Here is a 57,671-nt window from a genome sequence, read left to right as displayed (position 1 = left end):
CTGCGCACACCGGCGATGGGCTGGGCGCTGTCCGTCGGCAGGCTCGGCGCCATCGTCGGCCCCTCCCTCGGCGGCCGCCTCCTCGACTCCGGGCTCGGCCTGGAATGGAACTTCTACGTCTTCGCCGCCGTCGGGGCCCTGGGCGCGCTGGCCGCCCTCTGCGTCCCGCACCGGCACACCGCACATCCGCAGCCCCTGTCGCACACCGCACCCGCGCTCACGCTCCGCCCCGACTCGGCGGCCTGACCCGCCCGGCCCGCCCCGAAGGCACCCGGCCGGCCCCCCTCGCGATCCGCTCGGGCAACGGAGCCCGACGAAAGGACCCACCATGCGCAAGATCGCCCTCGAAGAGCACTTCACCACCGACGCGATGAAGCACTACAGCCTCCCCGGCGCCGCCATGTTCGACCCCGCGCAGTGGAAGACGTCGCTGAAGCGGCTGCTGGACTTCACCGACGTGCGCCTGCCCCAGATGGACGAGTACGGCATCGACGTGGAGGTCCTGTCGCTACTCTCGCCCGGCGTCCAGGTGGAGAAGGACACCGCCACGGCCGTGCGCAACGCCTCCCTCGGCAACGACTACCTCGCCGAGATCGTCGCCAAGCACCCCACCCGATTCGCGGGCTTCGCCGCCCTCGCCCTCCAGGACCCCGACGCCGCGGTGGCCGAACTGGACCGCGCGGTCACCCAGCTCGGGCTGCGCGGCGCCCTCATCAACGGCCACACCCACGGCGAGTACCTGGACGCGGACAAGTACCTCCCGCTGTGGGAGCGCGCCGAGGCCCTCGGCGTCCCCCTCTATCTGCACCCGGCCAATTCCTACGACACCTGGCACAACCTGGGCGGCCACGAGGAACTGATCGGCCCCATGTGGAGCTGGGGCGTGGAGACCGCCACCCACGCCCTGCGCATCGTCTTCTCCGGCGTCTTCGACCGGTTCCCCGGCGCCACGCTCGTCCTCGGGCACATGGGCGAGGGCCTGCCGAGCATGCTCTGGCGCCTCGACAGCCGCTGGGCGTTCCTCGACCACCGCGGCCGGAAACTCGGCAAGGAGCGGCCCTCGGACTACATCCGCGAGAACATCATGATCACCACGAGCGGTGTGTGCGCACCCGCACCGCTGCTGGGCAGCCTCCTCGCCCTGGGCGCCGACCGGATCATGTTCTCCACCGACTACCCCATGGAAGGCAACGCCGAGGCCGTCCACTTCATCGACAACGCCCCCATCAGCGAACTCGACCGGGCGAAGATCTGTCACCTCAACGCCGAACGGCTGCTCGGGCTCTGACGCCCCCTGGGGCCGGCGCGACCGTGGCGCGAGTCCCTCGGCTTCCTGCCGCCCACCGGTTCACGGGCGGGACCGCCCCCGGTCCCGCCGCACCGGATCAGGCGCTCGACGCGGCGGTTGCGCCCTGGCGCAGACCGACGACAGGTTCTGTCCGGCGGATCACGCGGCCACTAGCCTACGACGATGGACCGATCGACCGACCTGCCCGAGAGTTCCGCCCGGTCCGCGGCTCCGGCCCGGGTGAATGACTACGACAGCTTCGCCGAGGCGTACTCGGCGGAGAACGAGCACAGCCTCGTGAACGCGTACTACGCGAGGCCCGCGATGACGGCCCTGGCCGGCGAGGTGGCCGGCCGCCGGATCCTGGACGCCGGCTGCGGCTCGGGCCCCCTGTCCGCCGCACTGCGCGACCGCGGCGCGCTCGTCACCGGCATCGACGCCAGCGCCGGGATGCTGACGCTGGCCAGGCGGCGGCTCGGGGACGACGTGGCCCTGCACGTGGCCGACCTGCGCGACCCCCTGCCGTTCGCCGACGGCGCGTTCGACGACGTGGTCGCGTCGCTGGTGCTGCACTACCTGGAGGACTGGGGGCCGACGCTGGCCGAGCTGCGGCGCGTGCTCAGGCCCGGCGGCCGGCTGATCGCGTCGGTGGACCACCCGTTCGTGGCCTACACGATCGGGGATCCCCGGCCCGACTACTTCGCGACCACCAGCTACACCTTCGACTGGACGTTCGGCGGGCAGTCCGTCCCGATGCGGTTCTGGCGCAAGCCGTTGCACGCGATGATCGACGCCTTCAGCGCCGCCGGCTTCCGCCTCGCCGTCATCAGCGAGCCGCAGCCCGACCCGGCCGCCCGTGAACTGTTCCCCGACGGCTTCGACGACCTCTCGGCCAGACCCTGCTTCCTGTTCTTCGTCGTCGAGGTACCGCCGTCGGCCGCGGGCCCGGCCAGCACACGAGGTCCTGTTCACGTTCGTCGAGCTGGAGACGCGGGTCGGTGACGCGCCGCTCGTGGGCGGTGTTCTGCTGCGGAGGTCGTCGACATCGTCGGAGGCGCCGAGGTGCCGAGGTGCCGAGGTGCCGAGGTGCCGAGGTGCCGAGACGGTCGGCGGCCCGTCCGTGCCAGGACGACCTTTCCTGCCCGGAGGACCGGCCGGACGAGGGCGTCCTGACGGCCGTGCGCCTGGGCGGGTGCGTGCCGGACAGGTCTGAGCGGCGTCAGTCGGCGTCGGCGATGAAGCCGGATGCCGTCGGCGTCGACCCAGCGGTGGGTGAACCCGTCCAGGTCGTGCCGGAGCAGGTCGCGGACGGGGTTGGCTTCGGTTCCGGTGCTGAGCCCGGCCGTCGCGGCGCACGCCAAGGAGGCGCTCGGTTTCCGGCGTGCGCGCCTGCGCGCCGCGCTGAGGGCCGGGCGCTTGACCGACCGGGACGCCGATGCCTTCGCTGAACACGTGGCGGCCGTGAACCAGTCTCTCGCCGTCATGAGCCGAGCCGGGGCGAGTCCGGCGCAACTCCTGGACGTAGTGGGCGTGACCGTCGACGCGCTCTCGCAAGCGTTGCGCGCAACGGGGCGTGTTGAGGAGACCAGGGGCCGGAGCCGCTCGCCGATGGAGGCGACTGATCCCGCGTTCCGCGGCGTGCCGTTGCTCCGGGGTGCCGGTCGGGCTCAGAGGTGGCCGTCGTCCGGGAGGAGGCCCGGGCCCGTTCCGTCCCGGGCGCGCAGCCTCCGCTCCTCCTCGGCGGCCTTGAGCAGGGTGGCCGGCCAGTGCGGGTGGGGCACCGTCGTCCCGGCCGTCCCCGACAGGGTCTGGAAGGTTCCGGCCAGCGCCCACTGCTGGAAGCGGTGGTGCACGGTCTGCCAGGCCCCGTAGCGTTCGGGCACGGTCCGCCACGGACTGCCGGTGCGGAAACGCCACAGCACCCCGTCGAACTGCCGGCGCAGGCCCTCCGGGTAGGGGCCGCGCTCCCCGAGCGGAAGCAACGGTTCCACCGACTTCCACTCGTCGTCGGAGAGATCACCGCACGGTGTGTCGAGTGCGTCGGCCGTGTCCGGCCCCGCCGTGGGGCGGGACACGGCCAGCTCCTCCAGGAGGGAGCGGACCGCCTCGACCGCGTTCATGACCATCGTCGGGTCGGCGCCCGGCCGGGCGTGGGCGCTCATCCGGATGGCGGGAGGCTGCGGCAGGCCGGTGTACTCCACCAGGCCGTCGTAGCCGCGACCGGTGGCCGCCAGGAGGGCTACGCCGAGTCCGGCGCGGGCGGCCTCCAGTACGCCGGCCAGATAGCCGGCGTCGCAGACCACCGACGCGGGGATGTCGTGGGCGGAGAGCACCTGGAGGGCCTGGCGGCGGACCGCGCACGGCTCCTCGATCGCCGCCAGCGGCAGCGCGGCCGGTGCCGGCGGCGGTGTCCACCCCGGCGCTGCGTACCACTTCAGGGGCAGTCCGCCGACCGGCATGCCCTCGACGACGACCGCCTCCGTCACGTACACCGCCAGATCCACCGATCTGCGGTTGACGGCCTCGACGAGCCGTGCGGAGCGGTCGATGCGGAACCTGACCTGGGAGCGCGGCAGCGTCCGGTGGACGGCCTCGGTGACCATGGGCAGGATCTGGTCCGCGGCGTGTTCGGCGGAGCCGATGACTACGGTGGCCGGTTCGGAACCGAGGAGGCGTCGCGCGGCCTCGTCGTGCACGCTGAGGATCCAGCGCGCCTCGTCGAGGAGGAGCTTGCCCGCCGCGGTGAACCGGGTGGCGCGGCCGGCCCGTTCCACCACCGGTCGTCCCAGCGTCTTCTCCAACCGCCGCACGTGCTGGCTGACCGCGGACTGACTGAGGGTCAGGGACTCGGCGGCCCGGCGGAATCCGCCCTCGTCCGCGACGGCGACGAGACTGCGCAGCGCGATGATGTCGAAGACCGGTCTCATGGATCAACGCTAGCATCAACTGATAAGCGTTTCAGATCACTTGGGGTGGTTGTTCCCTGTGGGGCGGGTGGGGAGCGATCGGTCCGCGCGTCGTGTCCCGTGCACCGCGAACCGTTTCCCTGCGCGCGGGACGACGCGTTGTCAAGGGGCCGGCGCAAACGTACGCAAGGTAGGGAAGGGGCCTGTGGAAATAGGGGTTGGCGGCCCCCGGGGGTGATGGCACGGTGGGCGAAACGGCAGGTCCGGTACCGCCCGCCGCCGGGACCCGTGCGGTTCCGGATCCCGCCCACGCGCCCGTGCTCCCCGTGCTCACCGGAAGAGACGCTCATGACCTCCCTGCGTACTGTCCTCATCACCGGCACGTCCTCCGGCATCGGCCTGGCCACCGCGGTCCAGGCCGCCGAGGCCGGCTGGAACGTCGTCGCCACCCTCCGCGACACCGCCAGGGGGGACGCCCTGCGCGCGGCCGCCGAGGCGGCCGGTGTCGGCGACCGCGTCCAGGTCGCCCGCCTCGACGTGACCGACCCGGAGTCCGTCGGCGCGGCCGTGTCCGGCGTGGTCGCCGACCACGGACGTCTCGACGCGGTGATCAACAACGCCGGGGTCGGGCAGCTCGGCACCGTCGAGCAGATCGGGGTCGAGGCCTTCCGGTCCGTCCTGGAGGTCAACTTCTTCGGAGTCGTGGAGGTGACGAAGGCGGCGCTGCCGCACCTGCGCGCCGCCGGCGGCCGTCTCGTCACCGTCTCCAGCCTCGGCGGTCTGATCGGGCAGCCGTTCAACGAGGCCTACTGCGCCGCCAAGTTCGCCCTCGAGGGCTTCCTGGAGTCCCTCGCCCCGGTCGCCGCGACCGCCGGAGTGCGGGTCTCCGTGGTCGAACCGGGCCCGGTGGCCAGCGAGTTCGTCACCCGTCTGGAGCCGTCCGTGCCCGGGCTGATCGAGAACGCCGGCCCCTACGAGGCGGCCTTCAAGGCCTACTTCGCCACCACGGCGGGCCTCTTCGAGCAGGCACAGAGCGCGGGCGACGCGGCGGCCGTGGTCGTCGACGTGCTCACCGCGGAGCGGCCGCCCTTCCGGGTGCAGACCTCCGGCGCGGCACGCGAACTCGCCGCGATCAAACTGGCCGACCTGGACGGCTCGGCCGTCCAGGGGGTCACCGGTCCTTGGCTGACCTGACCGGCCTGACCTGACCTGACCGGCCTGGCCTGACCTGACCGGCCTGGCCTGACCTGACCGGCCTGGCCTGACCTGACCTGACCTGACCGGCCTGGTCTGGCCGGGTCGGCCTGGTCCGACCGACCTGGCCAGACCAGGCCGACCTGGCCGACCCGGCTGACCGGGCCTGGTCGACCCCATCTGACCGGCCTGGCTGACCAGGCGGCCCGGCCGATCTGCTTCGGCCGGGCCGCCGTCCGTCACGGCAGGGCCACCACCTGCGCCGCGTGGCTGAGGCCCGCGCCGAAGCCCACCAGCAGCGCCAGACCGCGCCGGGGCACCGCGCCCCGGGCGATCAGCTCCTCCAGGGCGAGCGGGACGGACGCCGCGGAGGTGTTGGCCGTGTGGACGACGTCACGGGCCACCACCACATGGGGCGGGAGCCGCAGTGCGGCCGCCGCCCCCTCGACGATGCGGAGGTTGGCCTGGTGCGGGACGAACGCGGCCAGGTCGCCGGCGTCCACCCCGGCGGCGGCGAGGGCGGCGCGCGCCGCCACCGGCACCGTGGCCACCGCCCACCGGAACACGGCGGGGCCGTCCATGCGCAGGGTGGGCGCCACGGTGACCGACGCCCCCGGCGCGGGCCAGGGCCCGGAATGGGCGATGGCGCCGTGGCGGTCGCCCTCGGAGCCCCAGACCACCGGCCCGATGCCCGGCTGGTCGGCCGGGCCGACGACCACCGCGCCGGCCCCGTCGCCGAAGAGGAAGGCCGTGCCGCGGTCCGTGGGGTCCACGATGTCGGTCATCCGTTCCGAGCCGACCACCACGACATGCCGGCTGGTGCCCGACCGGATCAGGGAGTCGGCCGTCGCGAGGGCGTGGACGAAGCCCGCGCAGGCGGCCCCCACGTCCAGGGCGCCCGCCGAGACGGCGCCGATCCGGTGGGCGACCCGGGGAGCGGCGGGCGGCGACTGGGTCAGCTGGGACATGGAGGCGAGCAGCACCGTGTCGACCGCGTCGGGTGCGATGCCCGCCTGGGCCAGGGCCTTGAGCGACGCGGCCACGGCCATGTCGACGACGGTGTCGTCCGGGGCGGCGAAGCGGCGGGCGGTGATGCCCGACCTGCGCCGGATCCACTCGTCACTCGAATCGATCGCCGGCGCCACCTCGGCGTTGGGCACCACACGGGAGGGCCGGTAGGCACCGACGCCGAGGATCCGGGCACCGGGGACGGCCACGGGGGCGCTCAGCCCCCGCGCGGCACCGCCCGCCGCCACCCCACCGCCCGCGCCCGCGTTTCCGTGCCCGGCAGTTTCGCCGTCCGCGCCCGCCGGTCCGTGCCCGGTCGTTCCGCCGCCCGTCACCGTGCCTCCCCGGAGTCCGGTGTCGTACGCGTCGCGAACTCACCGTCCAGATAGCGCCGGCGTGTCTCACGGCGCTGCACCTTGCCGCTCGACGTCTTCGGCAACGTCCCCCTCCGGACCACCAGGATCTCGTCGGCCTCCAGCCGCTGGCCGTCCCGTACCGCCTCCCGTACGCGCCCGCGCAGGCCCTCGCTGCCGCCGTCGCGCAGCGCACGCCCGTCGGCCTCGACGACCACCACCAGCCGTTCGGCCGTGCCGTCGTCCACGGAGAACGCCGCCGCGCAGTTCGGGCGCAGCGCAGGGTCGGCGCGCTCCGCCGACACCTCGATGTCCTGCGGGTAGTAGTTGCGGCCCTTGCGGATGATCACGTCCTTGAGCCGGCCGGTGACGAAGAGCTCGCCGGCGTGGACGAAGCCGAGGTCCCCGGTGCGCAGCCAGGTGCCCCGGTCCTCCTCACCGGTCAGGCGCGCCCCGAAGGTGCGCAGGCTCTCCTCGGTCCGCCCGTGGTAACCGTCCGCCACGCACGGACCGTTGACCCAGATCTCGCCGACCGTGTCGTCCGGCAGCCCGGCCAGCGTCCCGGGGTCGGTGATGCGCACCGAGGTCGTCCCCACCGTCGTGCCGCAGCCCACCGCGTGGACGGCGCCCGCACCGGACGCCGGGTCCACCGAGTGGTCGCCGTCCGGGAGCCGTTCGACGCGGCCTTCGCGCAGGGCTTCGGCGTCGAGCAGGAGCAGTGTCGGGTCCTGGTCCTCCCGGCTCCCCGTCACCTTGAGGGTGTTCTCCGCCAGCCCGTAGCCGGGGCACATGGCGCGAGGCCGGAAACCGGCCCCGGCGAACGTCCGGGTGAAGTCGCGTACGGCGTTCCACCGCACGGGTTCGGCCCCGTTCGCCGCCACCCGCAGGCTGGACAGGTCCAGTCCCTCGGGCACGCCGTTGTCGGCCGCGTCCCGTACGCACAGTTCGTAGGCGAAGCTCGGCGCGGCGGTGTGGCTGCCGCGGAACCGGGAGATCGCCTCCAGCCACCGGGCCGGCCGGCGGATGAACGCCTCGGGGGCCATGAGATACGCCGGGATACCCGCCCACAGCGGCAGGACGACCCCGAACAGCATCCCCATGTCATGGAAGAGGGGCAGCCAGTTGACCACGGCACTGTCGGGGCGGCAGGGCCACAGCAGGTCCGTCTCGGCCACGTTGCTGCGGAAGTTGGCGTGGGTGACCCGTACGCCCTTGGGGTCACCGGTGGAGCCGGAGGTGTACTGGAGCAGGGCGATGTCGTCGGGACCGGCCGCCGGGCCGGTCCACTCCCCGGCCCCCGGAGCGGGCGGCGATCCGGTGTCCACCAGGGTGAGCCCCGCGAGCTCCGGGGTGTCCCCGAAACGTTCCTCCAGGTCTCGTTTGACGGCTGCCGTCGTGAGCACGGTCGTCGTCCCGGCGTCATCGGCGATGCGCCGCAGCCGGGTCAGACCGCGCAGCCGGGTCGGCACCTGGACGGGGGCCCCGGCGACGCCCGCGTACATGCAGCCGAGGAGGGTGGAGACGAAGTCGAGACCGGACGGGTGGAGCAGGACGGCGGCGCCGCCGCGGAGCCCGGCCGCGTCCAGTTCGGCGGCCCGGGCCCGCGCGGCTTCGTCGAGCTGCCGGTACGTCAGCGTCTGCTGCGGTGTCTCGCCGTTGTGGAGGAAGACGTAGGCGATGTCGTCGGGTCGGGTCGCGCTGCGCAGGCGCAGGACCTCGGGCAGGGTGGGCAGTGCGGTCGCCAGGGGGTCAAGGGCGGTGGCGGTCATGGGCGGCGGTCCTCTCCTCGCTGCGGCGCGGTTCGTCGGTGCGTTCTGCTCGGGGCCCAGGGGCGCGCGGCGCGCAGCACGCAGGGCGGGTGGGGTGGGGGGCGCCGTTTCGCGGTGGCCCGGTGGCTGCTGTGGCCCGGTGGCTGCGGTGGTGCGTGCGCGCGCTGTTCGCGGGTGGCCTACGGCGGTGTCGGCGCCGTTCGCGGTCGACGGAGTGACCCGGGGGTTCCGGGCACCCCGGATCGCTCATCCCGCGAGGGCCGGCCGCGGCGCGGACCGCAGCGGATTGAGCCACTCCTCGCCCAGCGCGGCGCGCGTCTGTGGGTCCGTCACGCCGAGTCCGGGCCGGGGGGCCAGGGCGAGCACGCCGACCTTGCCGGTGTGGCCGTTCGTCTGCACCAGGCGGGCGGCCTCGCCGACCTCGGCAAGCGGGTACACGTCGGACAGGACGGGCGCGACGCTGCCGAGCTTGAGCAGGCGCATCATCTCCGCGGCCTCGTGCAGGTTCATGCCGTGGCTGCCCACGATGCGCTTGAGGTTCATCCAGAAGTAGCGGTTGTCGAAGGAGTGCTCGTAGCCGGTGCTCGAACCGCAGGTGACGACGGTGCCGCCACGACGGGCCACGATGACCGAGATCCCGAAGGTGGCCCGGCCGACGTGGTCGAACACGACGTGCGGGTCCTCGCCCAGCTCCGCCCGGACGGCCCGGCCGAGCCGCTTGGCGAGCTCCACCGTGTCGGCGCCGGCCGCCACCCGGCCGCCGATGCCGATCTCCTCGCGGTTGATCACGACGTCGCAGCCGAGCTTCGCGAGCAGTTTCGCCTTGGCCTCGGAGTTGACCACACCGACCGGGATGCCCCCGCCGTTCTTGACCAACTGGACGGCGAACGCGCCGAGACCGCCGGTCGCGCCCCAGATCAGGACGATGTCGCCCTGCTTGATGCGGGCGCCCCGGTCACTGACCAGCATCCGGTAGGCGGTTCCGCCGCACAGGGGCACACAGGCCGCCTCCTCCCAGGTGAGGTGGCCCGGCTTGGCGAGCAGCTGGCTGGCCCGTACGACGGTGTAGTGCGCCAGGCCGCCGAAGTTGGTCTCGTACCCCCACGCCTTCTGGTCGGCGCCGAGCATGCCGTCGGCGTGCGTGACGGGGTCCTGGTCGTCCACGACGGCCGCGTTGACGGCCACGTGGTCGCCGACCTTCCAGCGGCGGACGCCGGCCCCGACGCGCACGATCACCCCGGCCGCGTCCGAGCCGACGACCTGGAAGGGCTGGTCGTGTCGGGCCGCGTGACCGCCGGTCCTGGCGAAGCGCTTGAGCGCGCCGAACGTCGACACGGGCTTGAACGTCGCCGACCAGACCGTGTTGTAGTTGATGGAGCTGGCCATCACGGCCACCAGCACCTCGTCCGGGGCGAGTTCGGGCATCGGCACCCGGCCCACCCGCAGCGAGCGCCGGACGTCGCTGTCGGCCTCGCCGTCGAAGATGCCGACGTCCTCCTGCCGGATGTGAGCGGCGACGAAGTCCTCCGGGACGGGAGCGCTTTCCAGTTCGTCCGCGGAGGCTCCCCGGAGAACTGCCTCGGTCAGTGAATCCATCTGTGATTCCCTCCAAGATGAACGAGCAAATTGACGCTGCCGCATGTTTGTGGAAGACGCTATGGTGGGCCATTTCCGATGGGGAACCCCTAATCGCGACCCCTAGGGGTGTCGGTGCGCAAACCGGGGCACGCGCCCCGGACGATCTTCAAAACAGCAGGTGGAACGTGGTGTGGGAAGTCATAGGGGGAGGTTAGGGGTCGGCGTGGAAAGCGCCGCACGGCAAAAATGTGAGCGGTGGCGCCGGGATGCGGAACGAATCATCGCATCGCCTTTCCGGGCGTCCCGGAGGGAAAGTCGGTGCAGCGGGAAATCTTCCGCGCGGAATGTTGAGAAGGGTTCGGCGAGAACGATGACCAGGCAGGCTGACATCCATGCGGCCGGAGCCGGCCACGACAAGGTCGTTCCCGTCGCCGTGATCGGACTGGCGTGCCGGCTGCCCGGCGCACCGGACCCGGACGCCTTCTGGGATCTGCTGCGGCGGGGCCGAAGCGCGGTCGGTCCGCCCCCTGAGGACCGCCGGGCGTCCCGGGACGCGGACGTGTCACGGGACACCGACGTGTCACGGGACACCGGCGTCTCACGGAACACGGGCGCGCCCCAGGGCACAGACGTGTCACGGGACACCGACGTGTCACGGAACACAGGCGTGTCACGGAACACCGGAGGCGCCGACGGCCGGCCCGGGGCCGGTGCGCCGGGCGGCGCGGATCTGCCCGGTGGCTTCCTGGACGACGTCGACCACTTCGACGCGGACTTCTTCGGCGTCTCCCCGCGCGAGGCCGCCGAGATGGACCCGCAGCAGCGGCTCGTCCTCGAACTCGCCTGGGAGGCGCTGGAGGAGGCCGGGATCGTCCCCGCCGGCCTCGCCGGCACCCCCGTGGGCGTCTACGTGGGCGCCATGGCCCACGACTACGCGACGCTGCGCCACCGCGAGGACGCGGGCCCCCTCACCCGCCACACCCTGACCGGACTCAACCGGGGGATCCTCGCCAACCGGGTGTCGTACACCCTCGGCCTGCGCGGCCCCAGCCTGACCGTCGACTCCGCCCAGTCGTCGGCCCTGGTCGCCCTCCACCTGGCCTACCGGGCCGTGCGCGACGGCGACTGCACGCTCGCGCTGGCCGGAGGCGTCAACCTCAACCTGGCCCCCGACAGCACCTCGGCCGCCGCCCGCTTCGGCGGCCTGTCACCGGACGGCCGTTCCTACACCTTCGACGCCCGCGCCAACGGATACGCACGCGGCGAGGGCGGCGGCATGGTGCTCCTCAAGCCGCTCGCGGCGGCGCTCGCCGACGGCGACCGGGTCCACAGCGTGATCCTCGGCAGCGCGGTCAACAACGACGGGACCACCGAGGGCCTGACCGTACCCAGCGCCGACGCCCAGCGGGACGTGCTGCTCCAGGCGGCCCGGCAGGCGGGGGTCGACCCGCGCGAGGTGCAGTACGTCGAACTGCACGGCACCGGGACCCCGGTGGGGGACCCGGTGGAGGCCGCCGCGCTCGGCGCCGCGTACGGCACGGGCCGCGAGGGCGACGAGCGCCTGCTGGTCGGCTCGGTGAAGACCAACATCGGGCATCTGGAGGGCGCGGCCGGAGTCGCCGGGCTGCTCAAGACGGTGCTCAGCCTCCGCCACCGGCGGATTCCCGCGACCCTCAACCACGAGACCCCCAACCCGCGGATTCCCCTGGACGCGCTGCGCCTGCGGGTCCAGCGCGCGTCGGGCCCCTGGCCCCGGCCCGACCGGCGGCTGATCGCCGGCGTGAGCTCCTTCGGCATGGGCGGCACCAACTGCCATGTGCTGCTGGCCGAGCCGCCCGCCACCGCCCGCCCGGCGACATCCGCCGACGCCGACGCCGACTCCGCTTCGAGTGCCGCCGATGCCGACGGCGTCGTGGACGCGGCCGCCACCGACTCCGCTTCGAGTGCGGCCGACCCCGACGGCGTCGCGCACGCGGCAACCACCGGGACCGTTCCGAGCCCCGCCGGTGCCGGTGCCGGTGCCGGTGCCGATACGGATACCGATGCCGACGGCGCCACCGGGACGACCGCGGCCGCCGCCGACGTCGTCATCCCCTGGCCCGTGTCCGGCGCCACCCCCGCGGCGCTGCGGGCCCAGGCCGGGCGGCTCGCCGAGCACGTCCGGGGCCGCCCCGGCCTCGGCATCGCCGACCTCGGCCACTCCCTCGCCACCACCCGCACCCGGTTCGCCCACCGCGCGGTGGTGCTCGGCCACGACCGCCGGAGCCTGTTGCGCGCGCTGGACGCCGTGGCGGCCGGCGAGCCCACCCCCGGCGCCGTGGTCGGCCGCGGGCCGGTGCGGTCGGCGGGTCCCGTCGCCTTCCTCTTCCCCGGACAGGGCAGCCAGCGGGCCGGCGCGGGCCTCGGGCTGCACGCCACCACACCCGCGTTCGCCGCGGCCCTGGACGAGGTGTGCGAGCGGTTCGACACCCACCTCGACCGGCCGCTGCGCGACGTCCTCTTCGCCGCTCCCGGCTCGCCGGACGCCGTGCTCCTCGACCGTACCCGCTACACCCAGGCCGCCCTGTTCGCGCTGGGAACGGCGCTGTTCCGCGTGCTCGAACGGCACCTGCCGGCACCGGACTTCGTGCTCGGACACTCCATCGGCGGACTCACCGCCGCCCATGTCGCGGGGGTGCTCCCGCTTGCGGACGCCGTCACCCTCGTCGCGGCCAGGGGCCGCCTGATGGAGGAGGCCCGCGCGGGCGGAGCGATGATCGCCGTGGAGGCCACCGCCGCGGAGGCGGAGGCGGTACTGGCCGAGTACGCGGGCCGGCTGGCGCTCGCGGCCGTCAACGGCCCGCGTGCGGTGGTGGTCTCGGGAGACACGGAGGCGGCGCAGGAGGTCGCCGGACGGTTCGCCCGCGAGGGCCGCAGGACCCGTCGTCTGAAGGTCAGCCACGCCTTCCACTCCCCGCACATGGACAGCGCGGTGGACGCGTTCCGGCGGATCGCCGCGACGCTCGCCTTCCGCCCCCCGGCCCTCGGCGTGATCTCCGACGTGACCGGCCGGCCGGCCGGTCCGGACGAGCTGACCTCGCCCGACTACTGGGCCGAGCACATCCGGCGCCCGGTGCGCTTCCACGACGGCGTACGGCAGTTGGCCGAGCGGGGCGTCACCGGCTACGTGGAGCTGGGCCCCGGCAACGTGCTGACCTCCCTGACCCGGTCGACCGCCGGCCGTGACGCCTCCGTGGTCCCGCTCCTGCGGCCCGGGGTGTCCGAGCGGCTCTCCCTGGTCAGCGGGCTGGCCGAACTCCAGGTGACCGGTGCCGACACCGACTGGTCCGCCTTCTTCGGCGACGGGCGGCGCGAGCGGGTGCCGCTGCCGACCTACGCGTTCCGGCGCAGGCCCTTCCGGTTCGCCGGCGCGGCCCGGATCGCGAGCGCCCCGACGGCCGCCGCCCCAGCGCCGAACGCGTCCGCCCCCGCGCCGAACGCGTCCGCGCCGGCCGCCTCCTCCACGAACGGCTCCGTCGCCGTCGGCCCGAAGCCCGCCACACCCGAGGTGCCGGTGCCGGTGCCGGCCGCACGGACCGACTTCCTCGCCCTCGTCCGAGCCGCCGCCGCCGACGTCCTGGGCGTCACCCCGGGGCAGGACCTCGACCCCGATCGCACGTTCAAGGCCCTCGGGCTGGACTCGCTCGGAGCGGTGGAGTTCGCCGACCGGTTGTCCCGGGCGACCGGGCTGTGGCTGCCGCCGACCCTGACCTACGACCACCCCACCCCGCTCGCCCTCGCCCGGCACCTCGCGACGGAGGCCTCCGGCACCACCCCCGGCGAGACCGCCGAAGCACCACGGGCCACCGGAACCGTCGAGGAGGCCGGGCAGGCCGGGCAGGCCAGGCAGGCCGGGGAGACCGGGCAGGCCGGGCAGGCCGGGGCGCCCGGGAGCGAGGACGACGACCCGATCGCGATCGTCGCCACCGCGGGCCGCTGGCCCGGTGGCGCCGACACCCCGGAGCGGCTCTGGGACCTGCTGGTGTCGGAGACGGACGCGACGAGCGGCTTCCCGGTCGACCGGGGCTGGGACGAGGACCTCTACGACCCCGACCCGGACCGTCCCGGCCACACGTACGTGCGCCGCGGCGGATTCCTGCACGACGCCGACCGGTTCGACGCCGACTTCTTCGGACTGACGCCCCGCGAGGCCGACGCGATGGACCCGCAGCAGCGCCTCCTCCTGGAGACCTCCTGGGAACTGCTGGAGCGGGCCGGCGTCGACCCCGCGACCCTGCGCGGCAGCGGGACCGGCGTCTTCATCGGCGCCACCCAGCAGGAGTACGGCCCCCGCCTGCACGAAGCCGGCGGCGGCGCCGGCCACCGGCTGACCGGCGCGAGCGTCAGCGTCGCCTCGGGCCGCATCGCCTACACGTTCGGCCTCGAAGGGCCCGCACTCACCGTGGACACCGCCTGCTCCTCGTCACTGGTGGCGCTCCACCTGGCCGCGCGAGCGATCCGCTCCGGCGAGTGCGCCCTCGCGCTGGCGGGCGGGGTGACGGTGATGTCGACGCCGGGCATGTTCACCGAGTTCAGCAGGCAGCGCGGACTGGCTCCGGACGGGCTGTGCAAGCCGTTCGCCGCCGCGGCCGACGGCACCGGCTGGTCGGAGGGCGTGGGCCTGGTGCTGCTGGAGCGGCTGTCGGACGCCCGCCGGGCCGGCCGCCGGGTGCTCGCCCTGATCCGGGGGAGCGCGGTCAACTCGGACGGCGCCAGCAACGGGCTCACCGCTCCGAACGGCCCTTCCCAGGAGCGCGTCATCCGCCAGGCCCTGGCGGACGCCCGGCTGACCCCCGGTGACATCGACGCCGTGGAGGCCCACGGCACCGGCACCACCCTCGGCGACCCCATCGAGGCCCAGGCACTGATCAACACCTACGGGCTCGACCGTCCCGAGGGACAGCCGCTGCGCATCGGCTCCCTGAAGTCGAACCTCGGGCACACCCAGGCCGCGGCCGGTGTCGCCTCCGTCATCAAGGTGACCGAGGCCCTGCGGCACGGCCTGCTGCCCGCCACCCTCCACGTGGACCGCCCCACCCCGCACGTCGACTGGTCCAGGGGCGCCGTCGAACTCCTCACCCGAGCCACGCCCTGGCCGGCCGCCGGCCGTCCCCGCCGGGCCGCCGTGTCCGCGTTCGGCATCAGCGGCACCAACGCCCACCTGATCCTCGAAGAGGCGCCGCCCGCCCCGGCCGAGCCCGAGCGCCCGGCTCCCGACCGGGACGTCCCCGTCCCCTGGATCCTGTCGGCGCGCACCCCGCAGGCACTGCACGACCAGGCCGCACGGCTGACCGCGCTGCTGAACACGACGGCGCCCGAAGCCGTCGACCCGGCCGAGGTGGGGCACGCCCTCGCCCGACGGCCGCTGTTCGACCACCGTGCCGTCGTGGTGGCCCGGCGTCCGGCCGACCTCCACACCGCCGTCCGGGCCCTCTCCCACGGGGAGGCCGCCGAAGGGGTCGTCCGCGGACGGTCCGCCGCCTCCGGCAGGCTGGCGTTCCTCTTCACCGGACAGGGCAGCCAACGGACCGGCATGGGGAAGGAGTTGTACGCGGCCCACCCCGTCTTCGCCGCCGCCTTCGACGAGGCGTGCGCCGCGCTCGACACCCAGTTGTCCGGACACGCCCCCGCCCCGCTGCGGGACATCGTCTTCGCCGACGCGGACGAGGCCGGGCAGGCCGGGCAGGTCAAGCAGGTCGAGCAGGCCGAGCAGGTCGAGCAGACCGAGCAGACCGAGCAGGCCGAGCAGGCCGAGCAGGCCGAGGAACACCGGGCCACGGACCCGAGCCCGCAGGATCAGCAGCCCGTACGCCCGCACCCGCAGGATCAGCAGCCTGGACGCCGGAACCCGCAGGACCGGCAGCCCGTAGGCCCGCACCCGCAGGACCAGCAGCCCGCCCGCCCGATCCCGCAGGAGCCGTCCGCCCCGCACACCGCCCGTGCACTGGACCGGACCCTGTTCACCCAACCGGCGCTGTTCGCCCTGGAGGTGGCGCTGTTCCGCCTGCTGGAGTCCTGGGGCGTCCGTCCCGACGTGGTCGCCGGACATTCGGTGGGCGAGCTCGCCGCGGCCCATGTCGCGGGCGCCCTGAGCCTCCCGGACGCCGCCGCGCTGGTCGTCGCCCGGGGCCGGCTGATGCAGGCCCTGCCGGAGGGCGGGGCCATGGTCGCCCTGGAGGCGACCGAGGACGAGGTGCTCGGCGCCCTCGACGGCCGGGAGTCGGAGGTCGGCATCGCCGCCGTCAACGGCCCCTCCGCGACGGTGATCTCGGGAGAGGAAGACGCGGTGCTCGCCGTGACGGCGGAGTTCCGCGCCCGCGGCCGCAGGACCGCCCGACTGCGCACGAGCCACGCCTTCCACTCGCCGCTCATGGACCCGATGACCGGCGAACTGGACCGGGTCGCCGACGGAATCGACCATCTGCCGCCGGACATCCCCCTGGTGAGCGCCCTCGACGGCACCCTCTTCACCGGCGACCGGCCGATCCCGCCCGGGTACTGGGCGGCGCACGCCCGGGGCGCGGTCCGCTTCCTCGACGTCGTACGCCGTCTGGAGGCCGACGGGGTCACCACGTACCTGGAGCTGGGTCCCGACGCCGTCCTCACGGCCCTGGCGCAGGAGGGCCTGCTCGGCGGACAGGGCGAGGACACACCCCCGCCCGCCCTCGCCGCGGCGCTGCGCCGCGGCCGTCCCGAGCCGGAGACCCTGCTGGCCGCCCTCGGCGCGGCCCACGCGCGGGGGGCCGGCGTCGACTGGAGCGCGGTCATCGGCCGGTCGGGGCCGAGCCGGGTGGACCTGCCCACCTACGCCTTCCAGCGGCGACGCCACTGGTTCCAGGCCCCCGAACACCGGACACTCGAACACCGGACACGCGAACACCGGGCGCCCGCCGGCACCCCGGCCGACGACGGCCGGTTCTGGGACCTCGTGGCACGCCGGGAACTCGACTCCCTCGCCACCACGCTCGGCATCACCGACTCCGGGCGCCGTGAGGCACTCGACGCCGTCCTGCCCCTGCTGGCCTCGTGGCACGGAGAGCGCGGCCGGGCGGCCGAGATCGACCGGTGGCGGCACCGGGTGCGCTGGCAGCCGGTACCGGATCCGGCGCCCGGGACCGTCCGGGGCCGCTGGCTGCTCGTGCTGCCCGACCGGGCCGACGCCGCGCCCCGGCCGTACGACACGTGGGGGCCGCTGCTGGAAGGGACCCTCGGCGACGCCGGCGCACGCGTCGACCGCGTCCCCGTCCCGGCCGGCCGCTCCGACCGCGCGTCCCTCGCCACGCTGCTCGCCGAAGCCGTCGACCGGTCCTCCGCGGAGCCGGTGACCGGCGTGCTGTCCCTGCTGTCGCTGGACCACGACCCGGAACCGGGCCTGCCGGACCTGCCGCACGGCCTCGCCGCCACCACGGCGCTCCTCCAGGCGCTGGACGACACCGGCACCGACGCGCCGCTGTGGGCCCTCACCCGTGGCGCGGTGACCACCGGCACCGGCGACCGGCCGGCCGACCCGGCCGGAGCGCTGGTCTGGGGACTCGCCGTGGTGGCCGCCACCGAGGCCGACGGCTGGGGCGGCGTCGTCGACCTGCCCGAGCGGGCCGACACGGGCGCCGCCGCCCGGGTGCTCACCGCCCTCACCGCTCGTCACCGGGAGGCCGAACTGGCCGTACGGCCCGAGGGACTGCTCGCCCGGCGCCTGGTGCCGGCACCCCTGGAACCGGCCCCCGCCGACGGGCGGGCGGCCGAATGGACCCCCGGTGACGGCACGGTCCTCGTCACCGGAGGCACCGGAGCACTGGCCGGGCACACCGCCCGGTGGCTGGCCCGCAAGGGCGCCGGCCATCTGCTGCTGCTCAGCAGGCGCGGCGGCGAAGCGCCGGCCGCGGCCGCCCTGCGGGACGAACTCACCGCGCTGGGCGCCCGGGTGACGTTCGCCGCGTGCGACGTCTCGGACCGTGCCGAACTCGCCCGGGTGATCGCCTCGGTTCCCCCGGAACACCCCCTGACGGCGGTCGTGCACACCGCGGCCGTCCTCGACGACGCCCTGCTCGACGCGCTCACGCCCGAACGGCTCGAAGGGGTCCTGCGGGTCAAGGCGGCCGGCGCGCGCCACCTGGACGAACTCACCCGTGACCTCGACCTGAGCGCGTTCGTCCTGTTCTCCTCCGCCACCGGCGTCCTCGGCACCCCCGGGCAGGCCAACTACGCGCCCGGCAACGCCTACCTGGACGCCCTCGCCCTCCGGCGGCGCGCCGCCGGTCTGCCGGCCACCTCCGTCTCCTGGGGGCTGTGGGCGGGCGAGGGCATCGCCGGCGACGAGGCCGCCCGCCGCACCGAGCGCCACGGACTGCTGCCCATGGACCCCGAACTCGCCGTCGCCGCACTGCAACAGGCCCTGGACCGGGACGAGACCCACCTGGTCGTGTGCCGCGGCGACTGGGCGGCGCTGGCGGCCCTGCGGGCCCATCCCCTGCTCGAAGCGCTCACCGGCGGCCCCACGGCCGACAGCGCGCCGGAGCCGGACGAGCGGCCGGACGGGCTGCGCGCCGAGCTGGCGGCGGCGACCGGCGAGCAGGACCGGCGCCGGCTGCTGCTGCGCTTCGTCCGCGCCCAGGTCGCCGAGGTGCAGGGCGGCCGGCCGGCCGATTCCGTGGACGTCCACCGGGGCTTCAAGGAGCAGGGCTTCGATTCCCTCACCACCGTCGAACTGCGCAACCGCCTGAACCGGCGCACCGGGCTGAGCCTGCCCACCACCGTCGTGTTCGACCACCCCACCCCGCAGGCGGTGGCCGACCTGCTGTACGAACGGCTCGCCCCGGCCGAGGCGGCGGAGGGCGGCGCGGCGCGGGAGCTGCGGGCCCACCTCGACCGTCTGGAAGCGCTGCTGACGGGCCTGCCGCCGGACGGTCCGGAGCGAGCGGACGCGGCGGCCCGGCTGGCCGGCCTGGCGGCGAACGGCCCGCACGGCCCGAACCGCCCGCACGGCACGGACGGCACGGCCCCGGCCGGCGGAACCGGGCCGGGGGCCGACGTCTCCGCCGCGCTGTCGGCCGCCACCGACGACGAGCTGATGGACTTCATCGGCAAGGAACTCGGCATCTCCTGAGCCGCAGGCCCCCGCCGGGCGGTGCCGCCGCACCGCGCCTCCTTCCCCACCAGACCCCACCCGCACCGGGCCCCGCACCCCACCCCCGGGGCGTGTCCCGGACCGGGCATCGCGCACGAAGGACGGATTCATGAACGACAGCCGCATGCGGCACCTCCTGGAACGGGTCACCGCCGAACTGCACGAGACGCGCAGGAAGCTGCGCGAGGCCGAGGACAGCGGCCAGGAGCCCATCGCCATCGTGGGCATGGGCTGCCACTTCCCGGGCGGCATCGACTCCCCGGAGGACCTGTGGCGGCTGCTCTCCGAGGGCGGGGACGTCGTGGGCGACTTCCCCGACGACCGGGGCTGGGACGTGGGCGCACTGTTCGACCCGGACCCCGACCGGCCCGGCACCTCGGCCACCCGGCACGGCGCCTTCCTCGCCGACCCCGGCTCCTTCGACGCCGACTTCTTCGGCATATCGCCCCGCGAGGCGCTGGCCATCGACCCCCAGCAGCGCCTGCTGCTGGAGACGGCCTGGGAGACGTTCGAACGCGCCGGGATCCGGCCCGACACCCTGCGCGGCAGCAGCACCGGCGTCTTCGTCGGCACGAACGGCAACGACTACGCGCCGCCGGCCGGAGCCGTCCCCGAGGACCTGGAGGGCTACATCCTCGTCGGCAACGCGGCGAGCGTCGCGTCCGGACGGATCTCGTACACCTTCGGCTTCGAAGGGCCCGCGGTCACCGTCGACACGGCCTGCTCAGCGTCGTCGGTGGCCGTGCACCTGGCGGTACGGTCGCTGCGCTCGGGGGAGTGCGACCTCGCCCTGGCGGGCGGGGTGACCGTCATGACCACCCCGTCGACCTTCGTGGAGTTCTCCCGGCAGCACGGACTGTCGGCGGACGGCCGCTGCAAGGCCTTCGCCGCGGCGGCCGACGGGACCGGCTGGTCCGAGGGGGCCGGTCTGCTGCTGGTCGAGCGGCTCTCCGACGCCCGGCGCCGCGGCCACCGGGTGCTGGCCGTCATCAGGGGCACGGCGGCCAACCAGGACGGCGCCTCGCACGGCCTGACCGCCCCCAACGGCACCGCCCAGCAGCGGGTCGTCCGCCAGGCCCTGGCCGACGCCCGGCTGACGCCCGCACAGGTCGATGCCGTCGAGGCGCACGGCACAGGCACCACCCTCGGCGACCCCATCGAGGCCCAGGCGCTGCTCGCCACCTACGGTCAGGAACGGGTGCCGGGACGTCCGCTGTGGCTCGGCTCCGTGAAGTCGAACATCGCGCACACCCAGGCCGCCGCGGGGGTGGCCGGCATCATCAAGATGGTGCAGGCCATGCGGTACGGCGTGCTCCCGAAGACCCTGCACGTGGACGAACCGTCCCCGCACGTCGACTGGGCGTCCGGCGCCGTCTCCCTGCTGACCGAACACCGGCCCTGGCCCGAGACGGGGCAGCCGCGCCGGGCCGGGGTGTCCGCCTTCGGCATGAGCGGCACCAACACCCACATCATCCTGGAACAGGCCCCCGAGCCCACGGACACCGGAACCGGAGACGGCACCGCCGGCACCCCCGAGCCGACGGTCACCGCCACCGCCGAAGGCCGCGCGCCCACGGACGCCGGGACCGCCGAAGGCACCGCGCGCACGGAGCTCGCCACCGCCGACGGCACCGGGTTCGCCGAGCCGGCCACCGCCGAAGGCACCGGACCCACGGAGCCCGCCACGACAGAGGGCCCCGCCGTCCTGCCCCTGGTCCTGTCCGCCCGCACCCCGGCCGCCCTCACCGCCCAGGCGGGCGCGCTCGCCTCCTGGCTCCGCACCACCGGCGGCGCCGACGGAGCCGACGGTGCCGACCTCGCGGCCGTGGCCCGCGAACTGGTGGCGGGCCGGGCCGGGTTCGAGGAGCGGGCTGTGGTCGTCGGCGCCGGCGCGGACGCCCTGCTCGCCGGACTCGACGCGCTCGCCGCCGGCGAGCCCGCTCCCGGCGTCGTACGCGGGAGCGCCGGCACCGATCCCCGTACCGTGTTCGTCTTCCCCGGGCAGGGCTCGCAGTGGACCGGCATGGCCCGTGAACTGCTCGACACCTCGCCGGTGTTCGCGGACGGCGTCGCCGCGTGCGCCCGCGCCCTGGAGCCGTACACGGACTGGTCCCTGGTGGACGTCCTGCGCGGCGTCGAGGACGCGCCCGGCCTCGACCGGGTGGACGTCGTGCAGCCCGCGCTGTGGGCGGTGATGGTGTCCCTCGCGCGGCTGTGGCAGTCCCACGGGGTGCGGCCGGACGCCGTGGTCGGACACAGCCAGGGCGAGATCGCCGCCGCGTACGTGGCGGGCGCCCTGTCGCTCGACGACGCGGCGCGGGTGGTGGCCCTGCGCAGCCGGGCCATCGGCGCGCTGTCGGGCGCCGGCGGCATGGTGTCGGTGGCCCTGCCGCTCCGCGCCGCCACCGAGGCGATCGCCCCCTGGGAGGGCCGCCTCTCGGTGGCCACGGTCAACGGCCCGTCCGCCGTGGTGGTTGCGGGCGAGACCGATGCCCTGGACGAACTCGTCGCGGCCTGCGAGCGGGACGGGACCCGCGTCCGCCGGATCGCGGTGGACTACGCCTCGCACTCGCCGCAGGTCGAGCGGATCCGCGAGGAACTGCTCGCCGTCCTCGCACCCGTCACCCCGCGCCCCGCGCGGATCCCGCTCCTGTCGACGGTCACCGGCGACTGGCTCGACACCACCCGGATGGACGCCGCCTACTGGTTCACGAACCTCCGGCAGACCGTCCTGTTCGAACCGGCGATCCGCCGGCTGGTCGCCGAGGGCCACGACGTCTTCGTCGAGACCAGCCCGCACCCGGTGCTGACCGCGGCCGTGCAGGAGACCGCGGAGGCGGCCGGCACCGGGCCCGTCACCGTCACGGGGTCGCTGCGCAGGGACGAGGGCGGACCGCTCCGTTTCCTCACCTCCCTTGCCGCGGCCCAGGTCCACGGGGTCGAGGTGGACTGGAGCCTGGTGCCGGCGGGACCGCGCACCGCCGTACCGGACCTGCCCACCTACCCGTTCCAGCGGCGGCGCTTCTGGCTCGGACCGGTGGCCGGCGCGGCGGCGGACGCGTCCGGCCTCGGGCTGCGTCCCGCCGGGCACCCCCTGCTCGGCGCGACCCTGCGGCCCGCGGAGGGCGACGGACTGCTGCTGACCGGCCGGCTCTCCGCGCAGGCCCAGCCCTGGCTCACCGACCACACGGTCCTCGACCGGGTCGTCGTACCGGGCACCGCCCTGGTGGAGCTGGCGGTACGCGCCGCCGACGAGGCCGGGCGCGACACGGTGGACGAGCTGGTGATCGAGACCCCGCTGGTCCTGCCCACCGCCGGCGCCGTCCGGATCCAGGTCTCCGTGACCGCGCCCGGCGAGGGCGGCCGACGCGCGCTGACCCTCCACTCCCGGCCCCAGGACGCACCGGACGGCGCCGACTGGACCCGCCACGCCACCGGGTTCCTGACCCGTTCGCCCGCACCGGCGGCGCCCTCGGAGGGCACACCGGGCACCTGGCCGCCGCCGGAGGCGGCCGCCCTGTCCCTGGACGGTCTCTACGACCGGCTCGCCGAGTCCGGTGTGGTCTACGGCCCCCGGTTCCGGGGACTGCGCGCCGCGTGGCGGCGCGGTGAGGAACTGTTCGCCGAGGTCGCGCTCGACGGCGAGGAACGCGCGGCGGCCGGGGAGTTCGGGGTGCACCCGGCGCTGCTCGACGCGGCCTTCCACACCGCCGCACTCGGCACGGCGTTCCGGCCGGAGCCGGACCGGACCCTGCTGCCGTTCGCCTGGAACGGGGTACGGCTGCACGCCTCGGGCGCGACGACCCTGCGGATCAGGCTCGCGCCCACCGCCGACGGCGGCCTGTCGCTGGACGCCGTCGACGAGGCCGGAGCCCCCGTCGTGTCGGTCGCCTCGCTGGTGTACCGGCCGGTCTCCGCGGGGCAGCTCGCCGCGGACGCCGGGACCGCCACGCCGCTGTACGGGCTCGCCTGGAAGCCGCTGCCGCTGCCGCTGCCGGACGCGGCGCACGCGGGCGGCACCGGGCCGGCGGCGTTCCTCGGGGACGCGTCCGGACCGGGCCGGGGGGCCTTCGCCGATCCCGCCGCCGTCGCCGAGGCGGTCCGCGCGGGCCGGGACGTACCGGCCGACGTCTGGTACGAGGTACCGGCCTCGGCGGCCGCCGGACCCGGCACGGACGGGGACGCGGCGGACGCGTCCGTGCCGACGCGCGCACGGGCGACGCTCGACCGGGTGCTCGCCCTCGTCCAGGACTGGCTCGCCCGCCCCGAACTGGACGGCGTCCGGCTGGGCGTGCTGACCCGGGGCGCGGTGTCCGTCGCCGGCGAGTCGCCGGACCTGGCGACCGCCGGGATCTGGGGACTGCTGCGCTCGGCGCAGTCCGAACACCCCGGCCGCCTCCTGCTGGTGGACGTGGACCCGGACGGAGACGCGGACGCGGACGACGTCGGCCCGCTCGCCGCGGCCGTGACGGCGGCCGACGCCGCCGGGGAGACGCAGCTCGCCCTGAGGGGCGGCGCCGCCCTCGTGCCACGCCTCGTCCCCGCGGCCCCGGCCACCGCGTCCGGCACCGACGCCCCGCCCCCGTCCGCCGCCTGGCGGTTCGCGCCGTCCGAGGGGACCGTCCTGGTGACCGGAGGCCTGGGCCTGCTCGGCAGACTGGTCGCCCGTCATCTCGTCACCGCCTCGGGCGTACGGCACCTGCTGCTGACCGGCCGACGGGGCGAGCGGACGCCGGGCGCGCACGAGGTCGTCGCCGACCTCACCGGCCTCGGCGCCCACGTCACCGTCGCCGCCGTCGACGCGGCCGACCGGGACGCCCTGCGGACCGTCCTCGACGGCATCCCGGCGGAGCACCCGCTCACCGGCGTCGTTCACGCGGCCGGGACCCTGGACGACGGCGTCCTGGCCGGGCTCACCGCCGACCGGCTGGACACCGTCCTGCGCCCCAAGGCGGACGCCGCCTGGAACCTGCACGAACTCACCCGGGACGCCGACCTCTCCGCGTTCGTCGTCTTCTCCTCGGCCGCGGGCGTCCTCGGCGTCCCCGGCCAGGCCAACTACGCCGCCGCCAACACCTTCCTGGACGCCCTGGTGGCGCACCGCCGCGCACGCGGACTGGCCGCCACCTCCCTCGCCTGGGGGCTGTGGGCCGAGAGCAGCGAGCTGACCGGCCACCTGGACGGCGCGGACCACCGCCGCAACGCCCGCCACGGCACCCGCCCGCTCACCACCCCCGAAGGCCTCGCCCTGTTCGACGCGGCCGGAGCGACGGACCACGCCCTGCTCGTCCCCCTCGCCCTGCGGCACGGAGCCGACCCCGCGCAGCTCCCCGCGGTCCTGCGCGACCTCGTACGGACGCGGCGGCCCGTCGCGCGCACCGCGTCCGAGGCGTCGGGCGCCCCCCTCGCCGGGCGGCTGCGCGCCCTCGACGCCGCGGCACGGGAGGAGTTCCTGATCGGCCTGGTCCGGGCGGAGGCGTCGACCGTCCTCGGCCGCGACGACCGCGAGGGCATCGCCCCCACCAGGGCGTTCAAGGACCTCGGCTTCGACTCGCTGACCGCCGTCGAACTGCGCAACCGGCTGGGCGCGGCGAGCGGGCTGCGGCTGTCGCCGACGCTCGTCTTCGACCACCCCACCCCGCGCTCCCTGGCACGCTTCCTGCTCGCCGAACTCGTCGGCGAGCAGGAAGCGGCGCCCGCCCCGGCCCCCGCCGCCGGCCCGGCCCCGGTCACCGACGACCCCGTCGTCATCGTCGGCATGAGCTGCCGGCTGCCGGGCGGCGTCGCCTCGCCCGACGAGCTGTGGGAGCTGGTCTCCACCGGCGGCGACGCGATCACGCCCTGGCCCACCGACCGGGGCTGGGACAACGAGGCCCTCTTCGACGCCGACCCCGACCGGCCCGGCCGCACCTACACCCAGCACGGCGGATTCCTGCACGACGCGGCCGACTTCGACGCGGGCTTCTTCGGGATCTCCCCGCGCGAGGCGCTGGCGACGGACCCCCAGCAGCGCCTCCTGCTCGAAACGTCCTGGGAGGCGTTCGAGCGGGCGGGTATCGCCCCCGACACGCTGCGCGGCAGCAGGACCGGCGTCTTCGTCGGCGTCATGTACAACGACTACGCCTCGCGCCTGCACGACCTGCCGCCGGAGCTGGAGGGCTACCTCCACAACGGCAGCGCGGCCAGCGTGGCGTCGGGCCGCGTCTCGTACACGTACGGGTTCGAGGGCCCGGCGGTGACGGTGGACACGGCGTGCTCGTCGTCGCTGGTGGCGCTGCACCTGGCGGTGCAGGCGCTGCGCTCCGGCGAGTGCGACCTGGCGCTCGCGGGCGGTGTGGCGGTGATGGCCTCGCCGTCGGGCATGGTCGCCACCTCCCGGCACCGCGCCTTCGCCCCCGACGGCCACGTCAAGGCGTACGCCGCCGCGGCGGACGGCACCAGCTGGGCCGAGGGCGTGGGGCTGCTGCTGGTGGAGCGGCTGTCGGACGCGCGGCGGCTGGGGCATCCGGTGCTGGCGGTGGTGCGGGGTTCGGCGGTGAACCAGGACGGCGCCTCCAACGGGCTGACCGCCCCGAACGGCCCGGCCCAGCAGCGCGTCATCCGACAGGCGCTGGCCACCGCGGGCCTCGCCCCGCACGACGTCGACGCGGTCGAGGGACACGGCACGGGCACCACCCTCGGCGACCCGATCGAGGCCCAGGCGCTGGTCGCCGCCTACGGCCGCGGCCGGCCCGAGGACCGGCCCCTGTGGCTCGGCTCGCTCAAGTCCAACATCGGGCACACGCAGGCCGCCGCCGGTGTCGCCGGGGTCATCAAGATGGTGCAGGCCATGCGGCACGGCGTCCTGCCCCGGACCCTGCACGTCGACGAGCCGTCGCCGGACGTCGACTGGGCCTCGGGCGGTGTGCGGCTGCTGACCCGGGAGCAGCCCTGGGAGGCGGACGGACGACCGCTGCGCGCCGGCGTCTCGTCCTTCGGCGTGAGCGGCACCAACGCCCACGTCATCCTCGAACAGCCCGACGGAGCCGAGGAGCCGGTCGCGGCCCCCGCACCCGACGGAGCCGAGGAGCTGGCCCCCGCCCCCACACCCGACGGAGACCGGGAGCCGGCCCCCGCCCCCGCAGCCGACGTCGGTAAGGGCCCGGCGGCGCCCGCCGAGGAGGACGTGCCGCTGCCCTGGGTGCTCTCCGCGCGGACCCCGGCGGCCCTCGCGGCCCAGGCCGGGCGGTTGCTCGCCCTGCTGGACCCGGCGGACCGCCGGCCGGCCGCCGCCGACGTCGCGCACGCCCTGCTCACCGACCGGTCGCACTTCGAACACCGGGCGGTCGTGGTCGGCGCGGGCCGCGACGCCGTCGCCGAGAGCCTCGGCGCCCTGGTCCGGGGCGAACCGGCCGGGAACCTCGTCCGGGGCGTCGCCGCCGACGGCGGCAGGACGGTCTTCGTCTTCCCCGGCCACGGCTCGCAGTGGGCCGGGATGGCCCACGGACTCCTGGACTCCTCACCGGTGTTCGCCGAGCGGATCGAGGACTGCGCGCGGGCGCTGGCTCCCCACGTCGACTGGTCGCTCCTCGACGTCCTGCGCGAGCTGCCCGGAGCGCCGACCCTGGACCGCGTCGACGTGGCCCAGCCCGCGCTGTGGGCCGTGCTCGTGGCGCTCGCGGCGCAGTGGCGGGCGTACGGGGTGGAGCCGGACGCGGTGGTCGGGCACAGCCAGGGCGAGGTCGCCGCCGCCACCGTGGCCGGCATCCTGTCCCTCGAGGACGCGGCCCGGATCGTCGTGGAGCGCAGCCTGATCCTGGCCGGTCTCGTCGGCAAGGGCGGCATGGTCTCCGTCGCCCTGCCGCCCGAGGAGGTCGAGCGGCGCATCGAGGCCTGGCCGGGACGTCTCTCGGTGGCCACGGTCAACGGGCCCTCGGCCGCCGTCGTCGCGGGCGACGAGTCCGCCCTGGAGGAACTGCTCGCCGAATGCGAGGAACGGGGCGAACGGGCCCGGCGGATCAGGGCGGCCACGGTCGCCGGTCACTCCCCGGTGATCGACGAGGCGAAGGAGGAACTCCTCGAACGGCTCGCCTTCGTCACCCCCCGCGAGGGCGACGTACCCCTCTACTCCACGGTCACCGCCGCGCTCGCCGACCCGGCGGAACTGGACGGCACGTACTGGTACCGCAACATCCGGCAGACGGTCCGCTTCGCCCCCGTCGTCCGGGACCTGGTGGACGCGGGACACACCGTCTTCGTCGAGGTCAGCCCGCACCCGGTGCTGGCCGGCAGCATCCAGGACACCGTCGAGGCGGCGGACGCCGACGGCGTGGTGGTGACCGAGACCCTGCGGCGCGACCACGGCGGCCTCGACCGCTTCCTCGCCTCGGCCGCCGTCGTGCACGCCCGGGGCGTACCGGTGGACTGGTCCCCGGCGTTCGCGGGGCTGCGGCCGGGATGGGTGGAACTGCCCACGTACGCGTTCCAGCGGCGCCGCTTCTGGCTGGACTCCGGGACGGCCCCCGCCGGACCGCTCGCCCGCGAGGGCGGCGACCCGGCCGGCCTCGGCGAGGACGAGACGGGTCCCGAGCCCTCGGCCGCCCTGACGTCGCGGCTCACCGCCCTGGGACCGGCCGAGCGGGCCGAGGCGCTGCTCGACCTGGTGCGCCGGCAGACGGCCGACGTCCTGGGCCACGACGACGTCCACGAGGTGGGCGCGGACCGCGCGTTCAAGGAACTCGGCCTGGAGTCGCTGACCGCCGTGGACCTGCGCAACCGGCTCGCCACGGCCCTCGGCCGGAAACTGCCGGCCACCCTGGTCTTCGACCACCCGACCCCCGCGGCCGTCGCCGCGCATCTCGCGACGCTGCTGCCCGCCGCCGACGCGGCACAGCACGGGGCCGCGCACGACGCGCTCGCCCTGCTGGAGCGGATCGCGCCCGACGTCACGCCGTCCGACCCGGACGGACTCGAACTGGTCGCCCGCCTCCGGGCGCTGGCCGCCCGCTGGGGTGACGACGCGCGGGGGACGGGCGACGGCCGCACCGACGACCTCGACCTGGAGTCGGCGACCGACGACGAGCTCTTCGAACTGATGGACAGCGAGGCGTGATGCACGACGGACCGGGGACGCGGGAGGTGGCCGACGGTGGCCGATGAGGAGAAGCTGCGCCGCTATCTCAAGCGGGCGCTGGCCGAGGGCCGGGAGACGCAGCGGCGCCTGCGCGAGGTGGAGTCGGGCCTGCGCGAGCCGATCGCCGTCGTCGCGATGAGCTGCCGGCTGCCGGGCGGTGTCGCCTCGCCCGACGACCTGTGGGAGCTGGTGGCGGCGGGCGGCGACGCCGTCGCGCCCTGGCCCGACGACCGCGGCTGGGACCTCGACGCCCTCTACGACCCCGACCCCGACCGGCCGGGCACCAGCTACGTCCGCCACGGCGGATTCCTGTACGACGCGGCCGACTTCGACGCGGAGTTCTTCGAGATCTCCCCGCGTGAGGCGCTGGCGACGGATCCGCAGCAGCGGCTGCTGCTGGAGGCGTCCTGGGAGGCGTTCGAGCGGGCCGGCATCGCCCCCGACACGCTGCGCGGCAGCAGCACGGGCGTGTTCGTCGGGCTGGCGGCGCAGGACTACCACACCCGGCTCGACGAGGTGCCCGCCGAACTGGAGGGCTACCTGGGCATCGGCAACCTCGCCAGCGTGGCGTCGGGCCGCATCTCCTACACGTACGGGTTCGAGGGTCCGGCGGTGACGGTGGACACGGCGTGCTCGTCGTCGCTGGTGGCGCTGCACCTGGCGGTGCAGGCGCTGCGGTCCGGCGAGTGCGACCTGGCGCTCGCGGGCGGTGCGACGGTGATGTCGACACCGGCCGGGTTCGTGGCGTTCTCGCGGCAGCGCGGGCTGTCGCCCGACGGCCGCTGCCGGGCGTTCGCCGCCGCGGCGGACGGGACGGGCTGGGCGGAGGGCGTGGGGCTGCTGCTGGTGGAGCGGCTGTCGGACGCGCGGCGGCTGGGGCATCCGGTGCTGGCGGTGGTGCGGGGTTCGGCGGTGAACCAGGACGGCGCCTCCAACGGGCTGACCGCCCCGAACGGCCCGGCCCAGCAGCGCGTCATCCGACAGGCGCTGGCCACCGCGGGTCTCACCCCGCACGACGTCGACCTGGTGGAGGGGCACGGCACGGGCACGACCCTCGGCGACCCGATCGAGGTCCAGGCGCTCCAGGAGACGTACGGGCGCGGCCGGCCCGAGGACCGTCCCCTGTGGCTCGGCTCGCTGAAGTCCAACATCGGGCACACGGCGGCGGCCGCCGGAGTGGCGGGTGTCATCAAGGCGGTGCAGGCGATACGCCACCGCGTCCTGCCCCGGTCGCTCCACGTGGACGCACCCACACCACACGTCGAGTGGGCGGGCGGCGGCGTACGGCTGCTCGACGAGGCCCGGCCGTGGCCGGACGGCGACGGGCCCCGCCGGGCCGGTGTGTCCGCCTTCGGCGTGAGCGGCACCAACGCGCACGTGATCGTCGAGCAGGCACCGCAAGAGCAGGAACCGGAGGAGCACGCACCGCAGCAGAACGAGCCGCAACAGAACGAGCCGCAGCACGACGAGCCGCAGCACGACGAGCCGGAGCACGACGAGCCGGAGGGGAACGGCTCCGAGGACGGCGCCGGCCGCCCCGTCGCCGCGGCCCGGCCCGCCGCGCTGCCCTGGCTCCTCTCCGCCCGGTCGGCGGCGGCGCTGCGGGACCAGGCGGACCGTCTCGCGGCGCTGCTGCGGGACCGCCCCGACCTCGACCCGGCCGACGTGGCCTGGTCCCTGGTCACCCGGCGGGCCACGCACGACCACCGCGCGGTCGTCGTGGCGGGCGACCGTGACGGCGTCCTCGACGGCCTGCGCACCCTGGCCGAGGGACACGCGTCGGCCGCCGTGCCGCGGAGCCCCGCCGACGGCGCCCCGGCGGCCCGCGCCGGCCGGATCGCCTTCCTCTTCACCGGACAGGGCAGCCAGCGGCCCGGCATGGGACGGGAGCTGTACGAGCAGTTCCCCGCCTACGCCCGGGCGTTCGACGAGGTGGCCGCCGAGCTCGACCTGCACGGTGCGGGACACCTGGCCCACTCCGTGCGCGAGGTGGTGCTGTCCGGCGGACACGGCGACCTGCTCGACCGTACGGAGTACGCCCAGCCCGCCCTCTTCGCCGTGGAGGTCGCGCTCCTGCGGCTGCTGGAGGGCTGGGGGGTGCGGCCCGACGTGGTCGCCGGGCACTCGATCGGCTCGCTGGCCGCGGCGCACGCGGCCGGCGTGCTCACGCTCTCCGACGCCGCGTCCCTGGTGGTGGCCCGCGGACGGCTGATGCAGGCGCTGCCGGGCGGCGGCGCCATGGCCGCCGTGGAGGCCACCGAGGAGGAGGTCGCCGCGGCGCTGCGGGGCCGGGAGGAGACGGTCGGGATCGCCGCGGTCAACGGCCCCCGCTCGGTGGTCGTCTCCGGCGACGAGGAGCCCGTCGTCGCCCTCGCGGCCGGCTTCCGGGCCCAGGGCCGCAGGACGGCCCGGCTCCGGGTGAGCCACGCCTTCCACTCCCACCGCATGGAGGGAATGCTCGACGAGTTCCGCCGGACGGCCAAGGCGGTCGACCACCACGACCCGGTCCTGCCGGTGGTCTCCGACCTGACCGGCGCCCCGGTGCGGGACGGTGAGCTCGGCGCCGACCACTGGACGGAACACGCCCGCAGCCCCGTCCGCTTCCTGGACGCGGTGCGGGAGCTGCGGGCCCTCGGCGCGACCCGGTTCGTGGAGGTGGGGCCCGACGGCGTCCTCACCGCCCTGGTGGGCGACATCGTGGCCGACGACGCCTCCGGCGCGGCCCCGCCGGCCGTCCTCACCTCCGTCCTGCGGGGCGGCCGCCCCGAGGCCGTGACCCTGCTGACGGCGCTGGGCCGGCTCCACGCCGACGGCGTGCGGGTGGACTGGCCGGCGGTCTTCGAGGGCCTCGACCCGCACCCGGTGGACCTCCCCACCTACGCCTTCCAGCGCCGGCGCCACTGGCTCGACGCCACCGTGACCCGCAGCAGCACCGACACCCCGCTGCTCGCCGGTCCCGCGGCCCCCGCCGCCGGCCCCACCTGGGCCGAACGGCACGCGCACCTGTCCGGACCGGCGCTCGGCACCGCGCTGCTCGACCTCGTACGGACGCACGCGTCGGCCGTCCTCGGATACCCGACGACGGAAGTGGTGCGGCCCGAGCGTCCGTTCGTCGAAGCGGGACTGGACTCCCTCTCGGCCGTCGAGCTGCGCGCCCGGCTCGCCGGCACGACCGGTCTGGCGCTCGGGGGAGCGCTCACCATCCGCTTCCCGACCCCGGCGGCTCTCGCCGGGCATCTGGCGGACCTGCTGCGCGAGCGGCCGGGGCCCGACGCGCCGCCGACGGCGCAGGACGGCCCGCTCACCACCCTCTATCTGCGGCTGTGCGTCGCCCGGCAGATCACGGCCGCCACCGAGGTGATCGTGGCCTCCTCCCGGCTGCGGGACACCTTCGGCGCGGCGGACGGCGCCGGCCACGCCGTCGAACCGGTCGCCCTGGCACACGGCGCGGCCCCGACCGCGCTGGTCTGCTTCCCGGCTCTCACGGCCCTGTCCGGGCCGCACGAGTACGCCCGCTTCGGCCAGGCCCTCGACGGGCTGCGGGACGTCCTCGCCGTCCCCGCACCCGGCTACGCGCCCGACAGCGCCCTGCCGGACTCGGCGGACGCCTTCGTCGCGATACAGGCGGACGCGGTCCAACGGCTGGTGGGGGAGCGGCCGTTCGCCTTGCTGGGCCGCTCCCTGGGCGGCTGCGTCGCCCACGCCGTGACCGCCGAGCTCGAACGCCGCGGAACGCCCCCGGCGGGCCTCGCCATGGTCGACACGTACCCGATGGACACCGCCTCCCTCCCCGGCATGGAGTGGTGGATGCCCGCCATGATCAACGGAATGGTCGACCGGTTCGACGCGTTCGACCTGGGCCTGAGCGACAACGGCCTGACCACCATGGGACATTACCTGCGCACCTTCGGCCCCTGGCAGCCCCGGCCGGTCACCACCCCGACCCTCCTGCTGCGGGCCGAGGACCCGCTGCCCGGCACGCCGGCCGACCCGCCGCGCGACACCCGCGCCTTCTGGCGGCTGCCGCACACCACGGCGGACGTGCCCGGCGACCACTTCTCCGTCCTCGAAGAGCACTCGGCGACCACCGCCGCCGCCGTCGAGGAATGGCTGGACACCCTCCGCCGGCCGGCCCCCTGACCACCGGCCGCCTGACCACCGGCTCCCTGACCAACGACACCCGCACGACGCACCGCACCGCACGACGCACCGCACGAGAGAAGAGAAGAACACCATGACCGCACCACAGCCCCTGCACCTCGCCGTCGCCCTGGACACCGTCGGCTGGCACCCCGCGGCGGGCGCCGGACCCGACGCCCCCGACGGCGACCCGTACGGCCTGGCGCACTGGACCGCACTCGTCCAGGAGGCCGAACGCGGGCTGCTGGACTTCGTGACGCTGGAGGACCCGCCCAAGCGCCCCACCGGTCACGTCGCCCACCGGCTGGACGCGCTCCTCGTCGCCGCCGCCCTGGCGTCGCGCACCGAACGCATCGGACTGGTGCCGACCGGCGTGGTCGACCGGGCCCAGCCCGCGCACATCGCGCGGGCCGTCGCCACCCTGGACCACGTCAGCGGCGGCCGGGCCGGCTGGCGCACCCAGGTGACGCCCGCCCGCCCGATCGTGATAGCCGACATCTTCACCCCCGAGGTGCAGCGGCCGATGGCCGAGCTCTTCGAACGCGCCGCCGACCTGGTCCGGGTGGTGCGCGCCCTGTGGGACGGCGTCGACGACGAGAAGGCGCTGCGCGACCTCGCGCCCGGCCGCTTCGCCCCGGCCGACCCCGACCCCGGCGGCAGCTTCACCGAGATCGAGCCGCTCGGCGGAACGGCGGGCGACTGGCTCACCATCGACTCGCCCGCGCTGGCCCCCCGCGCCCCGCAGGGCCACCCGCTCGTCTTCACCCTCGCCCACATCTCCCTCCCGTACCGGTACGGAGCCCGCTCCGCCGACGTCGTGTCGGTGACGCCGCACAGCGCCGAGGAGGCGCGCGCGACCGTCGAGGAGATCCGGACCGAACAGGCCGCGGCCGGACGCGCGGACCAGAAGGTGCACGTCTTCGCCGACGTGGTGGTCTTCCTCGACAGCACCCCGGGCCGGGCCGCCGAGCGCAAGGCGCGCCTCGACGAAGCGCACGGCGCCCCCTACACCTCCGACGCCCACATCGCCGTGGGCACCCCCGCCGAGGTCGCCGACCTGCTCCTGGAATGGCAGGGGGCAGGCCTGTCCGGGTACCGCCTGCGGCCCGGCGCACTGCCCCACGACCTGACCGCCATCACCCGCGAACTGGTGCCCGAACTCCAGGCCCGCGGCGCGTTCCGGACCGCCTACGAGGCCGACACCCTGCGCGGGCTGCTCGGACTCCCGCTACCGCCGGCCCCCGACGCGCTCTGAGACCGGACCCCGGCACGCCGCCCCCTGCCGGAGCTCCTGCTCCGGCAGGAGCTCCTCCTCCCGCGACTGCCGCTCCGGCAGGCCCGCGGCCGCTCGTGCGGACGGACCCGGCTCCTCCCGGCGGTCGGGTTCGAGCAGCCACGGCGGCAGGTGCGCCCGGCCCTTGATGCGCAGTTTCCGGTAGGTGTGCGTCAGGTGCTGTTCCACCGTGCTGACGGTGATGAACAGCCGCTCGGCGATCTCGCGGTTGGACAGCCCGGCCGCCGCGAGCGCCGCCACCTGAGCCTCCGAGCTGCTGAGCACACCGGCCCGGGCCCGGGCGCCGCGCTCGTGCCCGGGAGCCGGCGACTCACGGACCGCCAGCCGCCGGGACAGCGGGGCGAGACCCTGCTCCTCGGCGATGTCCAGGGCCTGCCGGGCGACCATCCGGGCCCGGCCGCTCTGGCCTGCCCGGGTGTGCGCCTCGCTCAGATCGGCCAGGACGCGGGCCAGTTCCAGCCGGTCGCCGGCCGCGTCGAGCAGGTCGGCGGCCTCCCGCAGCAGGGTCGCGCGCTGCCGGGAGTCGGCCACGGAGGCCGCCGTGTGCAGCGCCATCCCCCGGGCCCGCGGCTGACCGGCCGGAACCATGGCGAGCTGCTCGACGGCCAGCCGCCGGGCCTCGTCCGTCCTGCCGAGCCGCAGCAGGGCCGCCACCGCGTCGCCGCGCCACGGCACGAACGCGGGGAGGTCGATGTCCCACTCCCGCATGAGCCGGCCGCACCGCGTCAGGTCGTCGAGCGCGCCGTGCAGCAGGTTCACCGAGAGCCGCCACCGGCCGCGCGCCTGAAGGTACTGGATACCGAACCGGGTCTGGAACAACTCCTCGGGCAGCGCCGACACCGGGGGCCCGCCGACGTCCCTGATCGTGCCCGTCGCGGCGGCGGCCAGCTGGAGACTCGACAGCGGAGAGCCGATCAGGACCCCCCAGCCGCGCAGCGACAGCAGCCCCATGGCCCGGCGGGAGCACTGCTCCGCGAGCCGTACGTCGCCCTGGCGGATCGCGATCTCGGCCCGCAGCGCCGCGAACAGCGCCTGCCACGTCGGGACGTCACGCCGGGTGGACTCCCGCAGCAGCATGTCGCACCAGCCCGCCGCGAGATCGCACCGGTCGGCGTAGACCAGCACCGACACCGCCTGGTGGACGGTGTCGAAGGTCGTGTCGTCCAGCACCGTCGTCTGCAACGCCAGTTCGGCGCTGCGCACCGTGTCCGGGCCGGGGCCCGAACGCAGCAGCCGGTTCAGGACGCCGGCCATCCGCCCGGGTGCCCCGTCGGCGGCCAGCGCGGCCGACCGCCGCGGCCGGGTCCGGGCGGCGGGCTGGGACAGCAGGGCCGGATGGGAGGCGCGTACCCACTGCCGCGCCGCGTGGTACTCGGCGCTGGAGCGCGCGTCCAGCGTCTCCGAGGACCGTTCGAGCCGGCGCAGCGCGAGGGTGATCTCGTCGCTGCTGCCGTTCCACAGCAGCCGCCCGAGCAGCGCCACGCCCTGGCAGCCGGACAGCCGGCCCTCCCGCAGGGCGGCGATCAGCGGACGCAGCCGCCGGCAGGCGGTGTCGGGATCGGTGCGGAAGTCGACGAGGCTGCGCAGCATGGTCACCGTCACCCGCTGGTCCTCGTCCGCGCAGGCCTCGCCGGCCACGTCCAGGCAGGCCTCGGCGACGGACGTGTCGTCCTGGCGCAGCGCCTCGCGCGCCGCCTCCACCGCCACGGGGAAGGCCCACGGTTCCCGGCTGTGCCGGGCCGCCACCAGGTGGACGGCGATCGCCGACGGGGGCTCCCCGGCCTCGTGCAGCAGCCGGGCCGCGTCCCGGTGCAGCGCCGTGCGCTCGCCGGCGGACATGCCGGCCAGGACGGCGGCGCGGGCGGCGGGATGACGGTAGCGCCCGTCGTCGAGGACGCCGAAGCGGTCCATCGCCTCCAGCGTCTCGTCGACCACCGGCCGGGGCCGGCCGAGCAGCCGGGCCAGCCGGGCCAGCCGGTCGCGGGAGGCCGACGCGTCCAGCACCGCGAGCGCGCGGGCCGCGTCGCGGTACCGCTCCCCGGCGCGGCGGACGCACGCGTCCACCGCCCGGCCGAACTCCTCGCCCGCGACCGGCTCCGCCGTGGACGGCCGCAGGGCCGTGTGCTCGTGGTGGTCCTCCGCGAGCGCGCGCAGCAGCAGGGGGTTCCCGCCGCTGAGCCGGTGCCACGACGCGGCCGCGGAGCCGGCCGCCGGGCCGGGGCCGATCAGCCGGGTCAGCATCTCCCGTGTGCCGGCCGGGGACAGCGGGCCCACCCGCAGCCGGGTGAAGTGCCGCTGGCGCATCATGGTCGTGCGCCAGGACAGCCGGGGGCCGCTCGCCCCGGCCCCCGTGTCGCGCTCGGTCACCACCAGCAGCACGCGGTCGGTGCGCAGCAGGCGCCCGACGTACGTCAGGGAGTCCAGGGAGGCCGAGTCGGCGAAGTGCAGATCGTCGACGATCAGCACCACGGGGATCCGCTCCGACAGACCGCGCAGCAGCTGCCACTGCACCTGGCTGACCTGCGCGGGCGTCGGGCCGTGCGTCAGCAGGTCCGCGTCGCACGGCGCGATCGCGGTGCCGTCCCCGGGCAGGCGCAGCGCCCGCTCGCGGTCGGCCGGCGAGAAGTGCTGGTGCCGGAAGATCTGGCCGACGACCCCCAGCGCGACCTTCTGCTCCGAGCAGCGGGCCGTCGCGTGCAGCACCACGGCACCGGCGGCCGCCGCCTCCTCGCCGAGGACGTGCAGGAGTTCCGTCTTCCCGGCGGCGACCGGCCCGCTGATCGCGGCCACGCCTCCTCGGCCCGCCAGACACTCGGCCAGCATCTCGCGCAGTCGCCTCACCTGGGTCTCACGTTCGACTAGAACCACAGCAGGTTCCCCATCTCCCACGTCGCGGTGGCGTTGTACGGACCTCGGACATCAACGCCGTCGGTGACGTCCAGCTCGGGGCGGAGGGAGCGAGCTGGTCAGGCCCGCTCCGGTGCGGGCGCGGCGCCCGGGAGCAGCCGGGAACGGATCAGCGCACCGATCCGGTCCTGGTGTTCGGTTTCGGTGAGGAAGAAGTGGCCGCCGCTGAAGGACAGCACCTCGGTGGAGCCGGCGGTGTGCCGCTCCCAGGCCCGCGCCTCGTCCGCCGTGACCTTCGGGTCGTCGGTGCCGACCAGCACGGTGACCGGGGCCTCGAGCGGAGGGCCCGGCCGGTGGCGGTAGCGTTCCACGGCCCGGTAGTCGCCGCGCAGTGTCGGCAGGACCATCGCGACCAGCTCGGGATCCTCCAGCAGCGCGGGCGGTGTCCCGCCCTGCCGGACGATCTCCGCCACCAGCTCCCGGTCGGTGGCGAGGTGGAGCCGTTCGGCGCGGACGGTGGACGGCGCCCGTCTGCCGGAGGCGAAGAGCGCGGCCGGCCCCGAGCCGGTCGTGCTCCGCAGCCGCCGGGCCGTCTCGTACGCCACGAGGGCGCCCATGCTGTGCCCCAGGAAGGCGGGCGGCTCGGCCCACCAGGGCCGCAGCACGCCGGCGATCGAGGCGGCCAGGTCCTCGATGTCGCCGATCTGCGGCTCCGCCCGGCGCTCCTGGCGCCCCGGGTACTGCACGGCGAGCACCTCCACCTCGGGGTGCAGCCGCTCGGAGAGCCAGAACCAGAAGCCGGCCGATCCTCCCGCGTGCGGGAAGCACACCAGGCGTGCGGCGGCCTCCGGGGCGGGGTGGAAACGCCGGATCCACAGATCGGTGTCGAGGTCCGTCGTCATGTCCGTGATCCCTGTCCTTCCTGGTTCCGGTCGGGCCGGGGCAGTGCGGCCAGCAGTTCCCGTGTGTACGGGTGGGCCGGGCTGTCGAAGATCTGCCCGACGTCCCCGGTCTCGACCAGTCGCCCGTCCTTCATCACGATCACCCGGTCGCTGACGTGGTGGACGACGCCGAGGTCGTGCGAGATGAACAGCAGAGCCACCCCCAGCTCCCGCTGGAGTTCCGCCAGCAGGTCCAGCACCTGGGCCTGGATCGACACGTCGAGCGCGGAGACCGGCTCGTCGCACACGATCAGCCGGGGCCGGGTGGCCAGCGCCCGGGCGATCGCGACACGCTGGCGCTGCCCGCCGGACAGCTCCGACGGGCGCCGCTCCTGCACCCGGGCCGACAGGCCGACCTGGCCGAGCAGTTCGGTGACCCGCGCCGAGCGGACCCGGCCGCGCGGCACCCCCGCCCTGCCCACCGCCTCCGCGACGATGCCCCGCACACTGTGCCGGGGGTCGAAGGAGCCGAGCGGATCCTGGTGGACGACCTGGAGACGCGGACGCCGGGCCCGCCGTTCCCGCTCGGGCAGGCCGCTCCAGGGCTCGCCCTCGAACCGCACGCTCCCCTCGTCCGGCTCCACCAGGCCGAGCACGATGCGGGCCGTGGTCGTCTTGCCGGAGCCGGACTCGCCGACCAGGCCGAGCGTCTCACCGGCGGCGATCCGGAAGGACACCTCGCTGACGGCGGTCCAGGAACCGCCGCCCGGGGCCCGGAAGCGCTTGGAGACCCCCCGCACGTCCAGCAGCGGCTCGCCCGGGGCGGCGGCGCCGGGTTCCCGCCCGGCGGTGGCCACGGGGCGGCGGACGGCCGGTGCCGCCGGCGGCAGCGGCGCGTCGGGGTGCCAGCAGAGGGTCAGATGCCCGTCGTCGGCCGCCGCGGCCACCGGCAGCTCGGCACGGCAGCGCGCGTCGGCCGCCGCGCACCGGGCGGCGTACGGGCAGCCGCCCGGCCCCGCCGCCTCACCCCGCGCGGGGGCCGCCACGGACAGCGCGTTCCCCTTGGAGCCGAACGTGGGCACCGCCGCCAGCAGCGCCCGGGTGTAGGGGTGCCGGGGATCCTTCAGCACGTCACGGGCCGGCCCCTGTTCGACGACCAGACCGCCGTACATCACCGCGACCCGGTCGGCGAGCCTGGCCACCACCGCCAGGTCGTGACTGATGAGCAGCAGCGCCGTGCCCTCGCCGACCAGACGGCCCAGGAGGTCGAGGATCTGGGCCTGCACGGTCACGTCCAGGGCCGTGGTCGGCTCGTCGGCCACGAGCAGTTCCGGCGCGCCCGACAGCGCGGACGAGATCAGGGCGCGCTGGCGCAGACCGCCCGACAACTGGTGGGGATACTCCGCGGCCCGGCGGGCGGGGTCGGGGATCCCGGCGTCGGACAGCAGGGCGAGGCTCCGCTCGCGCGCCTCGGCGCCCCGGGCGAGGCCGTGCGTGTGCAGCGTCTCGCGTATCTCGGCGCCCACCGTGCGCAGCGGGTCCAGGGAGACCAGCGCGTCCTGGAGGACCAGGCCGATCCGGCGCCCCCGTACGGCACGCCACTCGCGCTCCGACAGGGCGGTCAGATCGACGCCGTCGAAGTCGAGCCGCCGGGCCGCCACCGTGGCGTGCGCCCCGGTCAGCCCGAGCAGGGTGCGGGCCGTGACGCTCTTGCCCGACCCGGACTCGCCGACCACGGCGAGGCACTCGCCCCGGCCGAGGGTGAACGACACGTCCCGCACGGCACGGACCTGCCCGCCCCGCCGGAAGGTGACGTCGAGCCCCTCGACGCTGAGCAGCGGCGACTGGGTGGCGTTCATCGGGCGGTCCTCCGGGTGAAGCGCTGCTGGGCGTGGCGGCCGACCACGTTCACGGCGATGACGGTCGTGGTGACGGCGGCGCCCGGGAACACCCCGATCCACCACGCCGTCTGAAGGAAGTCCCGCCCGGCGGAGAGCAGCGCCCCCCACTCGGGCGAGGGCGCGGCGGGGCCGAGGCCCAGGAAGCTCAGCCCGGAGGCCGAGATCAGTGCCGTACCGAACCCGACGGTCGCCAGGGTCAGCAGGGGGGCGAGCGCGTTCGGCAGGATGTGCCGCAGCACGATCCGCCGGCGCGGCAGGCCGAGGGCCACCGCCGACTCGACGTACCCGGAGCGGCGTACCACCATGGCCTCCGCGCGGACCAGACGGGCGTAGCCGGGGACGAAGGCGATGCCGATGGCGGTCATCACGTTGACGGTGCCCGAGCCCAGCACGGTGACGACCAGCAGGGCCAGCAGCAGGGCGGGCAGAGCCAGCAGGATGTCGGCCAGCCGCATCAGCAGCTGGTCGGCGACGCGTCCGCCCAGCGCCGCGGCCAGGCCGAAGGCGGCGCCCGCGACGACCGAGACGACGGTGGAACCGAAGCCCAGCAGCAGCGACGGCCGGGCGCCGTAGAGGATGCGGGTGAACAGGTCGCGGCCCAGTTGGTCGGTGCCGAGCCAGTGCGCGGAACCGGGTGCCTGGAGCGCGGCGAGCGGGTCGGTCGCCGAGGGCGAGACGCTCGTGAACAGACCCGGTGCCACCGCGACGAGCACGATGATCAGCAGCAGGGCGCCCGCGAGCACGACGGTCACGGGAACGGACGACAGCGGTCCGGCCCACCGCCGCCGCACCCGGGCGGGTGCGGCGACGGCGGAGCCGGTGCCGAGATCGGGGAGGAGTGAACTGGCCATGGATCAGGCGCTCCTGAGCCGCGGGTCGATGACGGGGTACAACAGCTCCACGACGGTGGAGATCACGACGAAGACGAAGGCCGAGAGCAGCACCACGCCGATCACGACCGGCATGTCCTTGGCGGTCACCGCCTGGAGGACGAGCGAGCCGATGCCGGGCCGCCCGAACACCGTCTCCACCAGCACGGCGCCGCCGATGAGGGAACCGGTGAGCCACCCCGCCAGCGTGAGCAGCGGCACGGCCGAGTGGCGCAGCGCGTGCCGCAGCCGTACCGCCGTCCGGCCGACGCCGCGGGAGCGGGCGGTGACCACGAACGGCTGCTCCAGGGCGGCTTCGAGTCCCTCGCGCAGCACCTGCGCCATCACGCCGGTGAGCGGCAGCGCCAGCGTGACGGCGGGCAGGACCAGCGAGGCGAAGCCGTCCGCCCCGGCCACCGGGAAGACCGTGAACCGGAAGGAGAAGACGGTCAGCAGCACGATCCCCACCCAGTAGGACGGGGTGGAGGCCGCGACCAGCTCCCACACCGAGGCGACCGCCCGCAGCGCGGGCCGGCGGCCGGCCGTCGCCACCGCGGAGAGCACCGCGAGGACGACGGCCAGGACCAGCGCGGCCAGGGCCAGCTGCACGGTCGGCACCAGCTGGTCGCCGATCAACGACCACACCGGCCGCTGGAGCTGGTACGACTCCCCGAGGTCGCCCCGCAGGAGCCGGCCCAGGTAGTGCAGGTACTGCTCCGCGACGGGCCGGTCGAAGCCGTACTCCCGGCGGATCTCGGCCCGCACCTCGGGCGAGCCGGCGTTGGAGGGGCCCAGCAGTACGGACACCGGATCGCCGGGGATGAGCCGGAGGGCGAGGAAGGCCAGGGTCGCGGCCCCCGCCAGCACGGCCACCGCCGAGCCCAGCCGCCGGGCGACCGCGCGGACGAGGGCCGTCGCCGGGGCCGCCGTCACGCCGAGCCCAGCCAGGTGTCGTAGTACGTCAGCCAGTTGCTGGCGTCGAACGTCAGCCCCTTGACGGTCTTGGCGTGTCCGACCAGGGAGACCTGTGTGTAGAGCGGGACGACGACGGCCAGGTCGATGGCCCGCTGCTGCACCTTGGGGTAGACGTCCGCGTGGACCTTCGCGTCCAGTGTGGCCCGGCCCTCGTCCGTCCACCGGTCGAAGTCGGCGTCGGTGAGGAACGTGGCGTTGATGCCGCCCTTCGCCGGAGCGCTCCCGGAGTTGAGGAACAGCCACAGCACGTCCGGGCTGAACCGGGGCCAGCTGAGGTCGATGGCGTTCGCCTTGCCGCCGTACACCTGGGTGTTGTAGGTGCCGAGGTCGAGGCTGGGGCGCTTGACCTCGATGCCGATCTTCTTCAGGTCCGCCTGGATGGCCTGGCCGAGGACGTCGCGTCCCTCACGGGTCGCCTGGATCGACAGCTGCGGCCAGGTCACCGTGAGCCGCTTGCCGTTCTTGGTCCGGTAGCCCTGCGCGTCCCGGCCGGTCCAGCCCGCCTCGTCCAGCAGCTTCGCGGACTCCTCGGGGTCGTAGGGCCAGCTGTCCTCCAGGGTCTTGTCGTAGTAGGGGGTGGTGGGGCTGATGGGGCTCCACGCCCGCGGGTACTGCCCGAAGGTGACTGTCTTCACGTCCTGGTCGATGTCGATCCCGCGCTGGATCGCCTTGCGTACCCGCTGGTCGTCGAGCGGGGCCAGTGAGCTGTTGAGCCAGAGGTTGTAGTTGCCGCCGGGGGCCTGCCGGGAGATGAGCGACAGGCTGGGCGTCGCCTTGACCGTGGTGACGTTCTGCGGCGGTATGGCCTTCGCCACCTGCACCTGACCGCTCGTCAGCGCGCCCGAGCGCACCGAGGCCGTGGACAGGAAGCGGACGACGAGCTTGTCGAGGTAGGCGGGCCCGGTGTGCGCGGCGGTCGCGGGCCCCCAGTCGTACTTCGGGTTGCGGGTCAGCACGGCCGACTGGCCCTTGGTGTAGCTGGTGAAGACGAAGGGCCCGCTGCCCACGTCGGCGGGACCGCCCGCGGCGAGTTTGCCGGCGTTCGCCTTGAGGGCCTTGGGCGAGTAGAAGCCCAGGTAGGTCGTGCTGGCGGCCTGGAGGAAGGGGGCGAACGGCTGGGAGAAGGTGACCTTGGCCGTGTGCGCGTCGACGACCTCGGTGCCCGTGTAGGGGCCCAGGAGGCTGATCGCGTACAGCGACTTGGTGGACTTCGCGACGATGTGGTCGAAGTTGGCCTTCACCGCGGACGCGTCGAAGCGGGTGCCGTCGCTGAAGGTCACGTCGGTGCGCAGGTGGAAGGTGTAGCTCTTGTAGTCGTCCGCCACCTCCCACTTGGTGGCCAGCCAGGGGTGGAACTTTCCGTCGGCGTCCTGGGAGACCAGCGAGTCGAACACCTGGCGCTGGATCTCGGCGGTGACGTCCTGGGTGCTGGCGTGGATGTCCCAGGAGACCGGTTCGGTGTCGACGGCGGCGGTGAGGGTCCCGCCCCGGACCGGTGTGTCCGAGCCCGCCTTGCCGGTGTCGCCGCCCGACGAGCAGGCGGTGAGCAGGAGGAGACCGCTCACGGTCGCCGCGAGGAGACGGCTGAGCGCGGACAGGGACGGGCGCATGGTGGAACCCCCGGCGTGAGTGGGTCTGAGAAGAGGGGACGGCGAGGCGGGAGACGCGGGGCCGGCGGACGGTGTGCCGCCGGGGGGCCCGCCCCCCGGCGGAACCCGCCGGGGGACGGAACGGGATCGGGCCGGCTCAGTCATCGGGTGCCTCCGCCGCGAGGGCCGTCGCACCGACGATCGGCAGGATGGCGTCCTCGCCCGGCGCGTGGACCCCCACCGACTGGATGTCACGGAAGTGTCGTTCCAGCGGGCTGCCCTGGGCCAGCCCGGGGTTGCCGAGCAGCTGCACCGCCGTCCGGACGGCGGTGGTGAGATGACGGACGACCACGACCTTGGAGGCCAGGGCGTCGACACCGCGGACGGGATCGCCCCGGTCCACCCGCTCCGCGACGGAGAAGATCAGCTGCTCGGCGCTGGAGAGCAGGGTCTCGATCTCGCCCGCCGTGCGCTGGAAGCGGTCCGTCGTGGCCAGGGGGCGCCCCAGCGCGGCGGGCGTCCGCGTGTGGGCGAAGGTGTGCACATGACGCTGTGCCGCGCGCGCCACCCCCAGGTAGAGGGAGGACGAGAGCAGGAGCATGATGCTGCCGGGCAGGGTGCCCGGGGCGGGATCGGCGCCGGGAGGGGCGAGTTCGTGCACGTACTCCGCGGGGATCTCGACGTCCGTGAACACCACCTCGTGGCTGCCGGTCGCGCGCATGCCCAACTGCTGCCAGGTGGGCACGATGTCGATGCCGGGTGTGCCGGCGGGGACGATGAAGTTGCCCACCCGCGGTGACGGCTCGTCCGTGGCCGCCCAGACCAGGAAGTAGCTGAGGCCCTCGGCGCCGGTGACGTACCGCTTCCTGCCCTGGATCGACCAGCCGTGCGCGGTCCGCCGGGCGGTGGTCGCCGGCAGCGGGCCCCGGGTGGACGAGCCCATCTCCGGCTCCGCCCGCGCGTGGTTGAGCAGGGTCGGCCGCTCGGCCGACTCGGCCAGCACCCGCGCGTACAGCTCCTGCGGCCAGGGGCTGCGGGTCTGCAGGAGGTGGGGGACGATGGTCATGCCGGAGATCAGCGCGGTCGACGGGTCACCGCGGCCGAGCGCCAGCAGGATGCGGGCGACATCGGTGAAGCTCGCCCCGGGACCGCCGTAGCGGGGGTCCACCCCCGCGGTCAACAGCCCTGCCTCGTGGACCACTTGGATCGGCGTGTGCGGGAAGGCGCCGGTGCGGTCGTGTTCGGCCGCGGTCGCCGCGAGCGCCGCGCTCACCTCGTCCAGGCGGCCCAGGTCAGCGGGTAACAGCCGGCTTTCGGTCGCGGAGCTCATGAGGCCCGCTCCGGGGCGGGACGGGACAGGGCGGTGGCCATGGGCATGTGCGTGTCCTTGGGATCGGGTGACGGTCCGGCCACGTGGGGTGAGCGGAGCGGGGGCGGCGATACGGCACACCGGACGTGCGGAACCGACGGGGGTCGCGGCGGACCCGGTCGGCCGGCGACCGTGGGGGGTGGTGGAGGACCGTGTCAGAGGGTGCGGGCAGTCGCCCGCGGTCCGGCCTGCGGGCCCGTGTTCACCGGAGTGCGGCGGCAGGACGGGCGTGCGGGATCAACGACAGCTGGTCGACTTGATCCGGCCGAAGTCCACGACGCGGCACTGCGTCAGACGAGGCGTCAGGTGATCGCCGGAACCATGGCCGAAGCCGCCGGCCGGGGGCCGGCCGAACTCGGTCACAGTCACAGGCCAGAACATGCCACTGAGCATGCAGGACACGGGCACGCCGCGTCCAATGCCGATTCGCGATCAAGGCTGATCGCGCACACCGATCGATGACCGGTCCGTGCGCGGGACCCGGGGGCCACGCCGGGCCCGGTGCCCGGACCCCTTCCGGGGCGGCCCGGACGGGTGACGCTCCTCCGGCGCGCCCCTCACGACCTGCGGGTGTCCGCCGCCCGTCGGCCGGTCGTCCCGTCCGTCGCCGGCCGCCTCCACGGCCGGTGGCGGCGCGCGCCCCACCGTCCGCACGGCCCGGGCCGCGGCACCCCGGGGACGTTCCCGGTTCCGCACCACGGACGTGTTCCCTGTTTCGATCTTCCCGGTCCGTACGCGGGCGCGTGGTCGCCCGGCGGGGGAGCGGGGGCACGTCCAGGACAGCAGCGCCCGCCGGCGGGACGGTGGCAGGGCGGTCGTGGGACGGTCGAGGGTGGCCGTATGCTCACCTCAGGACCGGTCCGTATCGGACGATCTTCGGCGGCGGCCCGGGAACACCGGGCGTGGCCGGGGCGTTGTGACGGACGACGCGATGTGTGAGGCGCCCCCGCGCGCCCGACCGAGGGAGGTGACCGACGTGGCCCGCAGAGCCCACGCCGTACACCTCTACTCCCGGCCCCACATCGACCTCCAGCGCGTGGCCGGCGCGCTCTGTCGTTCCTGACACGCCCGCTCCGGCCGTCGGCCGGGCGACCCGTCGGCTCGTCGCGCTCTCCGCCCGTGTGCCCGCGTACGGGGCCGACGTCTTTTCCCGCGGACCTCCGGGACGTTTCCCGGACCCTTCAGGAAGGCACCCCCGTGTCCTCGACTCCTCCTTCTCCCCTGCACCTCGCCGTGGCCTTGGACGGCACCGGCTGGCACCCCGCCTCCTGGCGCGATCCGGTGGCCAGGCCCCGTGAGCTGTTCACCGCCGGGTACTGGGCCGATCTCGTCGCCGAGGCCGAGCACGGCCTGCTGGACTTCGTCACCATCGAGGACGGCCTCGGTCCGCAGTCCTCCCACTTCCTGGACCCGGACGACCGCACTGACCAGGTCCGCGGCCGCCTCGACGCCGTCCTGATCGCCTCCCGCGTCGCCCCGCTCACCCGGCACATAGGCCTGGTGCCGACGGTGGTGTCCACCCACACCGAGCCGTTCCACATCTCCAAGGCGATCGCCACCCTCGACTACGTGAGCACCGGCCGCGCGGGCCTGCGCGTCCAGATCACCGCCCGCCCCACCGAGGCCGCCCACTTCGGCCGCCGCTCGATCCCCCGCATCGAGTCCTACGACGGCCCCGCCACGCTGGACCTGGTGGCCGACCTGTTCGACGAGGCCGCCGACTACGTCGAGGCCGTGCGCCGGCTGTGGGACAGCTGGGAGGACGACGCGGAGATCCGGGACGTGGCCACGGGCCGGTTCATCGACCGCGACAAGCTCCACTACATCGACTTCGAGGGCCGGCACTTCAGCGTCAAGGGCCCCTCCATCACACCGCGCCCGCCACAGGGCCAGCCCCTGGTCACCGCCCTCGGCCACGACACCGTGCCCTACCGTCTGGTGGCCCGCGCCGCCGACGTCGGCTACGTCACCCCGCACGACGCCGACCAGGCCCGCGCGATCGTCGCCGAGATCCGTGCCGAGCAGGAGACGGCCGGGCGCGCCGCCGAACCGCTGCACGTCTTCGCCGACCTGGTCGTCTTCCTCGCCGACGACCCGGCCGAGGCCGCCGCCCGCCGGGACCGCCTCGACGCCCTGGCCGGCGAGGAGTACACCAGCGACGCCCGCGTCTTCACCGGCACACCCGCCCAACTCGCCGATCTGCTGCAGGAGTACCAGGCCGCCGGACTGACCGGCTTCCGGCTGCGCCCCGCCGTCGCCGGCCACGACCTCCCGGCGATCACCCGGGGCCTGGTCCCCGAACTCCAGCGCCGCGACGCCTTCCGCCGCGCCTACGAGGCCGACACCCTGCGCGGGCTCCTCGGCCTGGCCCGCCCCGCCAACCGCTACGCCGCCGCCTGAGCGGGAGGGAGAAACCGTCATGAGCAAGCCCCTGAAGCAGATCCACCTGGCCGCCCACTTCCCCGGCGTCAACAACACCACCGTGTGGAGCGACCCGAAGGCCGGCAGCCACATCGAGTTCAGCTCCTTCGCCCACTTCGCCCGCACCGCCGAACGCGCCAAGTTCGACTTCCTCTTCCTCGCCGAGGGCCTGCGCCTGCGCGAACAGGGCGGCCGGATCTACGACCTGGACGTCGTCGGCCGCCCCGACACCTTCACCGTCCTCGCCGCGCTCGCCGCCGTCACCGACCACCTCGGCCTCACCGGCACCATCAACTCCACCTTCAACGAGCCCTACGAGGTGGCCCGCCAGTTCGCCAGCCTCGACCACCTCTCCGGCGGCCGCTCCGCCTGGAACGTCGTCACCTCCTGGGACGGCTTCACCGGGGAGAACTTCCGCCGCGGCGGCTTCCTCCCGCAGGAGGAACGCTACTCGCGGGCCAAGGAGTTCCTCGCCACGGCGAACGAACTCTTCGACTCCTGGAAGGGCGACGAGATCGTCGCCGACCCGGCCACCGGCACCTTCCTGAGCGACGCCAAGGCCGGCGCCTTCGTCCACGAAGGCCGGCACTTCGACATCCACGGCCGCTTCAACGTCCCGCGCAGCCCCCAAGGCCGCCCCGTGATCTTCCAGGCCGGTGACTCCGACGAGGGCCGCGAGTTCGCCGCCGCCGGCGCCGACGCCATCTTCAGCCGCTACGCCGCTCTCGACACGGGCCAGGCCTTCTACACGGACGTCAAGAACCGCCTCGCCAAGTACGGGCGCCGCAAGGACCAGTTGCTCATCCTGCCCGCCGCGAGCTTCGTCCTCGGCGACACCGACGCCGAGGCGGAGGAACGGGCCAAGGAGGTGCGCCGCCTCCAGGTGAGCGGGGCCACCGCCCTCAAGCACCTGGAGTTCGTCTGGAACCGGGACCTGTCGTCGTACGACCCCGACGGCCCGCTCCCCGACATCGACCCCCTGGTGAGCGAGGAGCACATCTCGCGCGGACGCGCCCAGGTGCGCATGTACCGGGACCCGCTGGCCACCGCCCGTGAATGGCGCGAACTGGCCGCCGCCCACGACTGGTCGATCCGCGACCTGGTCATCGAGACCGGCAACCGCCAGACCTTCGTGGGCTCCCCCGAGACCGTCGCCCGGACCATCGACGACTACGTCCAGGCCGACGCCGCCGACGGCTTCATCCTCGTCCCGCACATCACACCCACCGGCCTCGACGAGTTCGCCGACAAGGTCGTCCCGCTGCTCCAGGAGAAGGGCGTCTTCCGCACCGAGTACGAGGGCAGCACCCTGCGCGACCACCTCGGGCTCGCCCACCCCGACGACGTCTCGGGCGCCGAGCGGGCCGCGTCGTGAAGTTCCTCGCCATCACCCTGATCGTGCACCGTCCGGACCCGGCCACCGGCGTACGCAAGTCCACCCAGGACCGCTTCCGCGAAGTGCTCGACAACGCGCTGCTCGCCGAGGAACTCGGCTTCGACGGCTTCGGCGTGGGCGAGCGGCACGAACGGCCGTTCATCTCCTCCTCGCCGACCGTCGTCCTCAGCCACGTCGCCGCCCTGACCCGGCGCATCCGGCTGTTCACCGCCGTGACCACCCTCAGCCTCCTGGACCCGGTCCGCGCCTACGAGGACTACGCCACCCTCGACCACCTCTCCGGCGGCCGGCTCGACCTGATCATCGGCAAGGGCAACGGCGCCGCCCAGCGCGAGCTGTTCCACGTCACGCCCGAGGACCAGTGGGAGCGCAACGCCGAGAGCTACGAGGTGTTCCGGCGGATCTGGCGGCAGGACAAGGTCACCGCGGCCACCCGCTTCCGCCCCGAGCTGACGGACGCGGAGGTGTGGCCGCGGCCGTACCAGCAGCCCGTACGGGTCTGGCACGGCAGCGCCACCAGCAAGGAGTCGGTGGACCTGGCCGCCCGCTACGGCGACCCGCTGTTCTCGGCGAACGTCACCCATCCCATCGAGCCGTACGCCGAGTTGATCCGTCACTACCGCGAACGCTGGGAGCACTACGGCCACGACCCGGCCGGCATCGCCGTCGGCGCCGGAACGGCGGGGCTGTACGTGGCCCGCACCTCCCAGGAGGCCCTGGCCGCCTACCGGCCCGTCTTCGAGGGCAACCTCGCCTTCCAGAGACAGGCCGGCCTCCCGGTCGTCTTCGAGACCCTGGAGGACTTCGTGGCACGCAGCTCGGCCCTGATCGGCAGCCCCCAGCAGGTCATCGACAAGGTGCACCGCTACCACGAGCGGTTCGGCCACACGGTGGTGCACCTGCACGCGGACGCGGGCGGGCTCACCGACACCCGGCACCGCGACTCGCTGGAGCTGTTCCAGTCGGCGGTCGCCCCGGTGCTGCGCAAGGACATCCCGGACCCGCCGTTCGCGTGGGGACCCGTACTCCCGGAGGCGGCACATGTCTGACATCCCCCTCGGCGTCCTCGACCTGGTACCGATACCGTCCGGGTCCACCGCGCGCGACGCGCTGCGCAACTCCGTCGACCTGGCCCAGCAGACCGAACGCCTCGGATACGCCCGCTACTGGTTCGCCGAGCACCACCTCAACCCCGGCGTCGCGGGCACCTCCCCGGCGGTCGTCCTGGCCCTCACCGCCTCCGCCACCTCCACCATCCGGCTCGGCTCCGGAGCCGTGCAGCTCGGCCATCGCACCGCGCTGTCCACGGTGGAGGAGTTCGGCCTGCTCGACGCCCTGCACCCGGGCCGCTTCGACCTGGGTCTCGGGCGCTCGGGCGGCGGCCCGCCGGCGGAGCGGGCGACCGTGCCCACGGCCACCCCGGTCGTCGACGGCCGAGCCCCGAACGGCCTGGTCATCCCGCCCCGCTTCTCCTTCGAGCGCCTCCTCGGCTCGCCCCGCATCGCCCTGCACCGCAAGCTGCTCCTGCTTCCGGGCGCCGCATCGCAGGACTACGCCGAGCAGATCGACGACATCCTCGCCCTGCTGGCCGGCACCTACCGCTCCCCGGAGGGCGTCGAGGCCCGTGCCGTGCCGGGGGAGGGGGCGGACGTCGAGCTGTGGATCCTCGGCAGCAGCGGCGGACAGAGCGCCGAGGTCGCGGGCGCCCGGGGCCTGCGCTTCGCCGCCAACTACCACGTCAGCCCCGCCACCGTCCTGGAGGCGGTGGACGGCTACCGGTCCTTCTTCCAGCCCTCCGACGTCCTCGACAAGCCCTACGTGAGCGTCTCCGCGGACGTGGTCGTCGCCGAGGACGACACCACCGCCCGCGAACTCGCCGCCGGGTACGGCCCGTGGGTCCGCAGCATCCGCACCGCCGAGGGCGCGATCGAGTTCCCGACCCCGGAGGAAGCACGCGCCCACACCTGGAGCGAGGAGGACCGCGAACTGGTCCAGGACCGCCTCGACACCCAGTTCGTCGGCTCGCCCGGTCAGGTGGCCGACCGGCTGGAACAGCTCCAGGAGGCCACGGGGGCGGACGAGTTGCTCATCACGACCATCACCCACGACCACGCGGACCGGGTCCGCTCCTACCGACTGCTCGCCGAGGAGTGGCGCCGGCGAGGCCACGCCTCACCGTCGGGCTGACCGGCCGGAGCGGCGGAGGACGGCCGTGCCCGGGTGCGTGTTCCGCCGCCTGCCGCCCGCCGACAGCCTTCGGCGGGCGGCAGGCGGCCGTCGGCAGGCGGCGCGGAGGTCAGGGGGTGGGCCGGGCGCCGACCGCCGTGTGCCCGTCGGCGGTCATGTGCCGCGGCGTCGGGTCGAGTCCGGCCCGCAGCGTGTCCCTGAGCCGGGTGAGGCGGTCGATCTCCGCGTCGAGGACGGCGATGCGCCGCCGTACCACCGTCGTACCGACGATGGCCGGTTCACCGGGTGCCGGGGGCCGGCAGCGGCGGGGCTCGTGGGCGGCGAGCAGCGGAAGGCGGTCGGCGATGCCGGCCAGGTCCTCGACGGTGAGGCCGAGGGCCAGGAGGTGCCGGATGCCGCGCAGGACGGCGAGGTCGTCGGGGGTGTAGTCACGCTGGCCGGCCCTGGTGCGGCGCGGCGGCGGCAGCAGTCCGCGCTGCTCGTAGAAGCGCAGTGCCCTCGGTGTCGCGCCGACCGCCGCCGCGGCGTCCCCGATCCGCATGGTGCGTACCTCCCGCCCTCGTGGCCCGGCTCGTCAGTCGTGTCCCGGGAGGTCGACGACGACCGTGCCGAAAATCCGTCCCCTGGTCAGTTCCCGCAACGCCCGCGGTGCCTGTTCCATGCCCTCGAAACGCGTCAGCGGCAGCCGGATCCGGCCGGACCGCAGCCAGCCGTCGAGCCGGCCGGTCCACTCCGCCTCCACCTCGGGATGGTCGATGCCGGTGTACCCCCGCACGGACACGCCCTTGACCACCAGACGGAAGGTGTCGATCCGCGCGGGTGCCGTGGCACCGGAGCCCGGTGCGGCGAGTTGCCCGGAGAGCGCGCCCACCAGCGCGAACCGCGCGCCCTGCCGGGCGGCGTCCACGGCCGCGCCGAGCTGGACGCCGCCGACGTTGTCGAGGAGGACGTCGATGCCGTCCGGCGCGGCCTCGGCGAGCTGCGCGGAGAACGCGCGGCGGGCGTCGTCGTCCGTGCCGTCCGCGCCGTCCCGCCGCTCGCGCCACGATCCGGCGGTCAGCACGGCGTCGTAGCCCAGTTCGGAGATGAGGCGCTCGGCCTTGTGCGGGGAGCCGGTGGTGCCGACGACCCGGGCGGCGCCGAGCAGCCGGGCGATCTGGCCGGCCAGGGAGCCCACCCCGCCCGCGGCCCCGGTGACCAGGACGACGTCCCCCTCGCGTACGCCCGCGAGCCGGGTCAGCGCCCCGTAGGCGGCGGAGCCCGAGGTGAGGTGGGCGGCGGGCTCGGGCAGGGCCGGGTCGACCGGGGCGCACCCGTCCGCGGGGACGAGGGCGTACTCGCGCCAGCCGAGCAGGTGCCTCACCAGGTCGCCGGGGCGCAGCGGGCCGCCGGGCGGCGCGGCCACGACCTCGCCCACGGCCGGCCCGAACAGCGTGTCCCCGGGGCGCAGTCCCGGCACCGGCGTGTCCTCGGCGGCGCCGCCGATCAGGGTGCGCAGGCCGCCGAAGACCTGGAAGTGCCGGTTGCGGACCAGGACCTGACCGGGCGCCGGGGCGGGCAGTGCCGTCTCGACGACGGTGAAGTGCGCCGGTTCGGGCAGCCCCTCGGGTACGACGGCGAGCCGCACTTCGCGGCTGGTGCGGGGCAGAACCGTGGTCATGGGCGGCCTCCTGGGCGGGCGCGGTGGGCGGAACCGGTGGCGGCGCGCGCACCGGGCCGTGGCCGGACGGCGGCCGCGAGCCCGGGCGGGTGCGCGCCCGCCGGGCGGTGCGCCGACGCTAATCCCTGACCCTTGCGTCAGGGGCAAGCCCGGACTCCGCCGGGCGCGGGGGCGCGCCGGTCCGCCGCCGTGCCCCTGCCGCCGTTCCTTCGTCCGCCGGGCCGTGCTCAGCGCGGTGACGGACGGTCCGACGCGGCGGGACCCTCGACACGGGCGAGCCAGGAGGTCAGGAGGGTTTCGAGAGCCGTGGCCTCGTCGGGGCGCAGGGCGCTCAGCAGCCGGTGCTCGTTGTGGATGTGGTCGGTGAAGGCACGGTCGAACAGGTCCCGTCCGGCGGCGGTCAGCGCGACCACACGCCCCCGGCCGTCGTCCGTGGCGCGACGCCGGGTGACCAGCCCCGCCCGCTCCAGCCGGTCGATCCTCTTCGTCATGGCGCCGGTGGTGACCATCGTGTGGGCCGCCAGTTCGCCCGGCGCCCGCTCATAGGGCTCACCGGCCCGGCGCAGCGCCGCCAGCACGTCGAACTCGCCCTCGCCGAGGCCGTACCGGCGGTAGACGACGCACAGCTCCTGCGTCAGCAGTGCGGCCAGCCGGTGGAGCCGGCCGATGACGGCCTGCGGGGCGACGTCGAGGTCGGGCCGCTCGCGCCGCCAGGCGGCCTGGATCCGGGCGACGTGGTCCGGGGCCGGGACGTCCTCCGCACGGGCCTTCCCGTCCTCCACACGGGCCTCCCCGTCCCCCGCGCGGGCCTTCCCGTTCCCCGCGCGGGCCTTCCCGTTCCCCGCGCGGGCCTCCCCGTCCTCCGCCGCACCGTCCGGCGCACGCCCGTCCTCGGGTCCCATCGAGAGATCTTCCACGGAAGCCACTATAAAGTAACTTCCGAGGAAGCTATATTCGCTTCCGTGGAAGCTTCTTTTCGCTGGATCGGTGTGACCGCCGTGGCGCCGGTCGCCTGGGGGGCCAACTACTACGTCACCCGCGCGTTCCTGCCCGCCGACCACCCCCTCTGGGGCGCCGCGCTGCGCGCGCTGCCCGCCGGTGTCCTGCTGCTCGCCGTCGCGCGGGAACGCCCGCGGGGTGTGTGGTGGTGGCGGTCGGCCGTGCTGGGGGTGCTGAACACGAGCGCCTTCTTCGTCCTCGTGTACGTCGCCTCGCAGTGGCTGGTCACGAGCACCGCCTCCATGGTCATGGCGCTGTCGCCGGTGGTGCTGACGCTGGGCGCCTGGGCCCTCCTGGGCGAACGGCCCCGGGTGGCGCACCTGGTCGCTGCGGGGGCCGGGCTGGCGGGCGTCGTGCTGATGCTGGGCGGTCCCGGCGGGCAGGTGAGGCCGGCCGGTGTGGTCGCCTCCGTGGCGGCCATGCTGGTCTCCGCGGTCGGGTTCCTGCTGAGCAAGCGGTGGGACACCGGTCCCGGCGTGCCGGCCGTCACAGCCTGGCAGCTCACGGTCGGCGGCGTGATCCTCCTGGCCGTCGCCGGTGCGGTGGAGGGGGCGCCTCCCATGGTCGACGGCGCCGCGGTGGCGGCTTTCGCCTACACCTCGGTGGTGGCGACCGCCCTCGCCTTCCTCGCCTGGTTCGCCGGCCTGCGCCGGCTCCCGGCCGGCACCGTGGGCCTGATCGGCCTGCTCAACCCGGTCACCGGTGTCCTGCTCGGCACCACCCTGGCCGGCGAGGGACTGGGTTTCGCGCAGGTGGCCGGGATGGCGCTGGTCGTCGCCGCGGTCGTGGGAGGCCGACGCACCGCGGCCGACGGGCCGGCGTCCGGGGGCCGGCGCGGTGGAACGGCGGCCGAGGAGTCGTGCGGCGGTGGCCTGTCGGCCGGGGAGCTGTGCGGTGGTGGCCTGTCGGCCGAAGCGCCGTCCGGGGGTCGGCGCGGCGGACCGTCGGCCGCAGACCCGCGCTGCGGTGGCCCGTCGGCCGGGGAGCCGTCCGTCAGCGGCCCGTCGGCCCGGGAGCCGTGCGGCGGTGGCCCGCCGGCCGAAGCGCCGTCCGAGGACCAGCACGGCCGACCGTCGGCCACGGACCCGTGCGACGGCGGCCCGCTGGCCGAGGAGCCGGCCGAGGAGCCGTCCGTCAGCGGCCCGCCGGCCGAGGAACCGTCCGATGGTGGCTCGCCGTCCGAAGCGCCGTCCGGCGGCGGCCCGCCCGTGGGCAGCACCACCGCGGCGCACCGCCCCGCGGTGCGGGACACGCGCTCACGCAGGCCCGGCGGCTGACCCCGCACTGCCTCTGCTCGTGCCCGTCGGGGGAGTGGTTCGCCGATCCCGCTGTCAGCCGGTCCCGCTGAGGGAAACAATGTTCCGCGTCCACCCGGAGCCCTCGCGGAAGGCGACGTATGATGTCGGCTGTTCTCGTCTGTGTCGGAGTCGTGCAACTCGGCCTGGTCCTGGTCGCGATCGCGTCGGGCGGGGTTGCCGGACGCTGGACCGGCGTGCTGGGCTGCGCGCTCGCCTACGACTCCCTCGTGGTGGGGCTGGGGGCGGCGCTGGGGGAGGGCGCCCTGCTCGAAGGGCTCAACGAGGGCCGCTTCGTCGCGCACGCCCTCCTCACCCCCCTGGCCGTCGTCTGTGGAGCCCTGCTGGCGGGTGCCGGACGTCGGGCGAGCGCGGCGGCCTGGGCGGCGGCCCTGGCGTTGGCCGCCGTGGGCGCGGCCACCGGCCTGCCGGGGCTCGACCTGGAGCCGCGGCGCTGGGCCGGCACCCTGCGGTACGTGGAAGCGGGCGGCCACGGCGCCCCGGTGGCGGCCGTGCTCGCCATGCTGGTCCTGCTCGGCGTCGGAGCCGCCGTCTGGGTGCGGCGCTCCGTGCCGTGGATCGCGCTCGGCGCCCTCGCCGTCTTCGTGGCCTCCGCGCTCGCCGTCGTCGCGCCCCCGCTCGGCAACCTCGGCGAGGCGCTGATGCTCGCGGGGATGGTCGCCGCCCTGCGGGACGGCCGCACGCGCCGGGCGGTGCCGGCCGTCCCGCAGGCGCCGCCGCGGGCCGGGTGACCGTCGTGGCGCTGCCGCAGGCCGGGTGACCGTCGTGGCGCCATCGCGGGCCGGGTGACGGTCATGGCGCCGCCGTGGGCCGGGCGGCGGCCGGTCTTGCCAGGGGGTCGCTTTTCTGCTGTCTTAGGGAAACGCTGTTTCCCTCGCATCAGCCGAGAAGGTGGTCCCCGTGTTCCGCAGGCTCTTACGGCCGGTGCTCGCCCTGCTGTTGTCCTCGTCGGCCTTCCTGGTCACGGCACCTGTCACCGCCGCCGCCCCGGCCGCGGCGGCGGACCCCTCCCAGGCCGGCCCCCACGCCGTGGCCCACACCGACGTCACCGTCACCGCCTCGGGCCGCTCCTTCAGCGCCCGCGTCTGGTACCCCGGCACCACGAGCGGCGCCGACGCCCCCGTGGCAGCGGGCGCCCACCCCGGACTCGCCTTCGGGCACGGCTTCCTCCAGGACGTCTCCCAGTACGCGAGTCTGCTCGGCCACTACGCCTCCTGGGGGTTCGTCACCGTCGCCCCCAAGTCCCAGGGCGGTCTGCTGCCCAGCCACTCCTCCTTCGCCGACGACCTCAACGCCGCGCTCACCTGGCTCACCGTCCAGAACGGCACCTCCGGATCGCGTTTCGCGGGGGCCGTGGACACGGCCCGTCTCGGCGTCGCCGGCCACTCGATGGGCGGAGGCGCCGCCCTGTTGGCGGCCTCCCGCAACACCGCCGTGCGGAGCGTCTCCACGACGGCGGCGGCGGAGACCAGCCCGTCCGCCGTCACCGCCTCCGCCGCGCTCGCCGTCCCCGCCCAGTACGTCGGCGGCAGCTCGGACTCCATCGCCCCGGTCGCCGCCAACCAGCAGAAGATGTACGACGCCAAGCCCGCACCCGCCCAACTGCGCGTCATCACGGGCGGTTTCCACTGCGGCTTCGTCGACGCGTGGGCGCTCGGCTGCGACAGCGGCTCCCTGACCCGCGCCGCCCAGCAGCAGCTCACGAAGGGCGTCACCGCCGCCTACCTCCTGTACACCCTCGGCGGCGACACCTCCCTGTACGACCAGGTGTGGGGCACCGCCGCCCAGAACCTGGCCGGGGTCGTGTACACCGCCAAGCCCTGACCACCGCATCCCGCACCTCGCGCCACCGCACCCAGCGCCTCGCACCACCGCACCCCGCCCCGCCGCAGGGGCCGTACGGACGTCCTGGACCCGACCGCCGTGAGGAGACGCCGTGCCCGCAAGCGACGAGGCCGCTGAGGCCGGTGAAGCCGGTGAGGCCGCTGAAGCCGCTGAAGCCGGTGAGGCCGGTGAGCCCGGAAGGGCCGAGCCGGGGAGTGCGGCCCCCTCCGCACCACGCCCGGACACGCGTGAGTTCGTGGTGTTCCCAGGGCGTCCGGCGGTCACGGTCCGCCGGGGGGACCCGGCCCCCTTCGGATGGTGGCCCGCCGTGTGTGTCGCGCTGGTGGCCGCGGTCGACCGGATCGAGTACAACCTCCTGGCCGGTGCCCTGCCGGCGATCCAGGAGGAGTTCGGGTTCGGCGACGCGGCCGCCGGCGCCATCGCCACGGCCGGTTCGATCGCCGCCGTGGTGCTGCTCCTGCCGGCCGGGAGGCTGGCCGACCGGGCCCGCCGGACCTGGACCGTCTCCGCCGTCGTCGCGGTGTGGGCCCTGCTGACGGTGGGCACCGGGCTCGCCGGGAGCTACGCGGCGCTGTTCGCCGTCCGGGTGCTGCTCGGCTCCGCCGGCCAGCTGTACAACCCGCCCGCGTCGAGCCTCCTGGCCGACTTCCATCCGGGCTCCGGCCGGGGCAGGGCCTTCGGGTTCGAACGCATGGCCTACTTCGGGGGGCTGCCGATCGGCGTCGTCGCCGGTGGCGCCCTGGCCGAACACGCCGGCTGGCGCACCGGGTTCTTCCTGGTCGCCCTCCCTGGCGCGGCCGTCGCCCTTCTGGTGCTGACCCTGCGCGAACCCCTGCGCGGCACGGGCGACCGGCTCACCCTCTGGTACCGGAGCGGGGACGGCCCGCCCGTGCCCCCGGCGCCGGCCCACCCGCGAGGCGCGCCCCGCCCCGCGGGGCCCGGCACTCCCCTGCGACGGCAGGTCGCGGAACTCCTCGCGATCCCCACCCTCCGCTCGGTCGTGACCGGACTCGCGATCGTCTTCTTCGGCCTGGGAGGGCTCTTCTACTGGATGCCCTCCTTCTACGGCCGGAGGTTCGGCTTGGGCGAGGCCGACGCGGCGGCGGTGGCCGGCGGGGCCGGACTCGTCGGCATCGTGGCGGGCATCCTGCTCGGCAGCCGCCTCGGCGACCGCCACCACGGCTCCCGCCCCGGCCGGCGCGTCGCCGTCGGCGGCGCCGGGCTGACCCTGGGCACCTGCGCGCTCACGGGTGCCGTCGGCCTTCCGTTCCTCGTGCCGCAGGTCGTCTGCTTCACCCTGGCCAACGTCGGGTTCGCCATGGCCCTGGCCAACCTGACGGCCGCCAACGCCGACGTCGTGGCCGCACGGCACCGCGGCCTGGGCTTCGCGGTCCTCCAGATGCTGGTCACGCTCGGCGGATCGCTGGGCCCCTGGCTCATCGGCGTGGTGTCCGACGCGACCGGCTCCCTCGGCGTCGCGTTCGCGGCGGTGCTCGCCCCGCTCTCGGCCGGCTGTGCCGTCGTCCTGCGCGCACGGGCGACGTACGAGGCCGACGCGGCCGCCGCCATCGCCCGGTCCGGGGAGGACGGCACCTGACGCCGCACCCGGGC

30 protein-coding genes and 3 pseudogenes (1 of these 33 cut by a window edge) are annotated in these 57,671 nt (G+C 75.1%); 18 read left to right on the top strand and 15 right to left on the bottom strand.

Annotated features, from left to right (window positions below):
* The 4 genes and pseudogenes from ACFYWQ_RS22570 to ACFYWQ_RS22555 form a co-directional block, all read left to right on the top strand.
* Positions 1 to 246, top strand: the 3' end of a protein-coding gene (locus ACFYWQ_RS22570; protein ID WP_389518654.1) for an MFS transporter. It extends 1,107 nt beyond the left edge of the window; only the last 246 of its 1,353 coding nucleotides appear in the window; its start codon lies beyond the left edge, outside the window; it ends in the stop codon at positions 244 to 246.
* Positions 247 to 328: 82 nt separating this feature from the next.
* Positions 329 to 1,288: an amidohydrolase family protein gene (locus ACFYWQ_RS22565; RefSeq protein WP_389518653.1), complete on the top strand. Its 960-nt coding sequence runs from the start codon at positions 329 to 331 to the stop codon at positions 1,286 to 1,288.
* 183 nt (positions 1,289 to 1,471) lie between these two features.
* On the top strand, positions 1,472 to 2,290 hold the full coding sequence (locus tag ACFYWQ_RS22560; RefSeq protein WP_389518652.1) for a class I SAM-dependent methyltransferase: 819 nt from the start codon (positions 1,472 to 1,474) through the stop codon (positions 2,288 to 2,290).
* Positions 2,291 to 2,608: 318 nt separating this feature from the next.
* A pseudogene (locus tag ACFYWQ_RS22555) lies at positions 2,609 to 2,851 on the top strand (TetR/AcrR family transcriptional regulator); the annotation flags it as partial.
* A 104-nt stretch (positions 2,852 to 2,955) separates the two neighbouring features.
* On the opposite strand, the gene ACFYWQ_RS22550 reads toward ACFYWQ_RS22555, so the two are convergent.
* Entirely contained in the window at positions 2,956 to 4,215 is a 1,260-nt protein-coding gene (locus ACFYWQ_RS22550) for a transposase (protein WP_389518651.1), read from the bottom strand.
* Positions 4,216 to 4,542: 327 nt separating this feature from the next.
* Here ACFYWQ_RS22550 and ACFYWQ_RS22545 point away from each other — a divergent pair, with 327 nt between their 5' ends.
* Positions 4,543 to 5,388, top strand: a complete 846-nt coding sequence (locus ACFYWQ_RS22545) for an SDR family oxidoreductase (RefSeq protein WP_389518650.1) — start codon at positions 4,543 to 4,545, stop codon at positions 5,386 to 5,388.
* A gap of 239 nt (positions 5,389 to 5,627) precedes the next feature.
* On the opposite strand, the gene ACFYWQ_RS22540 is transcribed toward ACFYWQ_RS22545, so the two are convergent.
* The 3 genes from ACFYWQ_RS22540 to ccrA form a co-directional block, all read right to left on the bottom strand.
* Positions 5,628 to 6,605 (bottom strand): beta-ketoacyl-ACP synthase III, encoded by a 978-nt coding sequence (locus tag ACFYWQ_RS22540; protein ID WP_389518649.1) that lies wholly within the window; start codon positions 6,603 to 6,605, stop codon positions 5,628 to 5,630.
* A 122-nt stretch (positions 6,606 to 6,727) separates the two neighbouring features.
* Positions 6,728 to 8,518 carry a fatty acyl-AMP ligase gene (locus ACFYWQ_RS22535; RefSeq protein ID WP_389518648.1) on the bottom strand — a complete coding sequence of 597 codons (1,791 nt, stop codon included), beginning with the start codon at positions 8,516 to 8,518 and terminating at the stop codon, positions 6,728 to 6,730.
* 246 nt (positions 8,519 to 8,764) lie between these two features.
* Positions 8,765 to 10,114 carry a crotonyl-CoA carboxylase/reductase gene (gene ccrA, locus ACFYWQ_RS22530; RefSeq protein ID WP_389518647.1) on the bottom strand — a complete coding sequence of 450 codons (1,350 nt, stop codon included), beginning with the start codon at positions 10,112 to 10,114 and terminating at the stop codon, positions 8,765 to 8,767.
* 415 nt (positions 10,115 to 10,529) lie between these two features.
* On the opposite strand from ccrA, the pseudogene ACFYWQ_RS22525 reads away from it, so the two are divergent.
* From ACFYWQ_RS22525 to ACFYWQ_RS22510, 4 genes and pseudogenes are all read left to right on the top strand, one after another.
* Positions 10,530 to 19,238: pseudogene (locus tag ACFYWQ_RS22525) on the top strand (SDR family NAD(P)-dependent oxidoreductase); the annotation flags it as partial.
* A gap of 154 nt (positions 19,239 to 19,392) precedes the next feature.
* A pseudogene (locus ACFYWQ_RS22520) lies at positions 19,393 to 28,077 on the top strand (type I polyketide synthase); the annotation flags it as partial.
* A gap of 309 nt (positions 28,078 to 28,386) precedes the next feature.
* Entirely contained in the window at positions 28,387 to 32,511 is a 4,125-nt protein-coding gene (locus tag ACFYWQ_RS22515; RefSeq protein ID WP_389518646.1) for a type I polyketide synthase, read from the top strand.
* 94 nt (positions 32,512 to 32,605) lie between these two features.
* Positions 32,606 to 33,766: an LLM class flavin-dependent oxidoreductase gene (locus tag ACFYWQ_RS22510; protein ID WP_389518645.1), complete on the top strand. Its 1,161-nt coding sequence runs from the start codon at positions 32,606 to 32,608 to the stop codon at positions 33,764 to 33,766.
* Here ACFYWQ_RS22510 and ACFYWQ_RS22505 read toward each other — a convergent pair.
* The 8 genes from ACFYWQ_RS22505 to ACFYWQ_RS22470 all read right to left on the bottom strand — a co-directional run bounded on the left by ACFYWQ_RS22505 (position 33,740) and on the right by ACFYWQ_RS22470 (position 44,605).
* Entirely contained in the window at positions 33,740 to 36,673 is a 2,934-nt protein-coding gene (locus tag ACFYWQ_RS22505; protein WP_389518644.1) for an AAA family ATPase, read from the bottom strand. The genes ACFYWQ_RS22510 and ACFYWQ_RS22505 overlap by 27 nt on opposite strands.
* 98 nt (positions 36,674 to 36,771) lie before the next feature.
* Positions 36,772 to 37,554, bottom strand: coding sequence for a thioesterase II family protein (locus tag ACFYWQ_RS22500; protein ID WP_389518643.1), 783 nt, complete (start codon positions 37,552 to 37,554; stop codon positions 36,772 to 36,774).
* The gene (locus ACFYWQ_RS22495; RefSeq protein WP_389518642.1) at positions 37,551 to 39,392 is read right to left on the bottom strand and encodes a dipeptide ABC transporter ATP-binding protein; all 1,842 of its coding nucleotides are present in this window, start codon (positions 39,390 to 39,392) and stop codon (positions 37,551 to 37,553) included. Before ACFYWQ_RS22495 ends, ACFYWQ_RS22500 begins: the two co-directional genes overlap by 4 nt.
* Positions 39,389 to 40,285 carry an ABC transporter permease gene (locus ACFYWQ_RS22490; protein ID WP_389518641.1) on the bottom strand — a complete coding sequence of 299 codons (897 nt, stop codon included), beginning with the start codon at positions 40,283 to 40,285 and terminating at the stop codon, positions 39,389 to 39,391. Before ACFYWQ_RS22490 ends, ACFYWQ_RS22495 begins: the two co-directional genes overlap by 4 nt.
* 3 nt (positions 40,286 to 40,288) lie before the next feature.
* Complete coding sequence (locus ACFYWQ_RS22485; RefSeq protein WP_389518640.1) at positions 40,289 to 41,236, bottom strand: ABC transporter permease; 948 nt, start codon at positions 41,234 to 41,236, stop codon at positions 40,289 to 40,291.
* Positions 41,233 to 42,888: an ABC transporter substrate-binding protein gene (locus tag ACFYWQ_RS22480; RefSeq protein ID WP_389518639.1), complete on the bottom strand. Its 1,656-nt coding sequence runs from the start codon at positions 42,886 to 42,888 to the stop codon at positions 41,233 to 41,235. Before ACFYWQ_RS22480 ends, ACFYWQ_RS22485 begins: the two co-directional genes overlap by 4 nt.
* 136 nt (positions 42,889 to 43,024) lie before the next feature.
* The gene (locus ACFYWQ_RS22475) at positions 43,025 to 44,197 is read right to left on the bottom strand and encodes an acyl-CoA dehydrogenase family protein (RefSeq protein WP_389518638.1); all 1,173 of its coding nucleotides are present in this window, start codon (positions 44,195 to 44,197) and stop codon (positions 43,025 to 43,027) included.
* 276 nt (positions 44,198 to 44,473) lie between these two features.
* Positions 44,474 to 44,605, bottom strand: coding sequence for a hypothetical protein (locus tag ACFYWQ_RS22470; protein ID WP_389518637.1), 132 nt, complete (start codon positions 44,603 to 44,605; stop codon positions 44,474 to 44,476).
* Positions 44,606 to 45,167: 562 nt separating this feature from the next.
* Between ACFYWQ_RS22470 and ACFYWQ_RS22465 the strand changes: the two genes are divergently transcribed.
* The 5 genes from ACFYWQ_RS22465 to ACFYWQ_RS22445 all read left to right on the top strand — a co-directional run bounded on the left by ACFYWQ_RS22465 (position 45,168) and on the right by ACFYWQ_RS22445 (position 50,240).
* Positions 45,168 to 45,299, top strand: coding sequence for a putative leader peptide (locus ACFYWQ_RS22465; protein WP_389518636.1), 132 nt, complete (start codon positions 45,168 to 45,170; stop codon positions 45,297 to 45,299).
* Positions 45,300 to 45,433: 134 nt separating this feature from the next.
* Complete coding sequence (locus ACFYWQ_RS22460) at positions 45,434 to 46,636, top strand: LLM class flavin-dependent oxidoreductase (protein ID WP_389518635.1); 1,203 nt, start codon at positions 45,434 to 45,436, stop codon at positions 46,634 to 46,636.
* A 19-nt stretch (positions 46,637 to 46,655) separates the two neighbouring features.
* On the top strand, positions 46,656 to 48,032 hold the full coding sequence (locus ACFYWQ_RS22455; RefSeq protein ID WP_389518634.1) for an NtaA/DmoA family FMN-dependent monooxygenase: 1,377 nt from the start codon (positions 46,656 to 46,658) through the stop codon (positions 48,030 to 48,032).
* Positions 48,029 to 49,102 carry an LLM class flavin-dependent oxidoreductase gene (locus ACFYWQ_RS22450; protein WP_389518633.1) on the top strand — a complete coding sequence of 358 codons (1,074 nt, stop codon included), beginning with the start codon at positions 48,029 to 48,031 and terminating at the stop codon, positions 49,100 to 49,102. The genes ACFYWQ_RS22455 and ACFYWQ_RS22450 overlap by 4 nt, the downstream gene beginning before the upstream one ends.
* On the top strand, positions 49,095 to 50,240 hold the full coding sequence (locus ACFYWQ_RS22445; RefSeq protein WP_389518632.1) for an LLM class flavin-dependent oxidoreductase: 1,146 nt from the start codon (positions 49,095 to 49,097) through the stop codon (positions 50,238 to 50,240). Before ACFYWQ_RS22450 ends, ACFYWQ_RS22445 begins: the two co-directional genes overlap by 8 nt.
* Positions 50,241 to 50,349: 109 nt before the next feature.
* Here the strand turns inward: ACFYWQ_RS22445 and ACFYWQ_RS22440 are convergent, their stop codons facing one another.
* The 3 genes from ACFYWQ_RS22440 to ACFYWQ_RS22430 form a co-directional block, all read right to left on the bottom strand.
* Positions 50,350 to 50,781 (bottom strand): MerR family transcriptional regulator, encoded by a 432-nt coding sequence (locus tag ACFYWQ_RS22440; protein WP_389518631.1) that lies wholly within the window; start codon positions 50,779 to 50,781, stop codon positions 50,350 to 50,352.
* A 33-nt stretch (positions 50,782 to 50,814) separates the two neighbouring features.
* A complete protein-coding gene (locus tag ACFYWQ_RS22435; RefSeq protein ID WP_389518630.1) occupies positions 50,815 to 51,900 on the bottom strand; it encodes an MDR family NADP-dependent oxidoreductase in 1,086 nt (361 codons plus the stop codon).
* Between the two features lie 227 nt (positions 51,901 to 52,127).
* Complete coding sequence (locus ACFYWQ_RS22430; RefSeq protein ID WP_389518826.1) at positions 52,128 to 52,682, bottom strand: MarR family winged helix-turn-helix transcriptional regulator; 555 nt, start codon at positions 52,680 to 52,682, stop codon at positions 52,128 to 52,130.
* 180 nt (positions 52,683 to 52,862) lie between these two features.
* On the opposite strand from ACFYWQ_RS22430, the gene ACFYWQ_RS22425 reads away from it, so the two are divergent.
* The 4 genes from ACFYWQ_RS22425 to ACFYWQ_RS22410 all read left to right on the top strand — a co-directional run bounded on the left by ACFYWQ_RS22425 (position 52,863) and on the right by ACFYWQ_RS22410 (position 57,657).
* On the top strand, positions 52,863 to 54,176 hold the full coding sequence (locus tag ACFYWQ_RS22425; protein WP_389518629.1) for an EamA family transporter: 1,314 nt from the start codon (positions 52,863 to 52,865) through the stop codon (positions 54,174 to 54,176).
* Positions 54,177 to 54,298: 122 nt separating this feature from the next.
* On the top strand, positions 54,299 to 54,946 hold the full coding sequence (locus ACFYWQ_RS22420; RefSeq protein WP_389518628.1) for a hypothetical protein: 648 nt from the start codon (positions 54,299 to 54,301) through the stop codon (positions 54,944 to 54,946).
* A gap of 169 nt (positions 54,947 to 55,115) precedes the next feature.
* Entirely contained in the window at positions 55,116 to 56,039 is a 924-nt protein-coding gene (locus tag ACFYWQ_RS22415; protein WP_389518627.1) for an alpha/beta hydrolase family protein, read from the top strand.
* 328 nt (positions 56,040 to 56,367) lie between these two features.
* Entirely contained in the window at positions 56,368 to 57,657 is a 1,290-nt protein-coding gene (locus ACFYWQ_RS22410; protein WP_389518626.1) for an MFS transporter, read from the top strand.
* The last annotated feature ends 14 nt before the right edge of the window (positions 57,658 to 57,671 follow it).

The organism is Streptomyces sp. NPDC003247, assembly GCF_042888135.1.
Taxonomy (GTDB): Bacteria; Actinomycetota; Actinomycetes; order Streptomycetales; family Streptomycetaceae; genus Streptomyces.
Note: the sequence above shows the minus strand (reverse complement) of the source record. Positions and strands in the feature narration are given on the sequence as shown.

Coding starts and splice junctions, on each gene's coding strand:
- ACFYWQ_RS22565 (WP_389518653.1), top strand. CDS start 329: ATGCGCAAGATCGCCCTCGAAGAGCACTTCACCACCGACGCGATGAAG.
- ACFYWQ_RS22560 (WP_389518652.1), top strand. CDS start 1,472: ATGGACCGATCGACCGACCTGCCCGAGAGTTCCGCCCGGTCCGCGGCT.
- ACFYWQ_RS22550 (WP_389518651.1), bottom strand. CDS start 4,215: ATGAGACCGGTCTTCGACATCATCGCGCTGCGCAGTCTCGTCGCCGTC.
- ACFYWQ_RS22545 (WP_389518650.1), top strand. CDS start 4,543: ATGACCTCCCTGCGTACTGTCCTCATCACCGGCACGTCCTCCGGCATC.
- ACFYWQ_RS22535 (WP_389518648.1), bottom strand. CDS start 8,518: ATGACCGCCACCGCCCTTGACCCCCTGGCGACCGCACTGCCCACCCTG.
- ccrA (WP_389518647.1), bottom strand. CDS start 10,114: ATGGATTCACTGACCGAGGCAGTTCTCCGGGGAGCCTCCGCGGACGAA.
- ACFYWQ_RS22510 (WP_389518645.1), top strand. CDS start 32,606: ATGACCGCACCACAGCCCCTGCACCTCGCCGTCGCCCTGGACACCGTC.
- ACFYWQ_RS22500 (WP_389518643.1), bottom strand. CDS start 37,554: ATGACGACGGACCTCGACACCGATCTGTGGATCCGGCGTTTCCACCCC.
- ACFYWQ_RS22495 (WP_389518642.1), bottom strand. CDS start 39,392: ATGAACGCCACCCAGTCGCCGCTGCTCAGCGTCGAGGGGCTCGACGTC.
- ACFYWQ_RS22490 (WP_389518641.1), bottom strand. CDS start 40,285: ATGGCCAGTTCACTCCTCCCCGATCTCGGCACCGGCTCCGCCGTCGCC.
- ACFYWQ_RS22480 (WP_389518639.1), bottom strand. CDS start 42,888: ATGCGCCCGTCCCTGTCCGCGCTCAGCCGTCTCCTCGCGGCGACCGTG.
- ACFYWQ_RS22475 (WP_389518638.1), bottom strand. CDS start 44,197: ATGAGCTCCGCGACCGAAAGCCGGCTGTTACCCGCTGACCTGGGCCGC.
- ACFYWQ_RS22465 (WP_389518636.1), top strand. CDS start 45,168: ATGTGTGAGGCGCCCCCGCGCGCCCGACCGAGGGAGGTGACCGACGTG.
- ACFYWQ_RS22455 (WP_389518634.1), top strand. CDS start 46,656: ATGAGCAAGCCCCTGAAGCAGATCCACCTGGCCGCCCACTTCCCCGGC.
- ACFYWQ_RS22445 (WP_389518632.1), top strand. CDS start 49,095: ATGTCTGACATCCCCCTCGGCGTCCTCGACCTGGTACCGATACCGTCC.
- ACFYWQ_RS22440 (WP_389518631.1), bottom strand. CDS start 50,781: ATGCGGATCGGGGACGCCGCGGCGGCGGTCGGCGCGACACCGAGGGCA.
- ACFYWQ_RS22435 (WP_389518630.1), bottom strand. CDS start 51,900: ATGACCACGGTTCTGCCCCGCACCAGCCGCGAAGTGCGGCTCGCCGTC.
- ACFYWQ_RS22420 (WP_389518628.1), top strand. CDS start 54,299: ATGTCGGCTGTTCTCGTCTGTGTCGGAGTCGTGCAACTCGGCCTGGTC.